We start from the raw sequence: 57,671 nt of genomic DNA on the forward strand, positions 1-57,671 counted from the left end.
AGTCCAATACAACAAATTTAACAGATGAGGGCATTGCCAAAATTGAAAAAGGTTTTAACATTGATAATCTTTATGATTTAGAGCATCAAACACTCTACCATTATGTCATTCAAGCATTGCGCGCCCGTGTCATGTTTAAGCGCGACGTTGACTACATCGTATCAGATGGAAAGGTGCTATTAATTGACATGTTTACCGGACGTCCAATGGAGGGGCGCAGCCTAAGCAATGGGCTTCACCAAGCGATTGAAGCCAAGGAAGGTCTAGAGGTCACTCCCGAGAACAAAACGCAAGCTTCTGTTACCGTGCAGAACTATTTCCGCCTCTACCCACGTTTGTCTGGTATGACGGGAACCGCAAAGACGGAGGAAAAAGAGTTCCAAGAACTTTATGGCATGAATGTTATTCAAATCCCAACAAATCGTCCCGTTGCACGCGAAGATTTAAGCGATTTTATTTTTATGACGATTGAGCAAAAATATCAAGCCGTAGCTGAGGAAGCAAAGCGTATCCATGCAACTGGACAACCTATGCTAATTGGGACGACGTCTATTTTACAATCAGAAAAAGTTGCTGAGTTCCTAGCCAAGGAAGGCCTTTCGTTTGAACTGTTAAATGCTAAAACCCTTGAACAGGAAGTTGATTTGATTTCGAAGGCTGGGCAAAAGGGACAAGTTACGATTGCGACCAATATGGCTGGGCGTGGTACTGATATTCGCCTAGGAGATGGGGTCGAGGAGCTCGGCGGTTTATATGTGATTGGAACAGAACGCCATGAATCCCGCCGGATTGATAATCAGTTAAAGGGACGCTCTGGACGTCAAGGTGACCCAGGAAAATCGCGTTTCTTTATCTCTCTGGAAGACGAGATGTTTAAGCGTTTCGCCGAAGAAGAGTTGGAAAAGGTCAAACGCATCGTAGCCAATTCAGTTGATGATGAGACTGGTTTGATCAGCAATAAAAAGGCGAAGGAATTTGTCGATCGAACACAGCGAATTTGCGAGGGTGCGAGTTTCTCGCAGCGCGAGTATAACTTGAAACTTGATAATGTCATTAATGATCAACGTCGTACGATCTATGAGCTACGCAACCGTGTTCTTGAAGAAAAGGACCAGCTTCCAATTATCGAACCAATGATTATTAGCTATGTTGATCGCATATTCGATGAGGTTTGTAATGAGGAATCCATTCCGGAAAACTGGGATTTAAACGGTCTGGAGCATGATTTAGTCCGGGTTTTCGCCGACCGTGATGTAACATTTCCTGAGAACTTACCGATCAAAGAGGAACTACGCAACTTCGTACAGCCAATTTTGGAGGATTACTTAGAATCCTTACGTGCTACCCGCGATAGCTCTAGCCATCAAGAAATTTTTGGACGGATGCTTATTTCGCTCATTGATATTCATTGGCTTGACCACATCGATGCAATGGAGCGTCTAAAAGAAGGTGTGGGACTGCGTAACTATAGCCAAGAAGACCCAATGCGCCAATTCGAACGAGAAGGCCTTGAACTATTCACCATCATGTACCACAACCTAGAAGAAGACGTAGCCAAAGAAACCAGCCACATCCGTTTAACCCTTTAACGCATTAACGCAAGTGGGGACAGTCCCCACATACTTTAACGCGTTAAAGCGTGTGGGGACTGTCCCGCAGTGCTTTAACGTGTTAAAGGATTTATTTGATTAGGAGGTTTTGGTGTATATGTTGTCTTTTTTTAAGAAAAAGGATAAGAATGTTGAGAAGCAGGGCTCAGATAGTGTTGTGGATTCTAGGGATCTTTTAGGTGATGAGGAGATTGCTCAGGGTCAAGATTCAAATGAGGAAATGGTTACAACTTCTTTATCTTTTCACCCAAATATGCAGATTTCCACTGAGGATAATTATTATTTCACCTTTTTACATAATCAATTGCCAGCTCTTCCGCCCCATCAATTAGCTTTATCTGGAATTGAAATTAAACAAGATGGGGATAATTGGTTTGCCATTGCCTTTATTCGAAATTCCATGCCAAAGGCTGTTCAGCTTGGAGCGACATCCCTTGTCCTGATGAGCCCTGACGGAGAAAGATTAGGTAGCAAGGTGTTTAATTTGAATGAACTCGGGCCGCTCCCACCACATAGCAGCCGTCCGTGGCCCTTCCATTTTCACCAGTCTGATTTACAGGTTGAAACCCTGCCAAAAGAAGGCTGGACGCTCGCGTTCGAATTACTGCCTAAAAACCGTTTAGATTTGGCCGAAAGCTGGGAGAAGCAACTTCCCCAGGAGGACAAAGATCGCTTAACCGAGCATCTGGGAAGTCTTCCATCACCACAACCTGGTGAAGTGAACTTGGCTGGTATCAGTGGAAAAGTCGCACCAAATGGAAGCCTGGTCATTACCTTGTTTATACGCAATGGGAGCTCCCAAGACATTCATATCGAACAACTTCCCCTCTTTATCGAGGACGCCACAGGGGAAGTAGTTGCCAAGGGAATTTTCCAACTCCAAGACTTCAGTGTAAAAGCACTTAGCAGCAAACCTTGGACCTTTATTTTCCCAAAAGAAATGCTTACCAAAGAACATGTGGACCTATCAAAATGGCGCGCTTACCCACCACAAGTGGAGGAAAGATAGGAACATCACAGGCATCAAAAAAACGCTCAGCTCGGAGACTGGGCGTTTCTTTTTCTCTATTAAGACAGAAAAAACACCTATCTATTTCTAGACAGGTGTCTTTTCTACTGGGCTACCAACCGAGATTCTATGCAAAAGCAGAAGGAAATAAATTTCTGTTACAACTCTATATTACCATTAATAGTCATATTACTCAAATAGATTTTAATGAAATCCAAAAAGAATTTTATGGAACTGTTGGCAAGGGAGAAAGTCTCGTTTTTTAGAGAATTTTTCTGTTTTTCCGAGAATTCCTATAACCATTTGACTATCAATTAGCTAAGTCCAAATCCTCATTTTTCCGACAAAATTGGAACCTTTTCGGAAATATTTCGAACCGCCAATACCTATTTTTTCGAGGTAATCGCTCGGATTAAAAATAGAGGCAAGACCGCTTGGCGTTTGATCCGCCATGGCTCTTTTAGAAGGCGGTACAGCCACTCGAGGCCGAGCTTCTGAAAGGACTCAGGGGCGCGTTCAATTTTACCCGAAATGACATCAAACGAGCCACCGACCCCCTGGTACACACAAGGATGCAACTGCTCCTTATTGGCGACAATCCAGTTTTCCTGGGCCGGGCTACCCAGCGCGACAAAAATAATATCCGCCTGCGACGCGTTGATCGTATCGCGGACCACCTGCTGATCCTTTTCATAGCCGTTCAGTGTACCGGCAATCTGGATGCCAGGGTACATTTCTTCTAACTTTGCTTTCGCCTCATCCGCACGACCCGGCTTACCACCATATAGAAAGATGCGTTTACCGTGCTGTGCCGCCGCTTCGCAAAGCTTCAGCATCATATCAATCCCCGTCACCCGCTCGCGAATCTGACCGCCCTTGAATTTTGAGGCAAGAATGACACCAATCCCGTCTGGTATTTGGAAGTCAGCACGGTTGAGGAGCTGGCGGAGCGACTCGTCCTCCTGAGCCTTTATAATTTTCTCGGGATTAATCGCGACAATAAACGCCTTCTCCTTGTTGTCAATCTTCTGAAGAAGTTTCGCCGTAAGCGACTCATAATTATCGCGCGACACATCCACGCCAAGTATAGATTCTTTCATGAGTTCATCACCTTTAATTGGTATTTGGGCACTTTAACGCTTTAAAGCATGTGGGGACTGTCCCCACATGCTTTAAAGCGTTAAAGGAACTGGATGGTGCTTAGGTTAGATGCCCATGCCCATCCAGTTTGTATGTTCCCCATTTAGTTATTTTTCGAATCTCCAAGTGTGAAAACTTCAAAGCCGGCTTGTTCCCAGACACTGCGGTTTAGACAGTTTTTCGCGTCAAGGACTAGCTTCGTGCGCATTTTATCAGCAATGGTCGCTGGATCAAGTTCCTTGAAGTTTGCGTGCTCCGTCAAGATGATAATCATATCAGAATGATTGGCTGCTTCATCCAATGACTGCGTTTGTTGCGCAATTTTATTATCCTTAATATGCGGATCGTACGCTGACACGTCCAAGCCAAGCTCCACCAAGTGATGGATAACCTCAAGCGACGGGCTTTCGCGCATGTCGTCGATGTTCGCTTTGAAAGCAAGTCCAAATGCCGCTACCCGTGGATGTTGAATGCCACGCGCATCAAGTAGACGCTTCGCCTTTTGCGCCGTGTATTCTGGCATGCTATCATTCGTTGTCCGTGCTAAGTGAATCATTTTAGCAAGGGTTGGCTGTAACTCAACCATGAACCATGGGTCGACCGCGATACAGTGGCCGCCAACGCCAGGTCCTGGTAGATGGATGTTTACGCGCGGATGGTGGTTTGCCAGCTTAATGGCTTCCCATACGTTCACTCCAATTTTCTCAGAAATCTTCGCTAGCTCGTTTGCAAACGCAATGTTTACGTCGCGGTACGTGTTTTCGATGACCTTTACCATTTCCGCCGTGGTGGCGTCGGTCACGTGAATTTCGCCTTGGACGAACGTTTTGTAAAGCTCAACTGTTAGGCGGCTAGACTCTTCGTTAATCCCGCCGACGATGCGGTCGTTTTGCACAAGTTCAATGAACACGCGACCAGGAATGACGCGTTCTGGTGAATGCGATACGTATATATCAGTGCCGATTTCCAGGCCGGTTTCTTTTAAAACTGGTAGCATAATGTCCTCGACGGTGCGCGGTGGCACGGTTGATTCGAGGATGACTAGATTGCCCTTTTCCACGAATGGAACGATGGATCTTGTTGCGGCACGAACGTATTCAAGGTTCGCCGTTTTGTCCGGATTAATTGGGGAAGGAACGGCAATGATAAACACGTCGGCCTTTTCCGGGCTTGTTGATACGGTCAGGTTGCCGCTGTCAATCGCTTCGTTGAGGCGCTCCTGTAACCCATTTTCTTCTATATGTAATTGCTTTTTCGCAATCATGTTGACAGCTTTTTCGTTGATGTCCATTCCGTGGACCTTATGGCCATGGTTGGCAAACATAACCGCCGTCGGTAGTCCAATATATCCTAGTCCAATAACACAAAGCTTTTTCGACATATGAATTGTCTCCTTTTCTATACTCGGGGCAGGAGGTCGGTGGGCAGGTTGTCCTAGACTCTCCGGGTCTCCCCTCGTTAACGCACAAATAATAAAATCCAAATGCTATTATATCGAAAAAAACCTAATGGTCATAGCATTTTCTCTGATTGTTATAAAGTTGTAATACGTCTAAACCTTCAGTCTAGCATTTTTCATAGTATGCCCATTTTCTAAAATGATTGTAAAATATCTCATTTTATAATGCAAACATCCTCCAACCAAAAATTTTACCCCTTTAACGCGGTGAAGCATGCGGGGACTGTCCCCACATGCTTCACCGCGTTAATGTGTTGGTGTTTTATTTTTCGTCTTTGATGTAGGTGTAGCGGTTGCCTAGGTGATCTTCATAGATAAATGAGTAGGCGAACGGTGTGGTTTCAGGTTTGGCATAAGTGACAATATTCGGTCCTTTGCTAAGGATAAATTCTCTTTGGTCGAGAACTCTCATATCTGTCAAAGACAGGTGTACCAATAACTTTAGTTTAATTTCGCGCGCTGTTTCAGCAGTGAGTCCTACCAAAAGCACCCGACCTTCACTATCGCGAGCAAAATGAATCGATTGTGAGTATAACCATGATGGATATTGTTTTTTAGAAACTTTGCCTTCTTTTTTTAATTCCACACCTTGTTCGTTCTTCGCTCGAATAATATATACATAGTCATCTTCCGTTACCACGTTACCACTATCATTTCTTCCGTTCCAACTGAAACTGTGAACCCCTTTTTCAATCACTTGATTTCTCCAAACCGATTTCTGCCTGTAGCCATTTTTATCAACAATATCAATAGAAACTGTTGCTTTCTCAGAAATCTCGAAAAAAACCTCCGCCCGTTTGTTGCCACTATCCAAAAACTGCACGGTTTCAGGAGCATCAATTTTAATCTCAGTTGAAATAAGCGATATATTACCAACGAAAATGCCTTGTAGCCCATACGAATCACTCAGCGTAATCCGATATTGATACGTTCCGGGCCAAATACCATAGCCATTCCAGGCAAAGCTATGCTCTCCTAAGGCTACTTCCTTGTTTTGCAAAATTTCTGCGATCACTTGCTGCCCTTTCAACACTTCGACCGTAACCTTACCGCCTTTATCGATTGTAAATGGAACGGTAATCTGTGTCCCCTGAAGGATGTCAACGTTCTCCAAAGAGGTTACTTTCGGTGTTTGCCAATGTTGCAGGGTAAACGGTTTTCCCTCCATCGTCATCGTATTACCAGCCAAATCGCTCATCTCAAGAGAATAGCGATATTCCCCCTCTGGACTCACCGCATTATCCACATCCAGGCCGTCCCAAAGCAGGTTCACCGTCCCCGCGAAATAGGCCGTCTGCTTGGCCAGCTCACGCACCGTTTCACCCTTACTGTTCACAATCCGAACGTTTGCGGTCACTTTTTCCGACAGCAATAATTGTGCTTTATAGTTGCCTAAACCATCCATTCTAAAAATGGTCCCAGGTAACAAGAGTGATGCTTTCGGTTTTTGGCTATCGATAATTACCTTTGTTGTCAGTTTCTTTCCACTTACTTTATTACCTACTGCAACAGAAGTCACCGCCAACTGATAGGTTCCATCCTTTTTTAGCGTACTGCCCGTCCAACTTAGGGTCTGCTGTCCGGGTTGAAATGGTTTTCGATAAGCAAGGGTAGCCATTTTTTTGCCTGCCTGGTCATAAATGACAGCGGTAACCTTTGCTTCTATATTTAGTTCGAATGGAATCGTTAACGTCGTATTTCCTATTGCTGGTGAAAAATAAAGGCTAGAATTCAATATTTTGATCGTTGGAGCAATTTTATCGACGACCTTAAAGTCAAAGGTTCTCGTTGCAGAACCCTTTTCTCTCGTCACCTTAGCCAGTAGCTGATAATTCCCAGCAGATGCGTAGCTGCCATCTTCCACTCTTCCATCCCAAAAGGCTGTGATTTTACCACCACCCCATGGCTTATCAAAGATTAGCTTTACGTCTTCCTTGTTCTGATTTCGAATCGAAATCAATACATGGGTTTCACCCTTCGCCTCAAACGAAAAAGCATGACGGTTTGTCCCACTCATCGTAAAAGTCTTGGAGGACGCCTTAATGCCGCCAGATATCAACTCATTCGCATCCCCGCTGGCAGCCTCCACTGCACCACCATTCATTGGAAAAAGCATAACTAATAACAATAACCACAACAAAAAGCCCCATTTCCTCATCCTACACCCTCCTCAAATAAAAACCTCCATCCCTCCCTAATTATACAATACTAGGAAAATACTACTAACCTCAAAAAATGAACAAACAAAGACGCTTTCCACACCCACACTTTACCGCTTTAAAGCATGTGGGGACTGTCCCCACATGCTTTAAAGTGCTAAAGCGGTACCCGTATGTGGGTACCGCTTCTGTTTGTGTGTGTGTTGATTATTTTGCTGTTAGGATTAGTGATAGTAGTTTTGCACCTTGTGCGCGTGTTGCACCTTGGCCTGGTTTGAATAGTTCACCGTAGCCTTGGATGAATCCTAGTTCTTTTGCCGATGAAACAGCATTTTGTACTTCTGCATCTAGACCAGCGATATCAGTGAAGTTAGCTGCATCTTTTGCTTTGTATTCCACTTTGTTCATATGGTTGTACGCTCTGATCATCATCGTTGCCATTTGCGCACGTGTGATAGGCTTAGATGGCTCGAATGTCGTTTCAGATGTTCCAACGATAATCCCGCTTTGGAATGCAGCTGCAATTTCTGCTTGAGTGCCTTGGGCAACCTTCGCAATATCCTTAAACGGAACAGCTGCATCGCCAGCCTTCAACCCTAGAGCGCGCACGATTAAGGATGCGAACTGCGCACGAGTTAATCCTGCATCTGGTGAGAACGTTGTATCCGTTGTACCTTTAATCGCTTCTCTCTCACGTAAGTCTGTGACAAATCCATATGCCCAGTGATCAGCAGGTACGTCTACAAACGGTGTGAAAGTTGGGATGACTTCAGAAATACGGCCTTCTGACTTGTAATCAATTGGGCCTTGTAAAGATTTTACAAAGTTAACGGTCGCTTCAATATCTTCCGGACCTTGCTCGAACTTGCCATCCGCTAATTTGCCGATTTCATATTGGGCATTACCGAACATATAGTTGTTCACAACTACTGAATATTCTTTTGATTCATCAATCTTTGTTCCATCTGGAAGCATGATATCTACGATTTTGTTAGACTTGCCGTTCCACGTGTACTTGAACCCAGAAATTTGGAAATCTAGGCCTTTAGCCGTGATTTGGTTATTTAACACCTGTCTAATCTCTGCACCAGTTAAATAGGTTTTTACAATGGTATTACCGAATGGTTGAATCGTGAATAGGTCACCAAATGTAATTGGGCCTGCATCTAACGCCGCACGAACGCCACCGCCGTTCATCATCGCGAAGTCCGCGTTCATTGCTGCTTTCATGCCGTCCGCAATTAGGTTTCCGATTCCGTGGTCACCAGAAGCTCCGCGTGCAGGGTACTTACCAGCCATTTCAGCTTTCGCTTCCCCTACCACAACTGCTTTCACTTCATTAACCATATCTTCGTATTTCTTTAAAATGGCCGTCACAGTGGGATCGGCTTCATATTTATTTTGGAATACTTGGTGAACTGTTGCTTCTTTTTTCACAATATCGCCTGTTGTTGGGTCGATTTCTAAGTCTACATCAGCGAATGCCTTCGCGTAAGATTGCGCTTGAACGATTAATTTGCCGTCTACTACCTTATTAACTTCTACATGGTTGTGAGCGGCAAAAATCACGTCAACGGCATCGTCCACTTTTTCAGCAATCGCGCCAGCGTCGAACTCTGAGTTGTTGTTATCCTGCCAAGTCGGGTTGTGGGCTAACACGACGATAGCTTGGATTCCTTTCGCTTGAAGTTCTTTTGTATATTTGTTGATGGCTTCTACTTCGTCAGTGACTTGTAAGTTTTCGTTGCCGGTCTGTACGATCATGGATGGTGTTTCCTGCGTAGTTACCCCGATGAAACCAATTTTCGCGCCACCGATTTCTTTAATGGCATATGGTTCTAAAATTAATTTGCCATCCGACTTGTCATATACGTTAGCCGCAATCATTGGGAAATCGATGCCGTCATAGCCTTTAGTTCCTTTAGGGTGGTCGCCACCGTTGACCATACGGCGAAGTTCTGCAATTCCTTCGTCAAACTCATGGTTTCCTAGTGTTCCAACATCAAAGCCCATCGCTTCTAAAATTTCAATCGTCGGCTCATCTTGGAACGCCGCAGAGATAAGCGGGCTTCCCCCAACCATGTCCCCAGAGTGAACGATCAACGTATTTGGATTTTCTTTTTCATGTGCTTTTAGATAGGCTGCTAAATATTCAATTCCACCGATTGGTGTTTCTTTAGTCCCATCTTTATCTAAATCTAGTGATTCTTTGTAATCTAGCTGACCGTGTAAGTCATTTACTCCTAGTAATTGAACTTTGATATTAGTAGTTTCTGCTTGCACAAAGTTCGTGCTAAACGGTGCTGCAAATGCGCCCAAAGCTAGAGCTGAAGATAGTGCAATACTAACTAATTGCTTACCATGCTTACGCAACATCCAATCAACCTCACAATTCCCATAATTTTTTAACATTGTTTAGAATTGTTAGTTTTATAGACTAACCAAAACTATAATAAACAGAAATCTATCAAATTAATATAGGAAAATAGTACTTGATTATAAAACGCTTCCACATCACCGCGTTAAAGCATGTGGGGACAGTCCCGCAGCGCTTTAACGCGGTGATGTGGAAGCGCGAGGGAAAGGTGTAGTTTAACACTTTAACGCTGTGAAGTGGAGCGGGACTGTCCCCACATTTTTTAAAGCGTTAACGTGCTAAAGGGTTTGGGTTGTTTGGATTTTTTGGTTTATAATGGAAGTTATCTATGTGAGGAGGGGTTGAATTCTAATGGCTATTTTCCAATTGCGGTCGACGAATCCGCGATTTTCGTATGTGATTGGCAAGAACCCGCTGTCAGGGATGCTTGTGAAGAGTGTCCGTAAGGGGAAGGCTTTCGGCTGGTTTTCAGACGATCACACCTACAATGTGTATTTCAAGGATGCCGACAACGAGGTTTCCTATCCGAAGGGCAAGGAGGAGGCCTTTGAGTACCTGAACGTCTCCCGCTACAACACGCCATTGTTCCCGCTTAATGTGGTGGCTGATTTTTTCAGTAGCGCTTCGAAAAAGCAGCATCAGGACGACCTGAGCTCGAGCACGGGCGCAGGTGCGACTCCGGACCCGGACTTGGCCACATCCGCTCACGAGCACACCCTAACCGTCAACCTCGTCGGCGTCGAAAACAAGCGCTACCTGGCGTTTTTCCAGCACCACTTCCCGGATTACGAGCTGGGCTGGGAGGAGCTGGCCCATGAAAACTACCGCATCACCATCAAAACGCAAAGATCGATTTACGAGCTATTCAATTACAGCAACTCGCTATTCCTGTTCCTTTCGCTGATGAGCCGGACGCTGTTCGACATCACCGACGACACGATTGAAAAATACATCCGCAACCTGAACGTCATCGATGCGCCATTTTTCATTCGCTACCTGTTCGCCCGAAATGTCCTCACCAAACGCGACCGCTTCCGTCGCTACAAAGGGCTACTCGAGGACACAACGCGCTACGAAATCGACTTCGCCTTTGGCAACACCGCGATTCAGCGCAAGGAATGGATCACCGACCATCTCGGGTTCGGGCCGTCAATTGTCGACCTCGGCTGCGGCGAGGGGGCTTACACCATTCCTTATAGTAAAAAAATCGCCCCCCTCTTCGTCCATGCTATCGACATCGACGAAGTTGCGCGCACGAAAGTCGCTCAAAAGGCGAAGCGCCTAGAGCTCGAAAATATCATTCTCTATGAATCGTTGGACCATTTTCTCGAAACCGAACCGGCGGAGACCTTTGACGTTATTGTCACCGAGGTCATCGAGCATATGCCGGTCGAAGCTGCCCAAGAGCTGCTGACCAATGTTACCGGTCGATTGGACGTCAACAAACTCATCATCACAACGCCGAATCGCGATTTCAACCAGTTCTACCAAATTGAGCTGCGCCATGATGATCACCAGTGGGAAATGAATGAGCCCGAATTCCGCAACTGGCTTGAAAAAATCACCCCAGCCGGCTGGGACATTTTTTACCAAGGAATTGGCGACAAGGTCAACGGAATTCACACAACGCAAGGGGCCGTTCTGACGCGGAAGGAAGAACAGACACGAAAGGAGGAAATGCTATGAAACTCACGACCAAGCTGCACACGATTTTCATGCTAATCGGTCCGACCGAATGCGGCAAATCCACGTTTGCGAAAAACATCCTCCTCCCACAGCTGAAATTCGCTGATGCGGAGAAAAACTATATTAGCAACGTGCAATACTTATCAAGTGATGAGATTCGCCAAGAACTGCTCGGCCATCCGTACGATAAATACGATTCGAAAATGCTCGAGGCTTCAGGTCAGGCGTTTGACCAGCTGTTCGCCAAGCTCCGCGCCGTGACGACATTCCCGATCAACGCCGATTTTGTCATCATTGACACGACCGGGCTTGCCGAAGATTTTCGCAAAAAGGTCGTCGCCATCGCCCAGGAGCAGCATTACCGGCTCGAGGCGATTGTCTTCGACTACCGCAATATCCGCGACTACTACGCTTCCGAGCGCAGCAAAAAGCTGATTGCCAACCACGTCAACCGCCTGCGCCGCGATGTGTTGCCGACTTTACGACGGAGTGATTTTTCCAACATCCATCGGATTCGCGAGAAAAATTTCTTCGCACCCGAGCAATATGATGTCGTTGTCGAGGACCGCGATGAGTATTTATCGCACCTGCTGCCGCACGACCACCATTACATCATCGTCGGCGACGTCCACGAATGTCTGGACGAACTGCAGGAGCTGATTACGGCCCATGGTTTTGACATCACTGCCGATGGAAAAATCACGCCAACCGCCAAGAGCGGCAACAAAAAATTTCTGCTGATTGGCGATTTTATTGATAAAGGCAAGAACACCGCTGCGACGATTGAATTTCTCTACGAAAATCGTGACTATTTCTATTTTACAAAAGGAAATCACGAAAACTTCGTTAGTAAATATTTGGCCGGTGAGATTCATACTGTCGACCCGGATTTGCTAGCGAACTTCTTCGATTCGATTCCGGTGTTGGCCGAGGACGCCGGGCTGCGCGCAAAATTTCTGGATCTGGTGGCGTGTTCGAAAGACTTTTACCGCTTGATTGGGGCCGAGAATTCCAGCTTTTATGTCACCCATGCCCCTTGCTACAATCGTTATATTGGTAAAATGGATCCTCTGTCACGTCGCGAACAACGCCGGTTTGCGACCGAGTTTGGCTCCGAGATGGAGTCACAGTTGTTATTTTTAAAAGAAGAGAGCGAATCGAGCTACCCGTATCATGTGTTTGGCCATGTCGCTACCCGTGAGGTCATTCGCGTGAAAAATAAAATTGGCATCGATACCGGTTGTGTGGCTGGCGGTGTGCTAACAAGTGTGGCACTCGGCGGGTTCAAGCCGTTCTTCAAATCGATTGCATCGCGACGAGGGACTGGTTCTGCCCAGTTGCAACTGGCGTTTTCACGGGGCAAAACGGGCGCCGCCGCTGAGGTCAAGTTGGTCGAGCTCAGTGAAGCCGATGAAAAACGGCTGAACTATGTGCTGCGGAACAAAGTTAATTTCATTTCCGGGACGATGAGCCCGGCTGACAAAAATTTTCATCGTGGTGAGCTTGAAAGCCTTGAGAAGGGGCTCGATTATTTCCGCAACCACGGCGTTAGTGAGGTCGTGCTGCAGCCGAAGTACATGGGCTCGCGCTGTAATTTGTATTTGGCGCGCGAGTTGGAGCGCTGCTACGCCACTAGTCGTAACGGCTACAAGATTACCAAGGTCGATTTGAGCGGGGTGTTTGCTGGGCTATTGGAAAAATTCACGCCGCTCATGGACTCGTGGTCTGCTGATATGATTATTTTTGACGGCGAGCTGCTGCCATGGAAAGCCCTCGGCAAAGGCCTCATCGACAAACAATTCGAGGTCATCGGAACCGCCCTTGAAACGGAGATTGCTTTTTTGAAAGAGTTTGGTTTCGAACAGCATCTGGGGGATCTCGTTGGGCGCTATGAGGCGAGCGACTTTGAGGCTGTCCGATCGCGCTTACCGAAAAAGCAACTCGTTGAGCAATTTGGCCTCGCCGACTACAACAATTTCAAGGATTTGAAGGAAATATTGGCGGGTTGGCACGCTTTAGAGGAGCAAGACGCAGCCGCTGCCGTTTATCGCAAGCAGCTCGAACTTTACGCTCACGATGCCGATTTGGAGTATAAGCCTTTTTCTATGTTAAAAATCATTTACACGGACGGAAGCGAAGAGATTCCAAGCGAAACGCGGGCAGCCTCGGAGATTTTCTCATTGATTAGTGACGATGAGTATCTCGTTGTGGATTTGGGCGTAGACGGTGCCTATGCTCGCGCCAGGGCATTTTTTGAAAAATTAACAACCGAACGCGGGATGGAGGGCGTTGTGATTAAGCCTGAGTTGCGTGTTGGTGATGGTGCGGGTGTTGGTGCCGGGACTGGTGTTAGTGATGACGCAGGTATTGGAGCCGGAACTGGTTTTAGTGATGACGCAGGTATTGGTGCTGGCGCCGAGGTTGTTCCGTTTATGAAGGTGCGAAACTCGGAATATCTCACCCTCGTCTATGGCTATAACTACGGCTTCCCGCATAAATATGAAAAATTAATCAAGCAAAAGAGCATCAAGAAAAAGCTTCAAGCCTCCCTGGCCGAACACAAGCTTGGCATGGAAATGCTCCGGGTTCGTCTCGACGAAATCAGTCCGGATAATAGGAAGTTCAAACAAACCGTCGCCAACCTATTATTCGAAGAAAGCAAAGAAAGCGAAATCGACCCGAGATTGTAGATTTTTGATGTCTCAGCTTGTTATTTTTGGGTAGATCCAGCTCTTGATTGGTTTTTGATTCCCAAACTTTTTTTGGTCGGCTGGGTTTGGGAATCAACTTCGGGTTTTCATTCCCAAACTTCCGACTTCCACCCAAGTTTGGGAATGACTTTAGCGATGTTATTCCCAAACTACCACCTATCACCCAAGTTTGGGAATGACTTTGGCGATGTTATTCCTAAACTACCACCTATCACCCAAGTTTGGGAATGACCTTGGCGATGTTATTCCCAAACTCTTGCTATCCACCGAGTTTCGGAATGACTTTGACTTTGACTTTGACTTTGACTTTGACCATGTCATGCCCAAACCACCACCAACCACCAAAGTATGGGAAACAATTCATCGAACTCCCCTAACCTCCTCAAGCTTGCCAAAATCTTTTACAAAAAAATAAACCCAAACCTACCTGCTCCCCCACTTCCAAGTACCGCACGACCCCAAAATTAGGTATAATAAAAGAATATGGTTTTTTCCGACAAAAGGCGGCCAGGCCAAAGAGCCAGACACCTTGGCCGCTACGCTACCAACACAACACTAACAACCCAAACGAGGAGATGATACCTGATGGGGTATGAACCACCAAACAACATCGAGGAAGACTTGGAACTCTTAGCCGGAGAGCTGAGCTCGCGTCTGGAGCCGCACTCCGAGGAGGACGCCAAGCTCGTAGAAAAGGGAATGCTCTTATATCGCCAGGGGCTCGTTTACCAGATGAAATTCGAAGCCGATCAGGTCCACGCGACCGTGCAGGACGTCACGCCGGTCAAGGTGCGCCTCGATTTGACCTTTTTTGATACAAGCGATTGCGATTGCCCGCATCACGGGATTTGCCGGCACAAGCTCGCCGTCTTTTTCGCAGCCTACTCCCAAGTTTCCAGCGTGTCCGAATGGGTCCAAAAGTGGCGTCAGCCGATCAAACTAACCAAACTTGCTACGCAAATGGGACTGCAGCGCGCCAAAGACCTACTCAAAACAAGAGGTGCTCTCAAATCCGATTACGACAGCTGGATCAATGCCTTTGACGAAAGCTTTCAAACCATTCTCACGCCGAAAAAAATTCCGAACCCGTACGTATTAAATGAGCTGTTCCAAGTCTACCAACGGCGAATTCGGGCGTCGGCGCCACTCGAACGCGAATGGAATCTGCTGTATGAGCTCGTCGCAACCGTCTTCACGTTTAAAAAAATCCTCGATCTCACCGTGGAACTGGACGACATCCAACCAGAGGCGCTGCGCTACTTCTCGCCGCTACTGGACGACCTAACCGATGATGCTGAGGAGCTGATTAAAAAGCTCGGCGTTCAGGCAAAACCGTTCGCGTTCGATCCATTTTTAAAAGGCCTTCGTGCCGATACGCACAGCCTGATTGAAAACGTCAGCACCTTCCCGGTCGAACGAATCATCCTCTACCGCCAGCTATGGACATCCTTTTTCCGTGAAAAGGAATGGCGCGAGGAAGAACTGGCCGACATCGCCGGCAGCAACATTTTTGAAAAAATACTCGCCGAAACGCATCTATATATTCTACTTGGCCGCGACACGGAGGCACTCGAAAAAATCCGTGAACTTGGCGAGCCGACCGTTCCCTACATGTTCTACTGGCTCGACCTACTGAACGTCAAAAAAGAATGGACACGCATCAAAGCCTATATCGAACCGTTTATTGGGTTTGCCAAAGGGCGCCTAGCTTCCTATCATACCGAGCAGCAAGCCCAGCAATTCGCGCATGCCGTCCTACGCACCATCGTCCCGTTTTGCCGTGAAACCGACCAAAACGACCTTTACGAGCGGGCGCTCGTCAGCATGCTACCGTACAGCTACGTCTCGTACGACAACTTTTTATTCGAAACCGGCGATTACGAACGCTGGTCCGCCCTCCAGGCCTACATCGGCGTCGACTTAACCTGGATTGGCCGCGACCGCATCAAGGTGCTCGGCGAAATGAGCCCAGAAACACTCGTCATCCTGTACCACCAAGGAATCCAGCAACAAATCGACCTAAAAAACCGACCTGGCTACAAAGAAGCCGTCCGCCAGCTCAAAAAGCTGCGCACCCTTTACAAAAAACTGAAACGCACCTCAGAATGGGACGAATTCCTACCGCAGTTAATCGACCGAACGAAACGACTGCGCGCCTTCCACCAAGAGTGCGTCAGGGGGAAACTAATCGATGCTTAGAAACAAATCATTAATCATCTTTGTGGAAAAATGGGACAACGCACAATATGCCGTCTCGGCCCAAGAGTTTTCCAACGCCCAGCAGGAGTTAGGCTCTCCCCTACCCGTGCAGCAATGGAAAAACCTATTGTTCGGCACCCACCGCGAAAGCTTCTACGGAGCGTTTCTCGACACGAAGGGTGACAGCGTCGTACTCGATGGCTGGCAGCTCGTCACCCTGTTCGCCCATGAAAAGTTCAACCCGTTTATCGAATGGCATTGGGACGAGCTCGCCGAGGTTTGCCTCGCGGCAGCTCCGGCGATACACGAGGCGATTTCCGAAAAAGACTGGCTACCCGATTTTGCCGCGCTCGAGGCGGGCGAATTCCGCTGGCAACTGCCGCGCCGCGTCCAGGACGAATTTGATGTTTCGTTTTGGGAAGACGAATCGGTGCGTGGCTTTATCGCGGCCTGGTTTCACGATGCGCTGAACGCCCATTTACATAAAGATATGAAAAAATGGCTTGGTGACAAGCTGTTGCTTTTACAAAAACAGAGCTTTCCCGAAGGCGTCTTATCTTCGTATTTCGACGAAGACATGTGGCTTGAGTGGATTGGCTTGAAGGAAAGCGATGTGCCATTTACTGTCGGACTGCGCCTTGATGAACCGGAATTCAGCGCAGCCATTGAAGAATCGTTTGTGGGCGGCGGTGAACCCGCGCTCTCCGAAGTGGCCAACTGGACGCTCGAAACGTTCGTGCGCGAACGAAAGAATCCAGATAAAATTTACGAGATCGGTGCGTTGCCGGCGAAATGGCAGAAGTTTATGGATGTGGTTCGCGATACCCAGGCCCGTTGGGTGAAAATTTTTCCATGGTTGGATGGGTTTGGCGGGTTTGGTGAAGAGCTTGTCGAGGTGGATGATGCCACACCTACGTTGAAACGTTATCTCTCTGAAGAAGAGGCGTGGTTCTTTTTAACCGAAGCGAGTGAAACGCTATTGAGCTTGGGTGTCGAAATTCTACTGCCGGCCTGGTGGGATGCAATGAAGAACGCCAACCTGAAGGTGAAGGCACGCGTTAAAGGTGGTGGCTCGAGCCATCGACCGTCCTTTGTTGGCTTACAAGCGATGCTCGATTTCGATTGGCGTTTCTCGATGAACGGTGTCGATTTGAGCGAGGACGAATTCCAACAGCTTGTTTCGGAAAAAAGGCGGCTCGTTTATGTTCGTGGGCGCTGGGTCAAATTGGACCCTTCTTTTATTCGGCAAATTCAAGACCTGATGAAACGGGCGGAAAAAGAAGGCTTGCATGTCCGTGATTTGATTGAGCAGGAAATGGTTGGCGCGGATGCTTATGGCGACGGTTTAGATGATGTGAGCGACAATCCGAAGGCGTTTGCGAAAATTCAAATCGAGTTGAATCGCCAGTGGAAAACGATGATTCACCAGCTTTCTGAGCTTCAGGAGCTACCACTTGCGCCAGTGCCTGAAGGGCTGGTAGCCGAGTTACGGCCGTATCAGTTAACTGGGATGAGCTGGCTGTTATTTTTACGAAAATATGGATTTGGCGCTGTTTTGGCCGATGACATGGGGCTCGGGAAAACAATCCAATTGATTTCGTATTTGTTGGCGGTGAAGACTGAAGGAGCTGGGTCCACTCGCAGCGCTGGCGGTGAAAAATCTGCTGAAACCCGAGCGGCACTCATCATCTGCCCGACCTCAGTCCTTGGCAACTGGCAAAAGGAGCTTGAACGGTTCTCACCAAGCTTGAATGTGTATTTGCATTATGGTTCGGGTCGCCTGAAGGAAGAGGCGTTTCGTGATCGGGCGCAGGCGAGCGATGTGGTGTTAACCTCCTACGGCTTGACCCATTTGGACGAGGAAGAATTTTCTGTGCTAACCTGGAATACGATTGCGATTGATGAAGCGCAGAATATAAAAAATGCACAAACGAAGCAGTCGCGTGCGGTGCGTAAGCTGAAGGGCAAGCATCATATTGCGTTAACGGGGACGCCGATGGAGAACCGTTTGGCTGAGTTGTGGTCGATTTTTGATTTTACGAACCATGGTTATTTGGGCAGCCTCGGACAGTTCCAAAAGCGGTTCATTATTCCGATTGAACGCGATGATGAGAAGGAAAAAATTCGCGAGCTGCAGGGCTTGATTCGACCGTTTTTACTGCGGCGGACGAAAAAGGACGAGGACGTTGCCTTGAATTTGCCGGATAAGCTGGAGCAGAAGGAATATTGTCCGTTGACCGCGGAACAGGCTTCGCTTTATGAGCAGCTTGTCAAGGATACGTTTGTTGAGATTGAAAATGCGGCGGGGATGGCGCGGCGTGGGCTTGTGCTGCAAATGCTTGGGCGCTTAAAGCAGCTTTGCAACCACCCTGCGTTGTATTTAAAGGAACGGGCTACGGGCGAGGCTGAGTTGCTCGACCGGTCAGCAAAAATGGAAAAACTCGTGGAAATCGTTGATAACGTGCTGGAGCGCGATGAAAGTTGTTTGATTTTTACGCAATATATCGAAATGGGCGAGATGATTCGTGAGCTCGTGAAGCAGCGTTTTGGCAAGGAGGTTCCGTTTTTAAACGGCAGCGTTCCGAAGGCGCAGCGAGATGATATGATTGAAAGATTCCAAAACCGAGAGTTCCCGGTGTTCTTGTTATCATTGAAGGCGGGCGGAACCGGGCTGAACTTAACGGCTGCCAACCACGTTATCCACTACGATCGTTGGTGGAATCCGGCTGTGGAAAATCAAGCAACTGACCGAGCCTATCGGATCGGCCAAGATCGTTTCGTCCATGTTCACAAGCTTATCAGCACTGGAACATTGGAAGAAAAGATTGACCACATGCTCGAGAAAAAACAGCATTTGAACGACCAAGTCATCCAAAGCGAAAACTGGATCACCGAACTCTCAACCGAAGACCTCCGCCAACTCGTCCACCTAACCTAGCACTAAGAGGACGGGACGGCGGAACGGAGTTGAAACATCATATCCCTTTAGCGCTTTAAAGCATGTGGGGACAGTCCCCAAGTTGTTTAAAGCATTAAAGCACTAAAGTGCTTTGGTGCTTTAAACAATATACATGTTTTAAAGCCTAAAGGGTTTGTTTTTTTTAAAACTAACATACGTTAATTACTTTTATTACCAAGAGTATAGAGAAAATACGTCAAAAAAAGTGGCAGTCTATTTTCAAATAGCCATTCTATCAAACTGGCTTTTTCTAATAGTTGCCGATGTTTGGGGAGTAATGGGGGAAATGATATATCTTTCTATTGGGGAGAATAGTCATGCGGCGGGGTTATATATTTGGCGAATTGCTATAAACGCCGTAAAGACTTTTGCCGCCCGTTTCCTGTGTCGCCATATAAGTTTCGCGAATTGCCCATTCCATTTGATGAATGCGCCGATCGAGATTATCTACCCGTTCATTTGTTTTTCCTAGCATTTTAATCAAACTGCCAAGCAGACTTTCTAACCGATCAGAACATTCTTCCTGAGGTTGTAACATTCGCACCCTCCTCTATTGGCATCGGGATACGAACTGGCTCCGTCATTGGCTCCATTGGTTTGCTGTTCTCGATTCTAGATGAATTTTGCTCTTGGGGTTGTTGAGGTTGTTGATATTGCTGGTTTGTCACCTTTGCCACTTGTTGTTGGGTTTCTTGTCTGGCTGGAGGCTGATTTTCATTGGGTGTGCGCCTACTTAGAAATTGAACGGATTCAGCAAGCACTTCGGTAATATAAACTCGTTTCCCTTCCTGATTTTCGTAATTCCGCGTATGAATTTTTCCCGTTACGCCAACAATCGAACCTTTTCGACAATAATAGGCTGTATTTTCAGCGGTCTTCTTCCAGAGCGTGCATTGAACAAAATCAGCCTCATACTCACTATTTTGATTTTTGAAAGGACGGGTGATAGCCAACGTGATATTCGTAACCGGTGTCCCATCTGGGGTTTTTCTTAAATCTGGATCTTTCGTCAATCGTCCTACTAGCGTCACTTGATTAATCATAATCTAGCTCCTTTCCATTTGTTACCTTCATCTTACTTTTTTCATTTTCCTATGTAAAATCAGCAAAATTTAATTTTGAACGGCAATTATGCTAAAATTTCCTCTATTTATCCCCTCTAAGCCACCAAAAACGGCCTCAAAATATAAAATTACATAAAAAGTGCAAAATCGACAAAGAAAATTCGACAAATCCTTTAACACATCACCACTTTAAAGCATGTGGGGACTGTCCCCACATGCTTCACCGCGTTAAAGCACAGCGGGACTGTCCCCACATGCTTTAAAGTGGTAAAGGGTTTTGGTGGCTTTTTTGGTGTGTGGTATAATGGTAGTAGTAGGTTAAAAGGTTATGTGAAGGGGGTTTGCTTGGTTGAAGACATTTAAGTTGGTGTCGTTGCAGGTTGTTGAGGATACGGGACTTCTGGACATTCCGTTAGAGGATGGACTGATTATTAACCGTGAGGATGAAAAAAATAGCTGGCTGCTTGAGGCCTTCACCTCTGATGTTCATCTGCCATTTTTCCAAAGTGCATATGATTCAAAGCAAGACTTGATTGTCCAAGTAGTCATTACGAAAAAGGAAAATGATCCGGCTACGTTCCAAACGAAGGTTTGCTCAGTGAAGAAATTGGGCCAGCATGTTAGCATTTTGTTTGAGGGCATCCTCAAGCGAGCAAGGAATAATTATGCAGAGCAGCTTTTGGACCATCTCCTCCAAAAAGGCCTGGATGGCTCAGCCCTTATGCAGGAATTTAAAGATAAAATGAAAACGAGACCCGTGCTAGAGAAAACCAAAAAGTAAACTCCCTCACTATGGAAGTAGACAAAGACGGAAAGGAGTACAAACTTCAATTCCCTTCCTTATTTGTCACCTCCGTCTTGGGAGTTTTTTAGTTGAGCAAATCACTATCAAAAACGTCCATCTCCGGATAGCTCATTAATTGGTTAATAATATACTCAATGTCTTGTTGCTTAAATTTCAGGTTCGGAAGCTCCTTCTGAAACGTTCGAAAATAAAGGATTTCTGCCAGTTTCAAATCCTTCTCAGAGGCTGGCTTTAGCTGCTCTTCTTTTTTTTTACGATTTCCTTAAGCTTCTCGATAACGTACTTTGCTTCCGTTTTGCAGGAATAGTCATACTCCTCCCGCGCTTCCTTTTGCAACGCAGCAATTTCATCCATTTGCGCCTCCGTCGGCTCCTCGGATAAAATCTTATCAATGCTTTCTTCCATTTTCTCCGCCAACTCCTCGTGGAATTGGGGGTTATTTTTAATATCATCAGCTAGTTTATCATACCAAGAGGCTTGATTATGAATATACTCCCGCCATTCCGCTAAAAATGCGGCCATATCCATTTTCGACTCATTCCAATCAATGCGGTTCATATATTGCTCAAACACCGTTGAGATGGAACGCGTAATGCTAATCTTTATGCCTGGTGAAAGATCTTTAAACATTGTTGTAAAAGTACCTCCCAAACTTTATCTCTACCCTGTCAACCATGTTACCACAAATAACTGCCGAGGTAAAAAAAAAGTTAAGCATTATTAGTAACTTTCAAACCTTCCTGTAAAAAAGTAGCAAAAGGGCAGGTTAAAGCACCTGCCCTAAATCACTTTATTCATCTTTATTGTCACGGTCTCTTGCATCGATATCATCCTCAACGATATCCTCTTGCGGGGTATTCCGGTCCTTTGATGGATCCTTATCACTTGGTGTGTTAATGTCTTCGCTTTCTGGATAATGGTCGTTGGTCAACTGGTCATCCACATCATTGCGAACATCATTTCCATTCATGTTCGTTCTAACATCTTCCGGGGGCGGATTTTGGTTATCATTGTCATTATCATTATTCATTGCACATCCTGAAAGAAGGGAAATGGACAAAACTGTTCCACCTAAATAAGATAATAATTTTTGTTTCATGCCGATTGCTCCTTTCTTATCGTAGAAGATTTTATAATGAACCTGTGCTATTTAAATTGCCCTAATGATTTTAAAATATGTATAAAAATAAAACGCCCTGGAAGATTGTACCCAGAGCGAGCGATGGTTTGTCATCATTCGTATTAAAAGACAGAAACGTTTTATTTATTTTTTGTTTTTATTTAACATGTCGTTATTATTAGTCGTTCCTGGATTGTTTGGGCCATTTGTGCCAGTCGTACCAGTTGTTCCCGTCGCACCTGTGGTCCCAGCTCCTGTATTGCCTGTTGTACCTGTACCGTTCGTTCCGTTCATGCCGTTATTGCCGGTCGTACCATTGTTGTTCAAACCGTTATTGCGATCATTAAGGTTGTTATTGTCATTCATGTCTAAATCATTATCATTATCATCATCGTCAACACGGTCGTTGTTATTTAACATATTATTGTTTTCTGGCGGTGGATTTAGATCATTATCATCATTATTGTTACAACCGACCATTAACATCGCGGCTAACGCCGAAACCCCTAAAATCGATAATAGTTTTTTGCTCATCAAAAGAGCCCCCTTCTTTCCTCATGTTAATTTGGACCTACAACGAATTATCGGTCTTGAGTTATCTTGCCCTAAAAAGAAACGAACTTGCATCCAAAATAAAAAAAACACTTTAGCGCTTTAAAGCAAGTGTATTTTTTAAAACACTAAAGCACTTTAGTGCTTTAGTGCTTTAAAAAACTCGGGGACAGTCCCCACTTGCTTTAAAGTGCTAAAGTGTTTCTCACAGTTATTATTTTAGGGCGAACATGATTTCGGTTTCGCAGACGATTTGGCCGTCGACGTAGGCGATGCCTTTGCCTTTGCCCATGGATGCACGGACGCGGGTCATTTCGACTTCGAGGCGGAGCTGATCGCCCGGCTTTACTTGTCCGCGGATTCGACAGTTATCAATACCGGTGAAAAAAGCCAACCGGCCTTTGTTCTCCTCTTTCATCAACATCGCGACTGCACCAACCTGCGCTAATGCTTCCACGACCAACACACCTGGCATCACTGGGTAGTCCGGGAAGTGCCCGTTAAAGAAGTCTTCATTGGCGGTAACGTTTTTAATTCCGACTGCCCGTTGACCTTCTTCCACTTCCAAAATTTTATCGACTAATAAAAACGGGTAGCGATGGGGAATGATCTCTTTGATTTGATTAATATCTAGCATGGTTTAGTACCTCCTCCTAATAATAGGTTTTAAAACTATTGTACAAAAAGAACCTAAATGAAAGCAACAAAAAAGAAGAGGTTCATCGATAAACCCCTTCTACTTCTTATTTATCATATCCAAAATATGAGTCCATGTTTCTGTCTGCAGCGCATCAAACGGCCGACCGTTCCCAATGACGCCGTAGCCGACCAAAAGTCCCGCTAATACGCTTAGCGCCGTCAAAACTAACACAATCACAACTTTTACCCACACCGGAATAAGACGGACACGAATTTTCTTCCGCTTCTCGCGCAATGTCTCAATATCTTTTTCAAGCTCGCGGAATTTCTTCATTTCCCCGCGCGTCTTCACCTGTTCGCGATCCAAAGTCATGGCTGGTAACTCCTTTTAAACACTATTCGTATAGGATGTCCATTGATATCCTAACACACATATCTTCTATTATAAAAAATTATTCCCATTTCCACATCAACTTTTTTCGTCCACGGTCATTTTTCGAAAAAAACTGACCATGCCACTTGCTACAATTTTACCATAAAACAAAAAAAGACGGACCCAAATGGGGGTTCCATCTTTCTATGTCTATTACCCAAAGCGTCTAGACGACGGCAGACGGTCAATGTTATCCAGCATAATTCCCGTTCCAATCGCGACGCAATCCATTGGATTTTCCGCGATAAGTACCGGAACCTTCAGCTCATCGGCTAACAGTTGGTCGATGCCGTGCAGTAACGCACCACCGCCGGTTAAAATTACACCACGGTCGATGATATCAGCCGATAGCTCAGGCGGTGTTCGCTCCAACACGCTCTTCGCCGCTTGGACAATGACCGCAACGGATTCGTGTAGGGCTTGTTCGATTTCTTTTGATTGAACGGTCAGTGTGCGAGGCAAACCGCTGACCATGTCACGACCGCGGATTTCCATTTCCTCGTTGCGCCCGCCTGGGAACACGGTGCCGATATTGATTTTAATATCTTCAGCCGTCCGTTCACCGATTAATAACTTATATTCACGTTTGATATAGTTCAAAATCTCCATATCAAATTTATCGCCGGCCATTTTAATGGAGGAGGACGTTACGATGTCACCCATGGATAGTACTGCGATATCCGTCGTCCCGCCTCCAATATCAACAACCATATTTCCACTTGGCTGGAAAATGTCCATTCCGGCCCCGATTGCCGCCACTTTTGGCTCTTCTTCTAAATAAACCTTTTTCCCGCCGCTTTTTTCAGCTGCCTCGCGAATCGCCTTTTGTTCGACACTTGTAATATTTGTTGGACAGCAGATCAAAATGCGCGGCTTCGATAAAAAGCCTTTCACGTTCAACTTGTTAATAAAGTGCTTGAGCATTGCCTCGGTTACATCGAAGTCGGCGATGACTCCGTCCTTTAGCGGGCGAATCGCCACGATGTTACCCGGAGTCCGTCCGACCATGCGGCGCGCCTCTTCACCCACCGCCAAAACCTTATTCGTGTTTTTATCAATTGCCACCACAGACGGCTCGTTTAACACAATCCCGCGACCCTTTACATGGATCAGCACGTTCGCAGTCCCTAAATCAATACCGATATCCCTAGCAAACATTGTCTTTCTTTCCTCCTTGAAACGGGTTGTCTAGAGCTACATAGAGTCCATAAATGATTCCATGTAAAGTCCCAAAATAATTATTTATTCATAGTTTATCGCTGATGGTTATTAATTATATGCTTCATAATTTGGCTAATTATTCTAGACGAACCAATGATTATCCTAATTGAATATTTTATCATAATCAGGAGGAATACCATAATGATTTCATAATTTTTGTTGAAATTTGTCTAAATTCGTGGATTTCATAGGGAATTATGCCCGGTTCTATATGGAGCTGAGCAATTTTTTGGTAAAATTGCAGCCAGTTCCGCCTAGGTTCGTTCGCAATTGACCAAGGTGAACCTGGTGCTACTAAGGGTGCTACTATTCGACCTTAGTAATCCTGGGATGACCTGATGCTGCTAGTGTCCCCGGTACCCTGACACTCCCATTAACCTATTTGAGCGTTTCTTCCTTTTCTTCACGACGGTATTTCAGCTTCGTCGCTTCGCCACCACGCAAATGGCGAATGGATTTATGATAATCTAAAATTTCTTTCACTTCATTTGCCAGCTCGGGATTAATTTCAGGAAGCCTTTCCGTTAAATCTTTATGGACTGTACTTTTGGATACGCCAAACTCCTTCGCAATCGTGCGAACTGTTTTCCTCGTCTCCACGATATACTTTCCAATCTTGATAGTTCTCTCTTTGATGTAATCGTGCACACCACTCGCCCTCCCTAAGTTGGATGTGAGAAGTGTGAAATGAGACTCGCTTTTCGCTTCGACGTCCTACTGCCGATATCCGCATGCTTGGGGGCTTTTGGTAAAAAAGTGCCAACCCTCTTTCCACGCATGCGCCAGAATGTGGCCAAATTTGACCCCATAATCTGATTTTGCCATGAATAAACATATCCTCAACTAAAATCAAAAGTTTCTACAAACGACCCCTCACCTCAAACCCCTCTTTGATAAGGTTTGTAACATTCTATTAGCTTGGTTTCCAATATATGCACAAAAACCCCAACACGGACAAGACCTCCCCAAGAATTTTTTGAAAATAGGACACTTTCGCACTTTAAAGCATGTGGGGACAGTCCCGCTCCGCTTTAACGCGGTGAAGTGTGTGGGCATCGGACCAGATTTCGCTTTCGCACTTTAAAGCGTGTGGGGACAGTCCCCACATGCTTTAAAGCGGTGATGTGGTGGGGTGTGTTTGTTGAGGTGTAACGTTTGATGTGTCGGTTTCGTCTATTGGTTTTGAAGGATTGATTTTTGGAGGTGGAATTGTTGAAGAGAAGATGGTTTGTTTGGGTTTCGGCGGTGTCTTTGCTTTTGCCGACGACGACAACGCTGGCCAGTTCTGTTAGCGAAGTTTCAGTGACAGATGTAAATCACCAGTCCAGTGTTACTTCCGTACAGGAAAGTTCCAGCCTAAAGTTAAGTATCGAAAAGAAATATGAATTTTTGAAAGCGCAAGGAATTTTAAAAGGGAAGCCTGACGGCAAGGCTCATTTCGAGGCGAAGCTTTCACGCGCCGAACTTGCTGTTAGTCTTTATCGTTTATTTAAGCTCAAACCACCGGTTGCTAAAATTGCTCCTTTTGCCGACACGACGAAACATTGGGCAAAGGATGAAATGATGGCAGTTAAATTGCAAGGTTGGATGGAGCCTTTTGATGGATGGAATTTTCGTCCCAACCAAAAGATGACGATTGAAGAAGTGGCTCAAGTTTTAGCAAAAGCCGCTCAACTTGAAGTAAATGACGGTGTGTCGGTTGAAAAACTGCCGGCAAGCGACTGGGCTCAGGGCGCTCTTTCCGCCGTGGTGGCAAAAGAGTTCCTTCCTAAGGAAACAGATTATCGAAAGCCTGCGACAAGAACGCATCTTGTCCATGGCCTTTATGGGGTGTATCAATTCATGAATACGAATGGTGGCATTTGGGCAGGCGGATTAGAACCTAAACTTGCAGTGGAGCCTTTAGGGGATCACAATTACCAATGGACCTACATCGTGAAAAACCAAACGGAAAAGGAACAGATTGTTAACATAAGTGCGAGTATCTATGACTATATCCTGAAAAAAGACGGCAAAAAGGTGGAACAATACACCGATAATAAAAAGTGGATCATGGTCTACCGCGAAAAGACGTTAAAACAAGGGGAAGAACTGACATTTTCTGGTGAATTCATTGATCTCGAAAAGGGCAAATACGAACTCGAAATCTGGCTCATCGACAGCAAATGGCCAAAAACCAAAACCAGCATCGAATTCGAAATCACCGAATAAACAGACCTCATCATTGTGCATAGCCGCATTCGCCATCACTTTAGCACTTTAAAGCATGTGGGGACAGTCCCCACACACTTTAAAGCGTTAAAGTGGTGGTATTTTTTTTAGTAGTGGTTGGGTCGTTATGTTTATTATTTCCCGAGAAATTTGTCGATTAGGATTTAAGGAATCCGCATTTTTATCCAGCGCTTCAATGGTAGTTTCATCTTTTTCTGTCGAATTCCAGTCGAAAAATAGCTCTATGCATGTAGGAAATATTTTATTAATAGACTATCCTTTTCTAGTAAGAAAAACAGCCCTCTATCAAGAGGGCTGTTTCATTTTTCTACTATTCGATCGTTTCAATGATCTTCGCTACCGCTTCCGTCAAATCTCTCTCAGACCAGCTTGCCATTTCTTTTTTCGAAACAGCCGCTAGACCATGCGAGGCTGGGATATGAATGAAGCCCGCTGGAATCTTACCGTCTACCGCATGTAAAACGGTGTACATAATATTATTACACAAATACGTTCCCGCCGTGTTCGAAATCCGTGCCGGGTAACCCGATTCGTTCAACACATTGACCATCTTACGGATTGGCAATGTTGAAAAGTATCCATCCGGACCGTCCTCCACAATCGGCGCATCCTCCAAAGCCACTCCAGTGTTATCCGCCTCACCATCACGACAATTAATCGCGATACGCTCAGGTGTAATCGCGGCTCTCCCCGCTGCTAAACCGAGCGAAACAACGGCATCTGGCCCCAATTCCTCTATCGCTGCCAAAATCTTTGGACCTGCCTTTTCATAATCCACAGGCAGCAGTAACCCAGTTACTTGAAATCCACCGATTTCCTGACCATCGAGTGCGTTCACAATTGCTTCCGTTGGATTTATCGGAAATCCTAAAAATGGTTCAAATCCAGTTAGTAACAGTTTTTTCATCATGCCACGCCTCTCCATTGAAGGGTTTCAGTGGCTGATTCGTTTCTTACCGACTCAGCCTGTTCCTACCTAATAACAAGCAATACTGCCATCCGTCCGGTGCTCAGTTCCGCCAATCAGCACACCTGTCTCCGGATTGCGCATAATCACCTGACCACGGCCAAATCCGCCTGAATCATGGGCAACCGAAATTTGATGCCCCCTCTCAACTAACTGGCCAATTAAATGATTCGGGAACGTATGCTCAACCTCAAACTTTTTGCCTTCGACCCACTGCCAACGCGGTGCATCAAGTGCTGATTGCGGATTTAACCCGAAATCAATGATATTCATCGCGACCTGCACATGCCCCTGTGGCTGCATATATCCACCCATTACTCCAAACGGGCCAACCGCCTCGCTACCCTTTGTTAGGAAGCCCGGAATAATCGTATGGTACGTCTTCTTCCCAGGCGCAAGCGCATTTTCATGAGCCGGATCAAGCGAGAAATCATGGCCGCGGTTTTGCAAGCCGATTCCGGTGCCAGGCACCACCACTCCCGACCCAAAGCCCATATAATTACTCTGAATAAATGACACCATATTACCCTCGCCATCTGCTGTTGCCAAATACACTGTTCCACCCTTTGGCAACGAGCCTGGCTCAGGGGTGCGCGCTGTCTCGCCAATCAACTCGCGGCATTGTTTGCCATATTCTTCTGATAAAAGATCAGCCACACGCGTCTTCATCACCGCCGGATCGGTAATATATTCCTTCCCGTCCGTGAACGCCTGCTTCATTGCCTCAAACTGCAAATGAACCGTGCGCACATCATCACGGTGGGCAAACTGATCATTTTTTAACATATTCAACGCCATTAGCGCCACTAGTCCTTGTCCATTCGGTGGGATCTCCCAGACATCATAGCCCTTGTAGTGGACAGAAATCGGATCGACCCATTCGGCACGATAGCTTGCTAAATCTTCTTTTGTTAAAAATCCGCCAGCTTCCTTGGATGCTGCAGCTATTTTATCAGCCAGACTTCCACGGTAGAAACTCTCCGCACCCGTCTCAGCAATTTCCTCCAGCGTCTTCGCATGGTCCTCTGAGGTCCACAATTCACCAACCCCAGGTGCCTTGTCATTTGGTGCAAATACGCGGAACCATTCAGCGAATTCCGGCCCCTCCAAGCGCTGCTTATAAATTTCGTGTGCCCGCTTCCAATATTTTGCTAGTATCGGAGACAGCGGATAGCCATTTCGCGCATAATCGATGGCCGGCTTTAAAACCTCTGTAAGTGGCAAGCGACCAAAGCGTTCGGATAGCATTGCCCAAGCAGACGGCACACCTGGAACCGTTACTGGAATCCAGCCATGCGTCGGCATTTTTTCGTGTCCTAGCTCTTTCACTTTTTCGATAGAAATCCCCATTGGCGCTGGACCGCTAGCATTAAGACCGTGCAGCTGCTTGTCCTTTGTCCAAACAAGCGCAAACGCATCGCCACCAATACCGTTGGACGTCGGTTCTACGACCGTTAGACAGGCCGCTGTTGCGATGGCCGCGTCAATGGCATTTCCACCCTTCTTTAAAATTTCTAAGCCAGCCTGAGCCGCCAGAGGCTGCGACGTCGCAACCATACCACCCCGCGCCACCGTCGCCATCCGCTTAGAAGCATATGGATATGTATGATAAGGCATTCTAACTTCCCCCTCTTCCTTTACACTTCGATTCTCGAAATAATTATAACATTAGTCCGAAAATTATGAAAGAATCTTTAGCGCTTTAAAGCATGTGGGGACAGTCCCCGAGTTTTTTAAAGCGTTAAAGCACTAAAGTGCTTGATGCTTTAAAAAATATACATCCTTTAAAGCACTAAAGCGCGACACCACTCCCCCGCCACACAAAAAAGAGCAGGTGCTGATTGAATCTGCACCTGCTCTTGTGTTAGATCTCTACGCTACGCTTTTAGGGATTGGTTGCGTTTGAGTCGTCTTTGATTTTGTCGCTTTTACCATCAGAAGTGCCAGTACCTTCGGCGTTTTTATTACTGTCGATGGTCTTGCTTTCTTCTTCAGTGGTTTGCTTTTCAACATTTCCATCATTTTCAACCGCTTCTTCTTGCACCGCTTTTTCCACCACTACGGAACTCGCTGGTTTTTCAAAAAACTCAATCGGGTTCACAGGCGTGGTGTCTTTGCGGATTTCAAAGTGTACGTGTACTCCAGCTTCTTCGTTCAACAAGCTTTGCCCAGCCATAGCAAGAGCTTGTCCTTGCTTCACTTCGTCGCCTTCCTTTACCTTAATGTCGGTAATCGAAGAGTAGTGAGTTACGACATTATTGTCGTGCATGATCTCAACCACATTTCCTAACAGCGTATCATTCGTTTCTACCTTAGTGACAGTCCCGCTTAACGCTGCCTTCACCTCGAACGAATCCCCGCTCATCGTGACATCAATTCCGGTATTTGGTTGGTAGGAATTGTTGTAGGAAACTAAAGCCGCTTGCTGCTGCTCATCGCTTCCGTTTACATCATAGAATGGCTTTTGAACTGTTGCTTGCTCATGATTTGCCAAAGGCCACTTAATGTTTTCTAACGCCGTGTTAACTTCCATCGCTGGAACAGGAGGTTTGTTTTTACCTACTAAGTCAGTTGCGTTATAATCATACTTGTTGTCCTTTGTAGCGTTATTGATGCTGCTAGTTTGATACCAAAATACGGCTGTTAAAATAAGGGCTGCACTTGCAATATAAATAGCTGGAAATACCCAACGCTTTTTCATAAAGCGCTTGAAACTTGAATCTTGAGAAGTCCGTTTCTTTTCTTCCTCTCTCATTTTCATCACCTCAGCAATCAGTCTTAACGCATTTTGGTGATTATATACAATTATCTAAAAATTTTTTTTGGACTTATTTTTCGACAAAGTGAGCACGATTATGCATGTATTTGAAAATATTTTTTTATTGGGAGGTTTTTTAAAAGTGAAATTTACCGCGAGGAAATTATTATGGGTATTGCCAATCCTCTATATGCTGGCGGTTTGGCATATGTCGAGCAGGCCGCAGAACGCTTACGTCGAGCTGTCGAATTTAGACGTTGATCGTTTTATAAAAGAATCCCTACATCTCGTTGAGTTTGCCATTCTCTACCTATTGTTTGTAATGGCCGCTCACTTTAATGGTCGATTGACAGCACGAAACAACCTTATCTTTGCAGTGATCGCAGGGCTTTACGGACTAATCGACGAATTCCACCAAAGCTTCGTCCCTTACCGCTCTGCCACCCTCATCGACCTAATCAAGGACATCACTGGCGTCACCATCGCCTACCTAGTCATTCGCCGCCGTCAACCCAGACGCTGAAATCAAAAAACACTTTAGCGCTTTAAAGTGTGCGTATTTTTCACAGCACCAAAACGCTTTAACGCTTTAATGCTGTAAAAAACTCGGGGACTGTCCCCACATGCTTTAAAGCGCTAAAGCCCCCAGCCCATTCACTATTTTTTCGCAGTAACAGTATTGAGGTGTTCTTCGGCTTTGCTGATGTTGATGCCTTTATAGTAGTATTTGACGATTTGGTCGTAGGTTTTGCCTTCTTTCGCCATTCCGTTGGCGCCATACTGACTCATTCCGACACCATGGCCATAGCCTTTTGTTTTTATCACTATATGATCGCCCTTTTTCACCCAAGAAAAGTCGGATGATTTCAGGTCGAGTTTTTCACGGACATCTTTACCGGTTAACGTTTTCCCACCGATTTTCACCTTCGCAACGCGATTTCCTTCTGTTCGCTCTGTGATTTCGCCAATCACATCGCTACTACCAGCCAGTCTAATCCCTAATCGCCGTTCAAATTCCGCTATCGGCATCACAACTTGATTATTAAACTTCGGTGATTCCTTCACGTCCCACGGGCTCGCGACACTTCGCAAATAGGGGAAGCTATTAGACCAGTAATCCTCTGAGTTTTCAGTAAAGCCATTGCTCGTCGAGAAAAAAGTGGATGAAATTGGCTCTCCTTTATATGTTAAAATTTGCCCCTTCGTTGCAAGGACGGCCTCTTGGACTTTTTGTAACTTCCACGCAAATTCTTCCGGCTTCCAAATCTTCCTTAAATCATCTTCATTTCGATACACCTGATGGGTAACAGTATCAGTCACCATCGCTCCCTCAGGAACACCTAAACGCTCACCGCTTAACATTTGCCTAATAATGTAGGTCCGTGCCGTTAATGCTTGAGCCTTTAAGGCCTCAAGTTCAAATTGTGCCGGCATTTCTGCCGCTACCACTCCAACCACATAACGCTCAAGTGGTATTTCCTCCATTTTTTTTGCCGCCATTCGGTAAACCGCCACTTCAACAGCTGAATCATCTAACTGCCGAGCATCCACAGGCACCGCCTCCGGTCCACTGGCTTTACTTAAATTTTCCCCCAATTTTCCGCCCAGCCTATCGTCTGAAAAAGGTAAAACAAGCAGCGCGGGAATAAGCAAAGTGATCGCAAAAAGAACAGCAGCTAGTACGAATAAAGGTTTGAAATTTTTCATGATATCGATCCCCCATTTGAAGAACTTCTACATTCATACTTATGGGAAAAGCCCACCTAATATAACCACAAATTTTTCTAAAACAAAAAACACTTTAGCACTTTAAAGCGTGTGTATTTTTTTAAAGAACAAAAGCGAAAAATCGCTTTTGTTCTTTAAAAAAACTCGGGGACTGTCCCCGAGTTTTTTCAAATACCCAAGCCACAGTGGCTTGGGTATTTGAAAAAACACACATACATTAAAGCGCTAAAGTGTTTTATCATTTTTAAAGACGGTATGCTGTTATGCGTTTAGGTCAGTGATGATTTTATCTACTACATTTAGGGCATCGATATCTTTGATGCGTTCGATGTCTGCACCTAGGCCAGCTAGTTTTTGGTGGAAGTTGACGTAGCCGCGATCTAAGTGTTTCAACTCGGTCACGCGTGTTACACCTTCCGCTACCAATCCAGTCAGCACTAATGCAGCAGCTGCTCGCAAGTCGGTTGCAGACACTTCTGCTCCTTGCAAATCAGCAGGGCCAGACAAAATGACAGAACGACCTTCAATTTTAATATCGGCATTCATGCGGCGGAACTCCTCCACATGCATAAAACGATTTTCAAAAACCGTTTCGGTAATCATACTCGTACCGTTAGCGCGCAATAATAACGCCATCATTTGCGATTGCATATCAGTTGGGAATCCAGGGTGAGGCATGGTCTTAATATCAACAGCTTTTAACCGCTCCGGACCAATCACGCGAACTCCGTCTTCTTCCTCAATACACAAAACGCCCATCTCTTCTAGCTTCGCAATTAACGAAGAAAGATGCTCAGGTACAGCACCTTGTACTAGAACATTCCCTTCCGTAATGGCCGCGGCAACCATAAATGTCCCCGCTTCAATCCGATCAGGAATAATCGTGTGCTCCGCTCCATACATACGATCGACGCCTTCAATCCGAATCGTTCCGGTACCCGCACCGCGAACTTTCGCACCCATGCTGTTTAAAAAATTCGCCAAATCAACAATTTCAGGTTCTTTTGCGACGTTTTCAATAATGGTCGTGCCTTTCGCAAGAGTAGCAGCCATCATAATATTTTCAGTCGCACCCACACTAGGAAAATCTAAATAAATTTTCGCTCCGTGTAAACGGCCATTCTCTGCTTCCGCTTCAATAAATCCGTTTCCTACTTTCACAATCGCTCCCATTGCTTCAAAGCCTTTTAAATGCTGGTCAATCGGGCGTGACCCAATCGCACAACCTCCTGGTAAAGCTACGCGCGCACGTCCATTTCGCGCTAATAAAGAACCCATCACTAATACGGAAGCTCTCATTTTACGAACATATTCAAATGGCGCTTCAATCGTTAACTCCTTGGATGCATCTACAACAACTTGATTATTTTTAAACTCCACATCGGCGTTTAGATAACGTAATACTTCATTGATCGTATATACATCGGAGAGAGTCGGCACATCTTTAATTGTGCTTTTCCCTTCACTGGCTAATAAAGTGGCAGCAAGTACAGGTAAAACGGCATTTTTTGCTCCCTCAACCTTGACGGTGCCGTTTAAGCGCTGTCCGCCGCGGACAATGATTTTTTCCAAGAGTATTCCCCTCCGCGTCCAATTTCTCTATATTAATATTCAATCGTGATGATTGGTGTGCCAATTACAAGGCTGGTATTTCCGCCCAATCCGTTCGATCTAATCGCAAGCTGCAAATTCATTGCTTCATTTTTAGTTTGAATAGACTCGGCAAATAATGGCGAAGAGGCCGAAATGGAGACAAACGTTGGTTCTTGAAGAGCTTCAATTTCCTTTGCCTGAAAAGCACCGAGCCAGTTATCTGCAGAATTTGTTAAAGACGTACCCATCTTATCATTGATATCTGCTTTCATACAAGAGAAATTTGTTGCTTTTCCGCGAAATATGTTGGATTTCCTTGAATTCCATTTATTCTGAAAAAAGTCCCTAGTCTGGTCGTTCCATTTTGTCCCTTTTACCTCATATAAGAGATACGAATGAAATTGTTCATTTGTGAGGGTAGCCATAATTTGAATGGTTTCTTGAAAATTTTTTGTAGAGTTTTTATTAGTAGCAATGGCTTTCCAGTTGCCAGATTTTTGATCATCATGAATAGTCCAGTCCCAATTCGGGAATTCTTTTTGTAGCCTTGTTTGTAGTTGGACAACTTCTTTCTTGTTGGTAAAATTGGTCAAATGCTCGCGGGAATGCGTCGCCCACTCTTGGATATCAACGTTTTCTTTCTCTAAAATGGATCCAATCGTCAGCAACTCATGCCATTGAATCTGTTGAGCTCCATTCGCAACAATCGTCTTATTCCCAAATTGAAAAAAACTTAAACCAACCAACAAAAATATCGAAATAACCAAAATAACTCCAACCAATTTCTTATCCATCTCTCTACTCACTCTCCCCTTACCTACCATTCTCTCCAAAACAAAGCCAACCATACATGGCAAAACTCGACAAAAAGGGAACCACTTTAGCACTTTAACGCATGTGTATTTTTTACATCACTAAACGCTTTAGCGCTTTAGTGATGTAAAAAACTCGGGGACTGTCCCCACATCCTTTAACGCGTTAAAGTGTTACTGTTCACATTGTTGTCATTTTTTGGGGGAAGGATTTTGGGAGATGGTAGCGAATTTTTGGAGTAAGAAATTATGGAGGAGGTTTTTTTATGCCCAGAGGTCATCGCATTTGGGTTCCCGGGATGACGTATCACGTTACGAGTCGAGGGAACAAGCAGGCACAAATCTTTATCGACAGAAGGGATTTCCAAAAATACTTAACCTATTTAGCGGAAGCGAAAGAGCTCTACCCCTTTAAGCTTCACGCCTACTGCCTCATGTCGAACCACAGCCATCTCCTCATTGAAATGCAGAAAGATCCTATCACCGACATCATGAAATTCACCCAGACACGTTACGCCATTTATTTTAACCACCGCTACGACCTAAGCGGACATGTTTTCCAAGGCCGCTTTAAAGGTGCACTCATCAAGGATGCCGAGCATTTTCTAAACGCCAGCCGCTACATTCATGCCAATCCGGTCGAAGCCGCCATTGTCACGAAACCAAACGAATATCCCTGGAGCAGTTATTCTTCCTACTTTTCCTCCGAGCCGAATCCCATTGTCGAAACCGAGCGCATCCTATCCTTTTTTCCTGAGCCGAAACACGAACACTACCTCCAGTTTATGCAATCTCCCAAAAAGGAGAGCGAACACTATGTCAGTCATTATTAACAGCATCGGCCTTCGCGGTATGCAGGGCTACATTGTCAAGGTCGAGGTAAAGGTCATAAACGGGCTGAACTCCTTCACCATCGTCGGTCTGCCCGACCTTTCCGTAAAAGAAGCGAAGCAGCGCGTCATGGCCACCCTACTTTCCCTTGATAATGCCAATCTTTTAGAAAAAAAAATCATCGTCAACCTGTCACCATCGGAACAAAAGAAAAATGGACCGTTTTTTGACCTTGCCATCGCCGTGGGAATCATTCAAGAATTAAACCTCTTTCCAACGTTAAAAATTCTAGCCACCACCGCTTTTTTAGGCGCTCTTTCCTTAGACGGCTCCGTCCAACCAATAGAAGGCATCCTACCAGCGATTCTGGCAGCGAAAACAATCGGCCTGGAGCAAATCATTTGCCCCTACCATCCGAGCCTTCATGGCCTAGAGCTTCGCAATCTCGAAATCATCTTTGTCTCGACCTTTGATGAAACCATGCAATTTCTTATTGATAAAAAAATACCTTGCCCCACACCTGAATGGTTCGTTCCATTCGACCATTCCGTCAGAAAAGCCCCATTCCAACGGCTCGATTTTTCCCACATCATCGGACATTCACATGCCAAACGAGCTTTGGAAATCGCAGCAGCAGGCGGGCATCATGTCCTAATGTTTGGTCCGCCCGGTTGCGGCAAAAGCCTTTTAGCTGAAAATTTCCCGACCATCCTGCCACCATTAAATGCCGAGCAACAGCTTGAGGTGCAAAGCCTTTATCAACTGGCAGCTGCTAACGGCGCTAGCAAACCAGCATTAAACGAACTACCTTTCCGGCAGCCTCATCATTCTTCCTCAGCAGTTTCCCTCATCGGCGGCGGTTCCAATCCCAAACCGGGGGAAATCTCACTTGCTCATAATGGTGTGCTGTTCCTTGATGAAATGGCAGAGTTTCCAAAAAAAGCATTAGACATGCTTCGTCAGCCTTTAGAAAGTGGGCACATCACGATTAGCCGTGCCCTTTCAACGGTTACCTATCCGGCGAGATTTATCTTAATTGCCGCTTTAAATCCTTGCCCCTGCGGATTTCGGAATTCAAACGAGAGATTTTGCCTTTGCTCCCCAAAACAAATTCTCTCCTATCGCCGAAAAATTTCCGGACCTATATTGGACCGATTCGACATCGTCCTTCAGCTTAAGTCTGTCAACTTTGAAAAGGAGGCTCTTTTGGTAAACGCTAGCTCCCTGGAACCATCAAAAACAATAAAAAAACGCGTCATCAAGGCGCGCGAAAGACAATATCAACGTTATGGCGGTGACCATACCTTAAACGGTTATGCTACAACCGAGCAACTGTTAAAAACAGTGGGCCCAAATCTTAGAATGTTAGAGCGTGAACTACAAAAATTAGCCATCACCCATCACCTAAGCACCCGAGCCCAAATCAAAATTATTCGCCTTGCCCAAACCATCACCGACCTATCAGGCATCGACGGAATCACCAACCAAGCCCTCCAAGAAGCCATCACCCTACACCAAACCGAATTCTAACCGAATTCGGTCTTTCTTTCACCCCTACCCTTCACCGCGGTGAAGCATGTGGGGACTGTCCCCGAGTTTTTTAAAACACTAAAGCACTAAAGTGTTTTGTGTTTTAAAAAATACACATGCTTTAAAGCACTAAAGCGAATTACCTCTACTTACTCCGTTAAAGCAACAGCTGGAGTTGGCGGGACCAGTGGAGGTAGGTGAGGAGGAAGTTGCTTACGATTGAGCCTAGGGCGATGGAGAGGAGGATGTAGAGGATGCGTGCTTGGAGGATGTGGTTGGCTTTGAGTAACTTGTCCAACCGAATCGCTTGTAACGCCCACCATGAGAAACCGATGCAAATTAGGTTTACAACGATACCAATTAGCGCGTCTGCACCGACTGAAGCTTCCATAATAGTTGAACCTCCTTAGATTCCTAAACTTCTTTTATTCTATCATAGCCATTCTTCTTTCACCTTCAAAAAAAATCACCTAGATTAAACTAGGTGACTGCACAATCAAACTCACTATGGCCGCGGATAATCAACTTCCACGACTTTCCCATTGGCCATTTCGACCTTAATCTTCAGGCCGTCTATTTTAAACGAACGGACGCTACCCTTAACCAGCTGTTTCTGCTGGCTACCGTCATAATACCTACTATATAAACCTTGAGAATTGTAATAAAACATTCGGCTACCATCGACCGCAAAGGAGCGGAAATCTCGCATAGCGGCATCCTTTTGCCCATTCTCCACCCGATCATTTCTAATAACAATATCCGTTAAAACCTTTGGTGGGGTATGAATCGGTCCGGACCGCACATAAAGGCTAACCTTTACATCCCCATTCCCGGCTGAACGAACATTACCTAAAAACCGGTTGGTCATGATACTATGGAAATTAAACTTACTGTAATCAAAAGATTCAAAAGGAAAACTATAATATTCATGAAACTTTAAATCAGCCTTTGGATCATCCAATAGCTTCGGGTCAACCAATAGCTGCAAGTACGAGCGGATCGGTCCGTTAAAAGCGGAGCCGCGAATGATAATTGGAATGGCTCCCACGCCAAAATTAGCGCCCTTATCCAATTCCACCGTTAAATCGTCGAGATTTTTATTCAGCTGATATTTTAAGTCAATTTTCAGCCAGAAGGCGATTCTTTCCTTATCGACTATCGTAATGACCTCATTACTCTCAACATGCCGAGCCAGCAATGCATCCTCAGTTAATGATAATTTCCATTTCCCAAGCTCGACTTCAGACTGCAATTTTCCTGAATTGATTCCTTGATAATAAGGATACAAAGACATCTTCCCATTTAAAGCCCGAGCCAAAAACACGGAAAACTGAGCGCGAGACGTCCAGTCATTCGGAACAAATTGAAACTGCCCTTTCCCCCAAGTAATCCCATTTTCGGCAATTGAATTAATCTCACTGAAAGCCCAATGCGTTTTTTCAATATCTAAAAAGCGCTGATTCCATTCTTGTTTATAGCCCATGGCCCGTCGTAAAATCGCGGCCATCTGGGCACGCGTTACATATTCCCCAGGACGAAAACGGCCCTCCTCATCACCACGGATGATCCCCTCAGCCGCCACCGCCGCAATCGCCTGATAATAGTAAGATTTTGGACTGACATCCTTAAATCCAGGATTCGGCCGTTCTTTTACCGACAGCTTCAATGCTTGGACCATCATCCCGGCCACTTGGGCACGGGTAATCGGTTCGTTCGGGCGAAAAGTGCCATCAGCATAGCCGCTAATGATGCCTTGCTTGATTAAATAATCGACTTCTTTTTCAGCCCAAAAGCCCTTCTCCTTCGGAAGATCCTTAAATCCTAAATTCGATGCTTCCACACCATTTACAACTGGACATACAAGCAAAATTGCCAAGATCATGATGAAAAATCGTTTCAACCTAACCTCCTCCTCCCACCTCCATTATACTAAGTACACAAGGAAATTACGCATACAAAAAAAGGAAGGAGTCCCCTAACTCCTTCCTTTCTAACCCTATTAAAATTTCTCCCAAAATTACTCGCTGTACTACTCTAAAAAGTCCTTAAACTGACTAAAGTTGTCATGCAGGAAGTCTAACGCTACGTTCGGCATTAAGCCAAGCACGATTGTTCCAGCGACGCTACCGATCAATACGACCAATAACGCAACCGGGATGTTAAACTTGCTGTCATCCGTTGCTGGTCGGAAGAACATTTGCGTCATGATGCCAAAATAGTAGACATAAGACACAACGGTTGTCGCAATCATGATCGACGCCAACACATAATGCGCTGGTTCGGTCGCGAATGCGCCCATGAAGATGTTTAATTTTCCGATGAATCCAGCAGTTCCCGGGAACCCGGCCAAAGAAATCAGCAACACGCCAAATGTAACCGCTAAAATTGGCGCACGACGGTACAAGCCGGCAAACTCGCTAATATCCTCTGAGCCACTCTTTTCACTCACCATTTGGATAATCGCGAACGCCCCAACGTTCATGAACAAGTAAGCCAATAAATAGAACCAAATGGCGTCAAACGTGAAATAACTCATGCTGGTGAATGCTACTAAAATATAACCCGCATGGGCAATACTAGAGTAAGCAAACAGGCGTTTGATATTGCGCTGACGCAAGGCAACCACGTTTCCGATGATCATCGTTGCCCCGGCGATAAAGCCGATATAGTCTTGCAAATGCAACAGCATCGGTAGTGAATCCATCGCCTTACCAGACGGTAATGAACCAAACACGCTGACAAAAATTCGAATCACAATCACAAAGCCGGCTGTCTTCGAAACAACGCTCAAGAACGCTGTGACAGGTGTTGGTGCCCCTTCATACACATCTGGAGCCCACATATGGAACGGTGCCGCAGCTAGCTTAAAGCAAAGCCCGACAAACGTCATAAAGAAGGCGATACCCATTAAATAAAGCTGTTGATCATTGGCACCCATGCCTAGCAACACGCCGGACATGTTTTTAATATTGGTTGTGCCTGTTAACCCATAAATATAACTCATCCCGAACATCGTAATTGCGGTAGCAATACTTCCGTTGATGACATATTTCATTGCCGATTCGTTTGACTTTATGTTGTGTTTCGCGATTCCTGCTAAAATGTAAGACGAAATCGACAGCAACTCTAAGCCGACGAACAACGTGATTAAGTCACCTGAAGAGGTCATCATCATTGCCCCAAGCAATGCCGTTAGGAATAAATAGTAGAACTCACCTTTATACTCAGCAAGGCCATCTTTTTTCTTAAAGCTAATCGCTAATAATAAAACAAGTAATGAGCCAATTAATAAAATGAACTTAAACGCCTTCGCGAATGAATCTAAGCGGAAGGTGTCGTATAAAATAGCCGTCACAGGCTCGTCAATTAGCCCGACTAGCGAAATCGTCGCCAAGGCAACCCCGGCAACCGCCATCCAACCGAGCAGCTTGCGATTCACTGTTTTTGGCATAAATAAGTCTAAAATTGATAATAATGTCGCTACACCTAGGATGATGAACTCAGGTGTCATGACGCTCCACTTAAAATCTAGCAATTGTTCAAGCTCCATCCTTCATCACCCTCCTAACCCTAACATGATTGCGTCAATGGTTGTCTTTAATGGCTCCCCTAAAACGCTTGGGAATACACCAATTAACACAATCAATGCCATTAACGTAATGACTGGTACCCATTCAGCCCCGCGAATATCGGTCATGCCAGCAAATTCGCGGCCTGACTGTCCGTAGGTAATCCCCAGTACCGCACGCAATAAATAAACAGCTGTCATAATGATCCCGATAGTTCCGATCGCTGCGACCCATGGAAGTTCATTGAACAAGCCCATGAATGCCATGAATTCACTGATGAATCCGCTCATTCCAGGTAAGCCAAGTGACGCCATTGCTCCCGCTAGTAAAAATCCAGCCGCAATCGGCATGCCTTTGGCCATTCCACCAAGGTTTCCAAGCAGCGACGTGTCGGTCCGCTCATAGAACACACTGACTAAGAAGAACATTAAGGCTGAAATCAAACCGTGAGACACGACTTGGAAGATCGCCCCTTGAATTCCCACTTCGTTCATTGCGCCTAACCCGATTAACACGATACCCATATGGGAAATTGACGAATACGCCAACACCATTTTGAAATCGGTTTGGATAAACGCTAGGAACGCGCCGTATAGCAAGTTCACGACTCCTAAAATCGCTAGCAACACGGCAATTTTCTTAAACTCATCCGGGAAAATACCCATCCCGAAACGAATTAACCCGTAAGCACCAATTTTCAACAAGATCCCTGAGTGAATCATAACAATCGATGGCGGTGCTTGAACGTGCACGCGCAGCATCCAAGTATGCAATGGGAAAATTGGCAGCTTCACGCCAAACGCTATCACTAACGCCAGCAATAAGCTAAACTTCATCGTATCACTAATTCCTGATGCCGCTGAAGCCTCCGGATTCCCAATGATTTGCTGCAAAATATCAATATTCGAAGTCCCCGCACGCGAGAACAACACCATAATCACGATTAATAGAATCGCCGACCCTAAGCCGTTATAGATTAAGAAGCTGTAAGCGGCTTTTTCTTTTTCAAAATAACCCCATTTTCCAATTAAGAAGAACGTTGGAATTAAAGTTACTTCGAAGAAAATAAAGAATAGAATTAAGTTTTCTGCCGTAAAGACGCCAAGCATTCCTACTTCTAAAAGCAAGAACAACATGAAATAGCCTTTCCATTCCTTTTTGATATGAATGGAAGCTACCGCTGCCAATGTCGCCACGATCGAGGTTAACAGCACCATAACCATCGAAAAGCCGTCCACAGCAAGCTCATATTTCACCGCAAAGAAGTTCTCGTCCATTTGGCCGAAACCGCCGAACTGAATCCAGCGTTTTACGACGGCGAAATCTTCTAAGCTTTTACCCGCTAAATAGTGTAAATAAATCGCCACACTTAACGCCAATGACGGTAATGTTGCCAATAAGCCGACCATTTTAATCGTCTTTTCTTGTGTCTTTGGCATGAACGCTAAAATGACGATACCTAAAAGAGGGAAGAATACTAATAAACTGAGAATGTATGAAAGATCCATTTTACAAGTACCCCCCTGTTACAGCAAAGATGACGATTAGCACGGCTAACCCAATAAAGGCAACCGCCGCATAGGTTTGCATTTGCCCGGTTTGCAGCTTTGAACCGCCGCGACCAAGTCCTGAAACGATGCCACCTACACCCTTGACAATGCCCTCAACTAAGAACACATCAATGAAGCGTAAGAAGTAACTAATCCCTTTCGTTACGTTCACAACCGTTAAGGAATAGAACTCATCGATATAGTATTTATTGTATAAAACGTTGTAAAGTGTTGAAGCTCCAAGCCAATCGCGAGCGATTGATTTTTTACCATAAATCAACCAAGCAAGGAAAATACCCGCTAATGACACAACGGTCGTCACGATCATGATCCATAGTGGACCTTCCGTATGACCATGGCCTAAAGCAGAGTTGCCCTCCACTAGCCAGTCGCCGAGGAAATGACCCCATGGCGTTTGCACGAAACCAGCGATTACCGCCAGTACCCCTAACACCATCATTGGCAAGGTCATGACACTTGGTGATTCATGGACACCCTTCATTGCTGAACGAGCCTCGCCCCAGAATACCATAAAGAACAATCTAAACATGTAGAATGCGGTCATGAACGCGGTCACCAATGCTAATACAAACAGCACTGGGTTGCCATTCACCCATGTCGCAATTAAAATTTCTTCTTTCGAGAAGAATCCGGAGAATAATGGGAATCCACTAATCGCCAATGTTCCGATTAAAAATAACGGGCCAGTGACGCGCAGCTTTTTCCATAATCCGCCCATTTCCTCGATGTTTTGCGAATGCACCGCATGAATGACGCTACCTGCTGCTAAGAATAATAATGCCTTAAAGAATGCATGTGTCATTAAGTGGAACACACCCGCTACATAGCCGGCAGAACCTAATGCCAACATCATGTAACCAAGCTGGGAAACCGTTGAATAAGCGAGCACTCGCTTGATATCGGTTTGCACTAAACCGATGCTCGCTGCGAAAATCGCTGTAATCGCTCCAATCACGGCAATCGTTGTCATTGCAACATCGCTTGCGTTAAAGAGCGGGAATAACGCCGCTACTAAGTAAACCCCGGCTGCAACCATTGTTGCTGCGTGGATTAAAGCAGATACTGGTGTCGGACCTTCCATCGCGTCCGGTAACCAGGTGTGTAACGGAAACTGACCGGATTTTCCGACCGCTCCAATAAAAATCAGAATCGCTGTTAAGGTAATCATGCCTTGGGCGACTTCACCGGCTGCAACAGCCTTAAAAATCTCATCGTATTCAAAGCTGCCTACTTGCCAGAACAATAAAATCATTCCGATAAACAAGCCGACATCCCCGATACGAGTCATAATAAACGCCTTTTTCGCCGCTGCCTTCGCTTCTTCCTTGTAAAAATAGAAGCCAATTAATAGGAAGGAACCGACCCCGACAAGCTCCCAGAAAATGTACGTTTGTAATAGGTTTGGCGAAATCACTAAACCTAACATGGCAAACGTGAAAAGTCCTAGGTAAGCGTAAAAGACTGGAAACCGCTCATCACCATGCATATACCCTTTGGAATATGTATGAACGAGAAAACTTACGAGCGATACAATGACCAGCATTAATGCATTTAATTGATTCACTTCAAAGCCCGCTGTTAATGAAACATCTCCTATTTTCAGCCAAGTTGCTTCCGTCTTGAAAGTCTCTTCATTGAAACGCTCGAACAGCACCCACAAAGAAACGACTAAAGAAGCAAACGTCAAGAGCATCCCCACATAGGCGCTCGACTCTTTTAACCTTTTACCAAATAGAAGAAGGAACACGAACGATAAAAGCGGGAAAAGCGGTATGATCCATGCATTTTCCATCACTATCACATTCCCCTTTTTTAAAACGCGTGCAAAATTTGCTAGTAAGCGCGTTTAGTAGAGTCTCTTATTTCATGTTGCAAGAATTATTTTTACGAAAAAAATCCCGCCAACAGAATACTAGTTCTTCATCTGATTCATCTCATCAATATTAACTGATTTCTTGCTGCGGTATAACGATAACAGAATCGCAATTCCAACAGCGACCTCAGCTGCGGCAACCGCCATCGTGAACAAGGCAAAAATCTGCCCAGTTATGTTTGGCATCATCCCGTATTTACTAAAAGTAACCAAGTTAATATTGACTGCATTGAGCATTAACTCAACTGAAATCAACACGATGATTGTGTTGCGCTTCGTTAATGCACCGTAAAGACCGATACAGAATAAAATCAGCGCCAGGGATAAAAAGGCTGAAGCTGGTACACCTGCACTCATTTCTTATCCCCCTCCTTCTCGTCGTCCTTCTTAGATAGAACAATTGCGCCAATCAGTGCCACTAATAGTAACACCGACATTAATTCAAACGGAATCACAAACTTCGAATAGATGGCTTCACCAATTTGGAAGGTGTTCTCAACATGAAGCGTATTCTCAAGCTGTGGTAGTTCCAAATTGTAAATACCAAAATAGAAAGCAGCGGCAAAGCCCAACACGCCGATAAACGTCGCAAATTTGCGCCATTTGCCCCCTGTATCTTCGTTTTCTGCATCGTGACGAGTTAACATGATTCCAAATAGCATGATGATGGTAATCGCCCCAGCATAAACTAACACCTGGACAATTGCCACAAACTCAGCCGATAGCAGAATATAAATTCCGGCGATGGCCAAGAATGTGAAAATTAACGAAATCACCATGTGAATCACTTTCGTAAGGTTCAATAAGAGCACGCCGCCGATAACCGCCACTAAAGCTAGAGACATAAACGCTAAAAACTCTCCCGACATCATGCCTTATTCACCTGCCTAACGTTCTCGTCATTTTCATCTAAATACTCTAAATTCTTAAACAACATGTCGCGGCTGTACTCGGCAAGCTCAAAATTATTCGTCATGACAATCGCTTCCGTCGGACAAACCTCGGTACACAAATCACATAGGATACAAATCTCAAAATTGATATCATACGTATCAATAATTTTACCCTTCTTCGTCGGATCCGGATGCTTCTTACCTGTCAGCTGAATACATTCAGTCGGACAAATATTCGCACACTGATTACACACAATACACTTCTCCGGATAAAACTTCTGAATCCCGCGAAACCGGTCCGGCAGCGGTAGAGGCTTATTCGGATAATCATAGGTAACCTTTTCCTTCGTAAACTGATTAAGGGTATACTTCAACCCTTTAAATACACCTAACATTGATTTCACCCCTTTTTTTGAAAAAAGAAGATTCTAGTTTTTTATAAAAGATTAATTAATTCTTTAATTAAAGCGGTTAAGAAAATGTTTGCTAATGCGATTGGTAATAAGATTTTCCAACCTAATTCCATCAGTTGGTCAGCACGCAGACGTGGGAACGTCGCACGGAACCAAATGAAGATGAAGACAACTAAGCTGAACTTTAAAGCAAACCATACCGCTCCAGGGATGAAACCTAAGAATGGTAACGGCAGCCAGCCACCGAAGAATAACACAGTCACTAATGCCGACATCGCAAATAGGTACACATACTCGGATAACATAAAGAACGCCCAGCGGAAACCGGAATATTCGGTATGGAATCCGGCGATTAATTCTGATTCCGCTTCAACCAAGTCAAATGGAACACGGTTTAACTCTGCTGTTGCGGCAATTAAGAATACCCCAAAGGCTACTGGTTGCAAGACGATGTTCCACCAGCCATCTGCTTGTTCCATCACAATGGTATTTAAATTCATGCTTCCTGAAAGTAAAACAATTCCCAATACGGACATAACCAGTACGATTTCATAGGAAATCATCTGGGCAGCTGCACGCATCCCCCCTAAAAGGGAATACTTATTGTTTGAAGCCCAGCCGGCAGTTAGCGCACCGACTACCGTAATTCCGGAAATCGCAATATAAAACAATAATCCAACACCGATATCGGCAAATTGCAGCTTATCGGTAAACGGAATCGTTGCCAACACGATAAACGATGGAGCAAAGGCAATGACCGGTGCAATGATGAATAATGGCCGATCTGCCAATTTAGGAATCGTGTCCTCTTTTAATAAAAGCTTTAATACGTCAGCGACTGTTTGTAATAATCCGAAACGGCCACCCAATTGGTTTGGACCAATCCGGTTTTGCATGAAACCTAGTACTTTACGTTCCGCTAAGATGGCATACGTAACGAATCCTAAAACCACTAATAATAATACCGTTGCAAGTATAAAGAAGATACCAAAATTCAATAATCCGGGACTTTTATGCAATAAATCTTCAACCATTAGCCGTCAACCTCCCCAAGGACAATGTCTATTGCCCCTAAAATGGCTACTAAGTTTGCAATATTTTCGCCTTTTAAAAGCTTAGGGAGAATTTGCAGGTTATAGAAGGATGGACGTCTGAATTTCAGACGATACGGTTCTTTTTTACCATCACTTGCAATATAACAACCGATTTCTCCACGTGGAGATTCAATCCGAACGAACGCTTCTCCTTTAGGTGCTTTAATGATTTTTGGCACCTTTGCCAAAATTTCACCACCTGATGGGAATTGCTCGACTGCTTGCTCTAAAATGCGTAACGATTGTTCGATTTCACCAAGACGGACGTGGTAACGGGCAAAGCAATCGCCTTCTTCTCTTGTCACGACATCAAAGTCGAAACGGTCATAGATGGAATACGGCTCATCTTTACGAAGATCCCATTTTACCCCGGTACAACGAAGGGTTGGTCCACTCAATGAATATTGAATCGCTTCTTCTTTCGTATATTTACCGACACCTTTTACACGGTTTAAGAAAATTTCATTTCCTGATACTAGTTCATGATAGCCTACTAGATTCTCTCTCATGTAAGGAATAAAATCTCTAACCTTTTCAATCCAGCCTTCCGGCGCATCCCACTTCACGCCTCCGACACGCATATAGTTGAACGTTAAGCGCGCTCCACATAGCTCATTGAGCAAGTTGATAATCGCTTCGCGTTCACGGAAAGCATAAAGGAATGGCGTGGTTGCCCCTAAATCAAGTAAATACGTTCCCCAACTGACGAGGTGACTGGCGACACGGCCAAGCTCCATCGCGATGACACGTAAATACTCGGCCCGTTCAGGAATTTCCAAGCCCATCATTGTTTCGACCGCATGACAGATAACATAGTTATTCGTCATCGCTGATAGATAATCCATTCGGTCTGTATAAGGAATAATTTGCGTGTATTGCAAGTCTTCAGCTATTTTTTCGGTACCACGATGCAAGTAACCAACGACCGGTTTTGCCTCGACAATGGTTTCTCCGTCAATTTTTACAACAATCCGAAATACACCGTGTGTACTAGGATGCTGAGGTCCTACGTTGAGTAGCATTTCTTCTGTGCGTATCACTTACCTACACCTCCACATCATACGGCTCATAGTCTTTGCGTAGAGGGTAACCAACCCACTCTTCCCCTAAGAAGATACGGTGAAGATCTGGATGCCCTTCAAACTTAATGCCCAATAAATCATAGGCTTCACATTCTGGCCAATCCGCTCCAAGCCATAGTGGAACCAAGGATGGGATGACCGGCTGATCCCGATCAATTTTCACCTTTAAGGCAACAGACTGGCGGTTTTTGTATGAGAATAAATGAACATAAATTTCCATATGTGTTTCGAAATCTGAGCCATGAAGCTCTGATAAATAATCAAACCCTAACTGTTCGTTATACTTTAAAAATTCAGCCACTTTAAAGTATGTATCCTTCTTTGCGACAAGGGTTGGAACATCTTTTGAGAGATTGTTAATATAAGAGTCCTCCAAAACGTCTTTGCCAAGATGCTCTTCAATCACTCGGACATATTTATCAAGATATTGCTGATTTGGCGATGGTTTCGCCGGTTCGCTTTGCGCGGCTGGCGTGGCAGCGGCGTCTCCCCCGGCAGCTTTTGCCTTTGCAGCAGCGGCAGCAGCGGCTTTCGCTTTCGCAGCAGCGATGGCTTTCGCTTTTTCATCATCACCTGCAGCAGCTGGTGCGCCTCCTTGTTGGGCGGCTAGCTTCGCTTTTGCGGCAGCAGCAGCTTTTGCTTTTGCAGCAGCGATGGCTTTCGCTTTTTCGTCGTCACCTGCAGCGGCTGGTGCGTCACCTTGTTGTTTCGCTAGTGCAGCAGCCTTTGCTTTCGCGGCGGCAGCGGCTTTTGCTTTTGCAGCAGCGGCAGCTTTCGCTTTTTCATCCGCACCTGCTGGGGCAGTGGTTTCTTCTGTTGGTTCTGCTGGTGCGCTTGCAGCGGCGTCTCCTGCTGTTACGTCACCGGCTTGTTGCTTCGCTAATGCAGCAGCTCTTGCTTTTGCAGCGGCAGCGGCTTTCGCCTTCGCAGCGGCGGCAGCCTTCGCTTTATCGTCGGCTGTTGGTGCACTTGCAGCTGAAGCTGGTGCTTCTTCGGTTGAAGAAACGTTTGCACTCGACTCGCTAGCTTGCTCAGCAGCCTTTTGTTTTGCTAGGGCTTCAGCTCGTGCTTTTGCAGCCGCAGCGGCCTTGGCCTTTGCATCTGCAGCAGCCTTTGCTTTTTCATCGGCTGATGCTGGTGCGCTTGTCGCTGGTGCTGGCGTTTCAACCGGCTTTTCCTCAGCTGAAGCCTCAGCCGTCGGCACTGCACCTTGTTGTTTCGCCTGTAATTTTGCTAATGCCGCGGCCTTTGCTTTCGCCGCAGCTTCCTTTTTTAACTGTTCGAGATCCTTTTCGCTCATGGATTAGATCACCTTCTTCCCAGTTTTCGCCTCGTAACGAATCTTTTCCTTTAGCTTATTGATGCCATAAATTAAAGCAGCTGGGTTTGGCGGACATCCTGGAATATAGACATCAACCGGGACAATTTGGTCCACACCTTTAACAACCGAATATGATTTGACATATGGGCCACCCGCAGTTGCACATGAACCCATCGCAATAACCCATTTTGGTTCCGGCATTTGGTCGTATAAACGACGAAGAACCGGCGCCATTTTTTTCGTAACCGTCCCAGATACAATCATACAATCTGATTGTCGTGGCGAGTTACGGAAAATGGTTCCGAATCGGTCCAAGTCATAATGCGCTCCACCTGTACCCATCATCTCAATCGCACAACAAGCAAGCCCAAACGTCATTGGCCAAAGTGAGTTACTTCTGGCCCACGCCTTGACCTGCTCTAAAGTCGCCATAAACACAGTACGCTTGATTTCTTCCATTTCGGTTTCTGAAATGTTGTTTAAATTTAAATCCATCTTAACACCTTCTTCTTCCATGCGTAGACTAGGCCAATTAAGAGCATGAATACGAAAATAAACATCTCAATTAGCGCAAAGATACCTAGTTTATCATACGCTACCGCCCATGGATATAAAAACACTGTTTCTACATCGAAAATAACAAACATTAGGGCAAAAATATAATAGCGGACATTGAACTGTACCCGTGAATCATGGAACGGATCAATTCCACTTTCATACGTGGTGTACTTCGCCTCACTCGGCTTGTACGGGCGCAGCAGTTTCCCTAAGAAAAGCGCCACCACAGGCAACAAAACTCCGAGACACAGGAACACAAAAACAATCAGATAATTATTCTGATAAAGATTTAAAAGCTCCATGCCATCCCCTCCAATGTTGTAAAATTTCTACTTTTTCAATTGTAACCGAATACAATTATAACATTGTTACCCAGGTGTGTCGACAACGCATGACCATATTGTAGATGACCATTTTTGCCAATCTTATGAATTTTATTTCGCCCTTGTCGACCTCACCATTTGGAAAAGTATCCACCTTCCATTAAAATAGAAAAAACCCCACCACGTCAGTGAGGTTTATCATTTTATTGAAAAAATATGTCGAACGTTGAGGGGGTTGGTGGATGTAATGGGTTGGGTAGGTTTTTGCTGTGTTGAACCGAAAACTTGCCGAACTTGATCATCTTCGGTAGGTTTTTGCCCTGCTGAACCGAAAACTTGCCGAACTTGGTCATCTTCGGTAGGTTTTTGCCCTACTGAACCGAAAACTTGCCGAACCTTGGCTCCCTGCGGCAGGTTTCCTCCCTTTTCATCAGAAAACTTACCTCTGATTCCATTCTGCGGCAAGTTTTCGACCTTTTTACCAGAAAACTTACCTCTGATTCCATTCTGCGGCAGATTTTCGCCCTTTTCACCAGGAAACTTACCTCTGATTCCATATCTGCGGCAGGTTTCCGCCCTTTTCACCAGAAAACTTACCTCTGATTCCATTCTGCGGCAGGTTTTCGCTCTTTTTATCAGAAAACTTACCTTAGATTCATTCCCTATCTGCCCTTTCCACCAGAAAACTTACCAAAGTAAATCCCCTACAACTCCATCTCCCGTGCCTCCACCGCTTTCCTCTGAATCCGCGCCACCAACAACACCACGCCATTCACCAAAAGCAGCAAGCCAATAAACAGCTCTGTCGTATGAGCAAAATACGACCATGTCATTGTCGTTAGCACATTGTAGAGCCCGTGAACGACAACCATCAACCAAAGATTACGTGTCGTCACCAACAAATACCCGAGCACCAACCCCATATTGGTGTAGCACACCAGCGTTCCAATCCAAACCGGCCACGACTGCTCGTACGACAACGAATGGCCGTTGCCAAACAATAACGATGACAATATTACCGCTATAATCAGAAAGCCTGTCTTCGAACTTCTTTCCCAGCGGCTTGGCATCAATTTTTTAAAAAACACTAAAAACAACACGATGTACGAAAGGCGCCACACTTCTTCAAGGCCGGCTAAAAAGTAGTTGTAGAAATCAGCGCCGATCGTATCAATCCACTCAAACACACGGTCGGTAGTTGTCGCTACTTTCGATTCCGCACCTTCCTCAAAATCTGCAACCCGTTCAGAAAAATCCTCAGCAATCAAGCTGCGGTCCTCGGAAAAAGCGGTAAACACCTGGCTGCTGTAAACATCATTAACGATGCCGACAATATATAACAACACAAACGCCTTTACAAACGTGGAAAACAGCTTTCCCTTCGATACACTTCCCACCGTCGCCTCATCTTTTAACCGCGGCGCTAGCTTCATCGCTACTAAAATGCTAAACAACATCAAATTACTGTAAATCGTCTCCATAAAATACGACTCACGACTCAAATAGAGCGCGATATCTTCCCCTATCGCCACCATCAACAAGGCTATTAATAGTTTTTTAGAAAGGGGCCGTGCTAATTGATCTGCTAACATGTGCCGCCCCTCCTAATTCTCATACCAATATTGGTAGTCTTTTTCTAAATCGTGATCATACTTTTCAGGAAAGTCGTTTTCAAGTGACTGAACATACTTCGTCCACTCTTCCTCTAGATTAGCGAATGATTTCCCATAGATATTCTCCAAATCACCTACGATGTCGGTTCCCTTATATAATAGTAGAAACTTATTCACACCGTATTTTTCGATTAAAAAATAGCCGAACGAAGCGACCTTCCAATAACCTGTTTCTAAATACGAATAATGTCCCTTGAACTCGACGTTTACCGTGATTCTTCGCTTAAACACATCAGCCTGAACCAATTCCTCGAGTGACGACACTTTATGATGGCGGCGATGGACAATCCACATTTCATGGGCGCTATAATAATCGACCTCTTTGCGATTTTCCAATGTTAAAAATTCAGCCAATGAAATCGTTTGAAATGGCGTCAACTTGTCTTTCGGGCTAAGCATGGCATGAAGCATCATCTCATTAAAATTCCATTGATCCAAATAAAGTTCGTCGGGATTATAGATCGTGGTCGTGGCATAGGCTGGCCGATTTAATTCCGTTGTCTTCTTACTTTTAGCCAGACGAATTTGAATATCCGAATTCGGCGTCAGTTTGCCTTCTGTTTTTGATAAAATTTGTGTCATTGCCTGTTTGATTCCGTCCGCTATATCTTTCACAAGCTTGTCCTGATAATGTCCTTCATTGACAAGCTTAATTTCGACTCCAGCTACCTTTATGACCTTTGTTTCCGCTGGCTTATCTGTCGTTCGCGAATACCACTTTACCGCTGCGACCCCCGCCACATTCAAAACCACCACAAAAATTGAAATATACATCAAAAACTTCCACTTATTCGGCAACCAATTCCCCCACCTTTATTTCTATCTCTATAGGTTCATTGTAAACGGATTAATGCCATTTGCACACCACAAATAATCTGGAAAACACTTTAGCGCTTTAAAGGATGTGGGGACAGTCCCCACATTTTTTAAAGCATTAAAGCGCTAAAGTGGATGCACCCCCACCCCAATAACAAAAAAAAACACCTCCAGCCGAATGGCTGGATGGTGTTTTATCTTTTCTCCACAATGGAAAGGCGGTTGATTGCGCGTTGTAGGGCAAGTTCCGCACGTCTGAAGTCGACGTGGTCCTGTTGCTGTTGACGCAGGCGTTGTTCAGCACGCTCTTTTGCGCGAAGTGCACGTTCTGCATCGATGTCGCTTGAGTTCTCAGCAGATTGTGCCAAAATTGTTACCTTGTCGGGGCGAACTTCAAGTAACCCGCCACTTACGGCAACAAATTCTGTTTTGCCGCCACTTAGCTTTAAGCGAACGACACCAATTTGTAATGGTGCGACCATGGGAATATGTCCAGGCAAGATCCCAAGCTCACCACCTTGAGCCTTTGTGCTGACCATTTCCACATCGGATTCATACACCGGGCCATCAGGAGTAACAACACTGACATGAATTGTCTTCATTTTTTACCCTCCTGGTCCGAATTTATACCTCTACACCCATGCTCTTAGCTTTTTCAATAACTTCCTCGATGCGTCCAACTAAGCGGAAAGCATCTTCTGGAAGATGGTCGAATTTACCGTCAAGGATGTCCTTGAAGCCTTTAACCGTTTCCTTAACAGGTACATAAGAGCCTTTTTGGCCTGTAAACTGCTCGGCAACGTGGAAGTTTTGTGATAAGTAGAACTGAACACGACGAGCACGGTGAACGACTAACTTATCATCATCACCTAATTCGTCCATACCAAGGATGGCAATGATATCTTGTAATTCTTTATAGCGTTGTAATGTTTGCTGTACGCGACGAGCCACTTCATAGTGCTCTTCACCAACGATTTCCGGTGACAATGCACGAGAAGTCGAAGCAAGTGGATCCACCGCAGGGTAGATACCCATCTCAGAAAGCTTACGCTCAAGGTTTGTTGTTGCATCTAAGTGAGCGAAAGTCGTTGCCGGAGCCGGATCCGTATAGTCATCGGCAGGAACGTAGATCGCTTGGATCGATGTAACTGAACCTTTGTTCGTTGAAGTAATACGCTCTTGTAATTTACCCATTTCAGTTGCAAGCGTTGGTTGGTAACCTACCGCTGAAGGCATACGTCCTAATAGGGCAGAAACCTCAGAACCTGCTTGCGTGAAACGGAAGATGTTATCCATGAAGAAAAGAACGTCTTGTCCTTGCTCATCACGGAAATATTCAGCCATTGTTAATCCAGTTAGAGCAACACGCATACGCGCTCCTGGTGGTTCGTTCATCTGACCGAATACCATCGCTGTTTGCTTGATAACTCCAGAATCCGTCATCTCGTGGTAAAGGTCGTTCCCTTCACGAGTACGCTCACCAACACCTGCGAATACGGAAATACCGCTGTGCTCTTGAGCGATGTTGTTGATTAATTCCTGGATTAATACCGTTTTACCTACACCGGCACCTCCGAAGAGACCAATTTTACCACCTTTAATATATGGTGCAAGAAGGTCTACTACTTTAATACCCGTTTCAAGAATTTCAACCTCAGTAGAAAGCTGCTCAAACGTTGGCGCTTCTCTGTGGATTGAATCGCGGCGAGCTTCAGCTGGAACCGCATCTTTTAAGTCAATTGCCTCACCTAAAACGTTAAACACGCGGCCAAGAGTAGGTTCCCCAACTGGTACAGAAATTGGCTTTCCTGTATCAAGAACCTCAACACCACGAGTTACACCGTCAGTCGATGCCATCGCGATCGTACGAACTGTATCATCACCTAAATGAAGGGCTACTTCAAGCGTTAAGTTGATATCAACTTCTGATTCGTTACGCGCTTTATGATTAATCACTAATGCGTTATAGATTTCCGGTAACTTGCCGCTTTCGAACTTAACGTCAATAACCGGACCCATAACTTGAAGAACGCGTCCTTTGTTCATCGTTTTCCCTCCTAACTTAGCATTACAAGAAGGCGAGAAGGAACCAACGGGGTCCTCCTGCATTCTTTTTTTTATAAAAATGGCTTTGCGCCAACGCACAAAGATTACATTTCTTAACAAACGCACTCTACTCCAGAGCTGCCGCCCCGCCCACGATTTCCGTGATTTCTTGCGTAATTGCGGCCTGACGCGCACGGTTAAAGCTTAAACTTAATGCGTTGATGAGCTCCTTCGCGTTGTCAGTTGCGTTTTTCATTGCCGTCATACGTGCCGCATGTTCAGATGCTTTACTATCTAGTAATGCACCATAGATCAAGCTTTCCGCATACTGTGGCAAGAGAACTTCTAAGATCTCTTCCGCAGATGGTTCAAATTCATAAGATGTTAGTTTCGAAGAAGTGGCAATATCCGTTAACGGAAGGACCTTCTTTTCCGTTACATCCTGCTGAATCGCACTGACGTAATGGCTGTAGTACATATATAGTTCATCAAATGTGCCGTCTGCAAACATGCTTACGGTTTTTGAAGCAATGTCCTTGATTTCAGCGAAGTTCGGCTGATCGGCCACGCCGACAATATCAAGAACAACGTTCATTCCACGCTTCGCGAAGAAATCACGCGCCACACGACCGATTGCGATAATCGCAAACTCATCATTTGATTGATGACGTTCTTTAATCGTATTCAAGACATTGCGCAATACGTTTGAGTTGTATGCGCCAGCTAATCCACGGTCCGATGCAATGACGATATATCCCGTTTTCTTAACAGGACGGCTGACAAGCATTGGATGTGAAACATCTTTACTACCAAGCGCAATCGATGCTGTCACCTCTTGAATTTTCTCCATGTACGGTACGAATGACTTTGCATTCATAACGGCACGGTTCCATTTCGAAGCGGATACCATCTCCATCGCTTTCGTAATCTGGCTTGTCTTTTTCGTCGAAACAATCCTTGATTTTATATCGCGTAATGATGCCATAGGTTCTCACCACCCTTATCCCAAAATGTCAGTTCATTGGGGCAGCCGAAAGCGCCCCTATTTTAGACTGTCTAGCTCCGGCGGCTAGCCCCTCGAGGTCATAAGCCAATCCGTCAAGAAGGTTAAAGAACAACCTTCATGCCGGCTCGACTTATGCTTGTCGGGGCTGAGCGAGCCGCCTCCGCTTTTCGATTTTACTCAGAAACAGCAAATGTCTTCTTGAACGCGTTGATGGCTGCTGCCATGTCTTCGTCTTTTGGAAGGTCTTTTGTTGTGACGATGTGGTCTAAAAGCTGCTTTTGGTTGTGGTCTAACCATGTTAAGAACTCAGCTTCAAAACGACGGATATCTTGTAATGGAATATCATCAAGGAATCCACGAGTTAGTGCATATAGAATCGCAACTTGCTTTTCTACTTTTAACGGCTTGTTTAGATCCTGCTTTAATACTTCAACTGTACGAGCTCCGCGGTTAAGCTTAGCTTGTGTTGCTTTATCAAGGTCAGAACCGAATTGCGCGAACGCTTCAAGCTCACGGTAGGAAGCAAGGTCAAGACGTAATGTACCAGATACCTTCTTCATCGCTTTAATCTGAGCGGATCCACCTACACGGGATACAGAAAGACCTGCGTTGATCGCTGGACGTACACCGGAGAAGAATAGGTCAGATTGTAAGAAAATTTGTCCATCTGTGATGGAGATAACGTTTGTTGGAATATAAGCAGAAACGTCACCTGCTTGAGTTTCGATGAATGGAAGAGCTGTGATTGAACCAGCGCCTAAATCATCGCTTAACTTCGCAGCGCGCTCTAATAAACGGCTGTGTAGATAGAATACATCCCCTGGATACGCTTCACGACCTGGAGGACGGCGTAATAATAGTGAAAGCTCACGGTAAGCCGCAGCTTGTTTTGTTAAGTCATCATATACAACAAGAACGTGCTTGCCATTGTACATGAATTCTTCACCCATTGTTACCCCAGCATATGGTGCTAAGAATAGCATTGGCGCTGGTTGAGAAGCCGAAGCCGTAACAACGATTGTGTAATCTAATGCACCATTGCGACGAAGCATTTCAACAGCGTTACGAACTGTTGATTCTTTTTGTCCGATTGCAACGTAGATACAAACCATGTTTTGGTCAGCTTGGTTCAAAATCGTGTCAATCGCAACAGATGTTTTACCTGTTTGACGGTCCCCGATGATTAACTCACGTTGTCCACGTCCAATTGGTACTAGCGCGTCAATCGCCTTGATACCTGTTTGTAACGGCTCATGAACGGATTTACGAGCCATAACCCCAGGAGCAAGTGCTTCGATTGGGCGAGTTTTAGTTGTATTGATTGGGCCTAAGCCGTCAACTGGTTGTCCTAGTGGATTCACAACACGTCCGATTAACTCAGGACCAACTGGAACCTCCATGATACGACCTGTACGACGAACCTCGTCACCTTCTTTAATATCGGTGAAAGGACCAAGGATAATGATACCGACGTTATTTTCTTCAAGGTTTTGTGCCATACCCATAACGCCATTTGAAAATTCAACAAGTTCTCCAGCCATGACATTGTCGAGGCCATGAGCACGCGCGATACCGTCACCAACCTGGATAACTGTACCTACATCACTCACTTGAATTTCAGACTGATAGTTTTCAATTTGCTTTTTTATCAGCGCACTAATTTCTTCAGCTTTGATGCTCATGAGTTTCACCCCTATCTTCAAAAATCTAGACGATCAAATTACGTTCTAAACGGTCAAGCTTACCGCGTAAGCTGCCGTCAAAAATGCGATTTCCGATGCGTAGCTTTAAGCCACCCAATAAATTGGTATCGACAATATTTTCAATTTTAAGCGATTT

Annotated in this window: 52 protein-coding genes (2 of these 52 cut by a window edge); 11 read left to right on the forward strand and 41 right to left on the reverse strand. The window is 45.2% G+C overall.

The genetic code is table 11. The features are described from left to right. Together secA2 and ACX9YW_RS06030 are read left to right on the forward strand one after the other, a co-directional pair. Positions 1–1,589, forward strand: partial view of an accessory Sec system translocase SecA2 gene (secA2, locus tag ACX9YW_RS06025; RefSeq protein WP_460343350.1) — the 3' portion only. Its footprint begins 766 nt before the window's first position; 1,589 of the gene's 2,355 nt are visible here — the last part of the coding sequence; its start codon lies off the left edge, out of view; the stop codon is at positions 1,587–1,589. Between the two features lie 118 nt (positions 1,590–1,707). Continuing rightward, positions 1,708–2,619 (forward strand): accessory Sec system S-layer assembly protein, encoded by a 912-nt coding sequence (locus tag ACX9YW_RS06030; RefSeq protein WP_460343353.1) that lies wholly within the window; start codon positions 1,708–1,710, stop codon positions 2,617–2,619. 386 nt (positions 2,620–3,005) lie between these two features. Here the strand turns inward: ACX9YW_RS06030 and ACX9YW_RS06035 are convergent, their stop codons facing one another. The 4 genes from ACX9YW_RS06035 to ACX9YW_RS06050 form a co-directional block, all read right to left on the reverse strand. Then, positions 3,006–3,719: a WecB/TagA/CpsF family glycosyltransferase gene (locus ACX9YW_RS06035; RefSeq protein ID WP_460343356.1), complete on the reverse strand. Its 714-nt coding sequence runs from the start codon at positions 3,717–3,719 to the stop codon at positions 3,006–3,008. Positions 3,720–3,862: 143 nt separating this feature from the next. Continuing rightward, complete coding sequence (locus tag ACX9YW_RS06040; RefSeq protein WP_460343359.1) at positions 3,863–5,140, reverse strand: nucleotide sugar dehydrogenase; 1,278 nt, start codon at positions 5,138–5,140, stop codon at positions 3,863–3,865. Between the two features lie 340 nt (positions 5,141–5,480). Further along, entirely contained in the window at positions 5,481–7,376 is a 1,896-nt protein-coding gene (locus ACX9YW_RS06045) for a FlgD immunoglobulin-like domain containing protein (RefSeq protein ID WP_460343362.1), read from the reverse strand. A 208-nt stretch (positions 7,377–7,584) separates the two neighbouring features. Next, positions 7,585–9,753, reverse strand: coding sequence for a 5'-nucleotidase C-terminal domain-containing protein (locus tag ACX9YW_RS06050; protein WP_460343365.1), 2,169 nt, complete (start codon positions 9,751–9,753; stop codon positions 7,585–7,587). A 352-nt stretch (positions 9,754–10,105) separates the two neighbouring features. Between ACX9YW_RS06050 and ACX9YW_RS06055 the strand changes: the two genes are divergently transcribed. From ACX9YW_RS06055 to ACX9YW_RS06070, 4 genes are all read left to right on the forward strand, one after another. Continuing rightward, on the forward strand, positions 10,106–11,440 hold the full coding sequence (locus tag ACX9YW_RS06055; protein ID WP_460343368.1) for a class I SAM-dependent methyltransferase: 1,335 nt from the start codon (positions 10,106–10,108) through the stop codon (positions 11,438–11,440). Next, a complete protein-coding gene (locus ACX9YW_RS06060; protein ID WP_460343371.1) occupies positions 11,437–14,130 on the forward strand; it encodes a metallophosphoesterase in 2,694 nt (897 codons plus the stop codon). Before ACX9YW_RS06055 ends, ACX9YW_RS06060 begins: the two co-directional genes overlap by 4 nt. Before the next feature lie 606 nt (positions 14,131–14,736). Further along, positions 14,737–16,350 (forward strand): SWIM zinc finger family protein, encoded by a 1,614-nt coding sequence (locus ACX9YW_RS06065; protein WP_460343374.1) that lies wholly within the window; start codon positions 14,737–14,739, stop codon positions 16,348–16,350. Beyond that, entirely contained in the window at positions 16,343–19,288 is a 2,946-nt protein-coding gene (locus tag ACX9YW_RS06070) for a DEAD/DEAH box helicase (RefSeq protein ID WP_460343377.1), read from the forward strand. The genes ACX9YW_RS06065 and ACX9YW_RS06070 overlap by 8 nt, the downstream gene beginning before the upstream one ends. Before the next feature lie 349 nt (positions 19,289–19,637). Here ACX9YW_RS06070 and ACX9YW_RS06075 read toward each other — a convergent pair whose 3' ends face one another. Both ACX9YW_RS06075 and ACX9YW_RS06080 read right to left on the reverse strand, forming a co-directional pair. Continuing rightward, positions 19,638–19,847 carry a hypothetical protein gene (locus tag ACX9YW_RS06075; RefSeq protein ID WP_460343380.1) on the reverse strand — a complete coding sequence of 70 codons (210 nt, stop codon included), beginning with the start codon at positions 19,845–19,847 and terminating at the stop codon, positions 19,638–19,640. Then, positions 19,819–20,352 (reverse strand): single-stranded DNA-binding protein, encoded by a 534-nt coding sequence (locus tag ACX9YW_RS06080; protein WP_460343383.1) that lies wholly within the window; start codon positions 20,350–20,352, stop codon positions 19,819–19,821. Before ACX9YW_RS06080 ends, ACX9YW_RS06075 begins: the two co-directional genes overlap by 29 nt. Before the next feature lie 370 nt (positions 20,353–20,722). Between ACX9YW_RS06080 and ACX9YW_RS06085 the strand changes: the two genes are divergently transcribed. Beyond that, positions 20,723–21,154: a YwpF-like family protein gene (locus tag ACX9YW_RS06085; RefSeq protein WP_460343386.1), complete on the forward strand. Its 432-nt coding sequence runs from the start codon at positions 20,723–20,725 to the stop codon at positions 21,152–21,154. Between the two features lie 88 nt (positions 21,155–21,242). On the opposite strand, the gene ACX9YW_RS06090 is transcribed toward ACX9YW_RS06085, so the two are convergent. From ACX9YW_RS06090 to spoIIID, 8 genes are all read right to left on the reverse strand, one after another. Next, the gene (locus ACX9YW_RS06090; protein ID WP_460343389.1) at positions 21,243–21,389 is read right to left on the reverse strand and encodes a hypothetical protein; all 147 of its coding nucleotides are present in this window, start codon (positions 21,387–21,389) and stop codon (positions 21,243–21,245) included. 20 nt (positions 21,390–21,409) lie between these two features. Next, positions 21,410–21,808: a hypothetical protein gene (locus ACX9YW_RS06095; protein WP_460343392.1), complete on the reverse strand. Its 399-nt coding sequence runs from the start codon at positions 21,806–21,808 to the stop codon at positions 21,410–21,412. Between the two features lie 160 nt (positions 21,809–21,968). Next, positions 21,969–22,277 (reverse strand): hypothetical protein, encoded by a 309-nt coding sequence (locus tag ACX9YW_RS06100; RefSeq protein WP_460343395.1) that lies wholly within the window; start codon positions 22,275–22,277, stop codon positions 21,969–21,971. 165 nt (positions 22,278–22,442) lie between these two features. Then, positions 22,443–22,832 (reverse strand): hypothetical protein, encoded by a 390-nt coding sequence (locus ACX9YW_RS06105; protein WP_460343398.1) that lies wholly within the window; start codon positions 22,830–22,832, stop codon positions 22,443–22,445. Between the two features lie 232 nt (positions 22,833–23,064). Continuing rightward, positions 23,065–23,487 (reverse strand): 3-hydroxyacyl-ACP dehydratase FabZ, encoded by a 423-nt coding sequence (fabZ, locus tag ACX9YW_RS06110; protein WP_460343401.1) that lies wholly within the window; start codon positions 23,485–23,487, stop codon positions 23,065–23,067. A gap of 99 nt (positions 23,488–23,586) precedes the next feature. Further along, entirely contained in the window at positions 23,587–23,862 is a 276-nt protein-coding gene (locus ACX9YW_RS06115; RefSeq protein WP_460343404.1) for a DNA-directed RNA polymerase subunit beta, read from the reverse strand. 213 nt (positions 23,863–24,075) lie between these two features. After that, positions 24,076–25,080 carry a rod shape-determining protein gene (locus ACX9YW_RS06120; RefSeq protein WP_460343407.1) on the reverse strand — a complete coding sequence of 335 codons (1,005 nt, stop codon included), beginning with the start codon at positions 25,078–25,080 and terminating at the stop codon, positions 24,076–24,078. A 441-nt stretch (positions 25,081–25,521) separates the two neighbouring features. Further along, positions 25,522–25,791: a sporulation transcriptional regulator SpoIIID gene (spoIIID, locus tag ACX9YW_RS06125; protein WP_460343410.1), complete on the reverse strand. Its 270-nt coding sequence runs from the start codon at positions 25,789–25,791 to the stop codon at positions 25,522–25,524. 564 nt (positions 25,792–26,355) lie between these two features. Between spoIIID and ACX9YW_RS06130 the strand changes: the two genes are divergently transcribed. Next, complete coding sequence (locus ACX9YW_RS06130) at positions 26,356–27,354, forward strand: BsuPI-related putative proteinase inhibitor (RefSeq protein WP_460343413.1); 999 nt, start codon at positions 26,356–26,358, stop codon at positions 27,352–27,354. Positions 27,355–27,685: 331 nt separating this feature from the next. On the opposite strand, the gene ACX9YW_RS06135 is transcribed toward ACX9YW_RS06130, so the two are convergent. The 3 genes from ACX9YW_RS06135 to spoIIQ form a co-directional block, all read right to left on the reverse strand. Further along, a complete protein-coding gene (locus ACX9YW_RS06135; RefSeq protein WP_460343905.1) occupies positions 27,686–28,282 on the reverse strand; it encodes a pyroglutamyl-peptidase I in 597 nt (198 codons plus the stop codon). A gap of 69 nt (positions 28,283–28,351) precedes the next feature. Beyond that, complete coding sequence (gene ggt / locus ACX9YW_RS06140; RefSeq protein WP_460343416.1) at positions 28,352–29,959, reverse strand: gamma-glutamyltransferase; 1,608 nt, start codon at positions 29,957–29,959, stop codon at positions 28,352–28,354. A 268-nt stretch (positions 29,960–30,227) separates the two neighbouring features. After that, positions 30,228–31,097 carry a stage II sporulation protein SpoIIQ gene (gene spoIIQ / locus ACX9YW_RS06145; RefSeq protein ID WP_460343419.1) on the reverse strand — a complete coding sequence of 290 codons (870 nt, stop codon included), beginning with the start codon at positions 31,095–31,097 and terminating at the stop codon, positions 30,228–30,230. Between the two features lie 100 nt (positions 31,098–31,197). Between spoIIQ and ACX9YW_RS06150 the strand changes: the two genes are divergently transcribed. Further along, positions 31,198–31,623, forward strand: a complete 426-nt coding sequence (locus tag ACX9YW_RS06150; protein ID WP_460343422.1) for a VanZ family protein — start codon at positions 31,198–31,200, stop codon at positions 31,621–31,623. A 134-nt stretch (positions 31,624–31,757) separates the two neighbouring features. On the opposite strand, the gene spoIID is transcribed toward ACX9YW_RS06150, so the two are convergent. The 3 genes from spoIID to ACX9YW_RS06165 form a co-directional block, all read right to left on the reverse strand. Continuing rightward, a complete protein-coding gene (gene spoIID / locus ACX9YW_RS06155) occupies positions 31,758–32,807 on the reverse strand; it encodes a stage II sporulation protein D (RefSeq protein ID WP_460343425.1) in 1,050 nt (349 codons plus the stop codon). A gap of 282 nt (positions 32,808–33,089) precedes the next feature. Then, positions 33,090–34,400: a UDP-N-acetylglucosamine 1-carboxyvinyltransferase gene (gene murA, locus ACX9YW_RS06160; RefSeq protein ID WP_460343428.1), complete on the reverse strand. Its 1,311-nt coding sequence runs from the start codon at positions 34,398–34,400 to the stop codon at positions 33,090–33,092. 32 nt (positions 34,401–34,432) lie between these two features. Continuing rightward, a complete protein-coding gene (locus ACX9YW_RS06165; protein ID WP_460343431.1) occupies positions 34,433–35,215 on the reverse strand; it encodes a YwmB family TATA-box binding protein in 783 nt (260 codons plus the stop codon). 284 nt (positions 35,216–35,499) lie between these two features. Here ACX9YW_RS06165 and ACX9YW_RS06170 point away from each other — a divergent pair, with 284 nt between their 5' ends. Continuing rightward, positions 35,500–36,066 carry an REP-associated tyrosine transposase gene (locus ACX9YW_RS06170; RefSeq protein ID WP_460343434.1) on the forward strand — a complete coding sequence of 189 codons (567 nt, stop codon included), beginning with the start codon at positions 35,500–35,502 and terminating at the stop codon, positions 36,064–36,066. Next, entirely contained in the window at positions 36,050–37,594 is a 1,545-nt protein-coding gene (locus ACX9YW_RS06175) for a YifB family Mg chelatase-like AAA ATPase (RefSeq protein WP_460343437.1), read from the forward strand. The genes ACX9YW_RS06170 and ACX9YW_RS06175 overlap by 17 nt, the downstream gene beginning before the upstream one ends. A 157-nt stretch (positions 37,595–37,751) precedes the next feature. Here the strand turns inward: ACX9YW_RS06175 and ACX9YW_RS06180 are convergent, their stop codons facing one another. From ACX9YW_RS06180 to ACX9YW_RS06280, 21 genes are all read right to left on the reverse strand, one after another. Continuing rightward, positions 37,752–37,985, reverse strand: a complete 234-nt coding sequence (locus tag ACX9YW_RS06180) for a DUF1146 family protein (RefSeq protein ID WP_460343440.1) — start codon at positions 37,983–37,985, stop codon at positions 37,752–37,754. 114 nt (positions 37,986–38,099) lie between these two features. Next, a complete protein-coding gene (locus ACX9YW_RS06185) occupies positions 38,100–39,494 on the reverse strand; it encodes an S-layer homology domain-containing protein (RefSeq protein WP_460343443.1) in 1,395 nt (464 codons plus the stop codon). A gap of 129 nt (positions 39,495–39,623) precedes the next feature. Then, on the reverse strand, positions 39,624–41,144 hold the full coding sequence (gene nuoN / locus ACX9YW_RS06190) for an NADH-quinone oxidoreductase subunit NuoN (RefSeq protein WP_460343446.1): 1,521 nt from the start codon (positions 41,142–41,144) through the stop codon (positions 39,624–39,626). Between the two features lie 6 nt (positions 41,145–41,150). Next, the gene (locus ACX9YW_RS06195; RefSeq protein ID WP_460343449.1) at positions 41,151–42,671 is read right to left on the reverse strand and encodes a complex I subunit 4 family protein; all 1,521 of its coding nucleotides are present in this window, start codon (positions 42,669–42,671) and stop codon (positions 41,151–41,153) included. 1 nt (position 42,672) lies between these two features. Beyond that, the gene (nuoL, locus tag ACX9YW_RS06200) at positions 42,673–44,529 is read right to left on the reverse strand and encodes an NADH-quinone oxidoreductase subunit L (RefSeq protein ID WP_460343452.1); all 1,857 of its coding nucleotides are present in this window, start codon (positions 44,527–44,529) and stop codon (positions 42,673–42,675) included. A gap of 117 nt (positions 44,530–44,646) precedes the next feature. Next, positions 44,647–44,964, reverse strand: a complete 318-nt coding sequence (gene nuoK, locus ACX9YW_RS06205) for an NADH-quinone oxidoreductase subunit NuoK (protein WP_460343455.1) — start codon at positions 44,962–44,964, stop codon at positions 44,647–44,649. Continuing rightward, on the reverse strand, positions 44,961–45,476 hold the full coding sequence (locus ACX9YW_RS06210) for an NADH-quinone oxidoreductase subunit J (protein ID WP_460343908.1): 516 nt from the start codon (positions 45,474–45,476) through the stop codon (positions 44,961–44,963). Before ACX9YW_RS06210 ends, nuoK begins: the two co-directional genes overlap by 4 nt. Continuing rightward, positions 45,476–45,895 (reverse strand): NADH-quinone oxidoreductase subunit NuoI, encoded by a 420-nt coding sequence (gene nuoI, locus ACX9YW_RS06215; protein WP_460343458.1) that lies wholly within the window; start codon positions 45,893–45,895, stop codon positions 45,476–45,478. Before nuoI ends, ACX9YW_RS06210 begins: the two co-directional genes overlap by 1 nt. A 41-nt stretch (positions 45,896–45,936) precedes the next feature. Then, positions 45,937–46,947, reverse strand: coding sequence for an NADH-quinone oxidoreductase subunit NuoH (gene nuoH / locus ACX9YW_RS06220; protein WP_460343461.1), 1,011 nt, complete (start codon positions 46,945–46,947; stop codon positions 45,937–45,939). Then, a complete protein-coding gene (locus ACX9YW_RS06225; protein ID WP_460343464.1) occupies positions 46,947–48,047 on the reverse strand; it encodes an NADH-quinone oxidoreductase subunit D in 1,101 nt (366 codons plus the stop codon). Before ACX9YW_RS06225 ends, nuoH begins: the two co-directional genes overlap by 1 nt. A 4-nt stretch (positions 48,048–48,051) precedes the next feature. Further along, entirely contained in the window at positions 48,052–49,389 is a 1,338-nt protein-coding gene (locus ACX9YW_RS06230; protein WP_460343467.1) for an NADH-quinone oxidoreductase subunit C, read from the reverse strand. Positions 49,390–49,392: 3 nt separating this feature from the next. Then, positions 49,393–49,905: a NuoB/complex I 20 kDa subunit family protein gene (locus ACX9YW_RS06235; protein ID WP_460343470.1), complete on the reverse strand. Its 513-nt coding sequence runs from the start codon at positions 49,903–49,905 to the stop codon at positions 49,393–49,395. Then, positions 49,896–50,270, reverse strand: coding sequence for an NADH-quinone oxidoreductase subunit A (locus ACX9YW_RS06240; RefSeq protein WP_460343473.1), 375 nt, complete (start codon positions 50,268–50,270; stop codon positions 49,896–49,898). The genes ACX9YW_RS06235 and ACX9YW_RS06240 overlap by 10 nt, the downstream gene beginning before the upstream one ends. A 219-nt stretch (positions 50,271–50,489) precedes the next feature. Then, positions 50,490–50,876: a hypothetical protein gene (locus ACX9YW_RS06245; RefSeq protein WP_460343476.1), complete on the reverse strand. Its 387-nt coding sequence runs from the start codon at positions 50,874–50,876 to the stop codon at positions 50,490–50,492. A 119-nt stretch (positions 50,877–50,995) separates the two neighbouring features. Beyond that, positions 50,996–51,883, reverse strand: coding sequence for a CPBP family intramembrane glutamic endopeptidase (locus tag ACX9YW_RS06250; RefSeq protein ID WP_460343479.1), 888 nt, complete (start codon positions 51,881–51,883; stop codon positions 50,996–50,998). Between the two features lie 12 nt (positions 51,884–51,895). Further along, the gene (locus tag ACX9YW_RS06255; protein WP_460343482.1) at positions 51,896–52,738 is read right to left on the reverse strand and encodes a hypothetical protein; all 843 of its coding nucleotides are present in this window, start codon (positions 52,736–52,738) and stop codon (positions 51,896–51,898) included. Between the two features lie 236 nt (positions 52,739–52,974). Continuing rightward, positions 52,975–53,382: a F0F1 ATP synthase subunit epsilon gene (locus tag ACX9YW_RS06260; protein WP_460343485.1), complete on the reverse strand. Its 408-nt coding sequence runs from the start codon at positions 53,380–53,382 to the stop codon at positions 52,975–52,977. 22 nt (positions 53,383–53,404) lie between these two features. Then, on the reverse strand, positions 53,405–54,826 hold the full coding sequence (atpD, locus tag ACX9YW_RS06265; RefSeq protein WP_460343488.1) for a F0F1 ATP synthase subunit beta: 1,422 nt from the start codon (positions 54,824–54,826) through the stop codon (positions 53,405–53,407). Between the two features lie 127 nt (positions 54,827–54,953). Continuing rightward, on the reverse strand, positions 54,954–55,811 hold the full coding sequence (atpG, locus tag ACX9YW_RS06270; protein ID WP_460343490.1) for an ATP synthase F1 subunit gamma: 858 nt from the start codon (positions 55,809–55,811) through the stop codon (positions 54,954–54,956). 194 nt (positions 55,812–56,005) lie between these two features. Beyond that, the gene (atpA, locus tag ACX9YW_RS06275) at positions 56,006–57,514 is read right to left on the reverse strand and encodes a F0F1 ATP synthase subunit alpha (protein WP_460343493.1); all 1,509 of its coding nucleotides are present in this window, start codon (positions 57,512–57,514) and stop codon (positions 56,006–56,008) included. 25 nt (positions 57,515–57,539) lie between these two features. Continuing rightward, on the reverse strand, positions 57,540–57,671 hold the final stretch of the coding sequence (locus ACX9YW_RS06280; protein WP_460343496.1) for a F0F1 ATP synthase subunit delta. 405 nt of this gene lie beyond the right edge of the window; only the last 132 of its 537 coding nucleotides appear in the window; its start codon lies off the right edge, out of view — the gene reads right to left on this strand; it ends in the stop codon at positions 57,540–57,542.

The organism is Pseudoneobacillus rhizolycopersici (genome assembly GCF_054786815.1).

Excerpts from the sequence above, each read along its gene's own strand:
- ACX9YW_RS06230 (WP_460343467.1), bottom strand. The coding sequence starts at position 49,389 with ATGAGCGAAAAGGATCTCGAACAGTTAAAAAAGGAAGCTGCGGCGAAA.
- ACX9YW_RS06135 (WP_460343905.1), bottom strand. The coding sequence starts at position 28,282 with ATGAAAAAACTGTTACTAACTGGATTTGAACCATTTTTAGGATTTCCG.
- ACX9YW_RS06035 (WP_460343356.1), bottom strand. The coding sequence starts at position 3,719 with ATGAAAGAATCTATACTTGGCGTGGATGTGTCGCGCGATAATTATGAG.
- ACX9YW_RS06165 (WP_460343431.1), bottom strand. The coding sequence starts at position 35,215 with ATGGATAAGAAATTGGTTGGAGTTATTTTGGTTATTTCGATATTTTTG.
- ACX9YW_RS06095 (WP_460343392.1), bottom strand. The coding sequence starts at position 21,808 with ATGTTTAAAGATCTTTCACCAGGCATAAAGATTAGCATTACGCGTTCC.
- nuoK (WP_460343455.1), bottom strand. The coding sequence starts at position 44,964 with ATGAGTGCAGGTGTACCAGCTTCAGCCTTTTTATCCCTGGCGCTGATT.
- ggt (WP_460343416.1), bottom strand. The coding sequence starts at position 29,959 with ATGCCTTATCATACATATCCATATGCTTCTAAGCGGATGGCGACGGTG.
- ACX9YW_RS06075 (WP_460343380.1), bottom strand. The coding sequence starts at position 19,847 with ATGTTACAACCTCAGGAAGAATGTTCTGATCGGTTAGAAAGTCTGCTT.
- ACX9YW_RS06050 (WP_460343365.1), bottom strand. The coding sequence starts at position 9,753 with ATGTTGCGTAAGCATGGTAAGCAATTAGTTAGTATTGCACTATCTTCA.
- spoIIQ (WP_460343419.1), bottom strand. The coding sequence starts at position 31,097 with ATGAGAGAGGAAGAAAAGAAACGGACTTCTCAAGATTCAAGTTTCAAG.
- ACX9YW_RS06030 (WP_460343353.1), top strand. The coding sequence starts at position 1,708 with ATGTTGTCTTTTTTTAAGAAAAAGGATAAGAATGTTGAGAAGCAGGGC.
- ACX9YW_RS06055 (WP_460343368.1), top strand. The coding sequence starts at position 10,106 with ATGGCTATTTTCCAATTGCGGTCGACGAATCCGCGATTTTCGTATGTG.
- ACX9YW_RS06040 (WP_460343359.1), bottom strand. The coding sequence starts at position 5,140 with ATGTCGAAAAAGCTTTGTGTTATTGGACTAGGATATATTGGACTACCG.
- atpG (WP_460343490.1), bottom strand. The coding sequence starts at position 55,811 with ATGGCATCATTACGCGATATAAAATCAAGGATTGTTTCGACGAAAAAG.
- ACX9YW_RS06175 (WP_460343437.1), top strand. The coding sequence starts at position 36,050 with ATGTCAGTCATTATTAACAGCATCGGCCTTCGCGGTATGCAGGGCTAC.
- ACX9YW_RS06255 (WP_460343482.1), bottom strand. The coding sequence starts at position 52,738 with ATGTATATTTCAATTTTTGTGGTGGTTTTGAATGTGGCGGGGGTCGCA.
- ACX9YW_RS06105 (WP_460343398.1), bottom strand. The coding sequence starts at position 22,832 with ATGAGCAAAAAACTATTATCGATTTTAGGGGTTTCGGCGTTAGCCGCG.
- nuoN (WP_460343446.1), bottom strand. The coding sequence starts at position 41,144 with ATGGAGCTTGAACAATTGCTAGATTTTAAGTGGAGCGTCATGACACCT.
- ACX9YW_RS06210 (WP_460343908.1), bottom strand. The coding sequence starts at position 45,476 with ATGTCGGGAGAGTTTTTAGCGTTTATGTCTCTAGCTTTAGTGGCGGTT.
- nuoI (WP_460343458.1), bottom strand. The coding sequence starts at position 45,895 with ATGTTAGGTGTATTTAAAGGGTTGAAGTATACCCTTAATCAGTTTACG.
- ACX9YW_RS06170 (WP_460343434.1), top strand. The coding sequence starts at position 35,500 with ATGCCCAGAGGTCATCGCATTTGGGTTCCCGGGATGACGTATCACGTT.
- ACX9YW_RS06100 (WP_460343395.1), bottom strand. The coding sequence starts at position 22,277 with ATGAAACAAAAATTATTATCTTATTTAGGTGGAACAGTTTTGTCCATT.
- ACX9YW_RS06150 (WP_460343422.1), top strand. The coding sequence starts at position 31,198 with ATGCATGTATTTGAAAATATTTTTTTATTGGGAGGTTTTTTAAAAGTG.
- ACX9YW_RS06080 (WP_460343383.1), bottom strand. The coding sequence starts at position 20,352 with ATGATTAATCAAGTGACGCTAGTAGGACGATTGACGAAAGATCCAGAT.
- atpD (WP_460343488.1), bottom strand. The coding sequence starts at position 54,826 with ATGAACAAAGGACGCGTTCTTCAAGTTATGGGTCCGGTTATTGACGTT.
- ACX9YW_RS06260 (WP_460343485.1), bottom strand. The coding sequence starts at position 53,382 with ATGAAGACAATTCATGTCAGTGTTGTTACTCCTGATGGCCCGGTGTAT.
- ACX9YW_RS06070 (WP_460343377.1), top strand. The coding sequence starts at position 16,343 with ATGCTTAGAAACAAATCATTAATCATCTTTGTGGAAAAATGGGACAAC.
- atpA (WP_460343493.1), bottom strand. The coding sequence starts at position 57,514 with ATGAGCATCAAAGCTGAAGAAATTAGTGCGCTGATAAAAAAGCAAATT.
- spoIID (WP_460343425.1), bottom strand. The coding sequence starts at position 32,807 with ATGAAAAATTTCAAACCTTTATTCGTACTAGCTGCTGTTCTTTTTGCG.
- ACX9YW_RS06240 (WP_460343473.1), bottom strand. The coding sequence starts at position 50,270 with ATGGAGCTTTTAAATCTTTATCAGAATAATTATCTGATTGTTTTTGTG.
- ACX9YW_RS06180 (WP_460343440.1), bottom strand. The coding sequence starts at position 37,985 with ATGGAAGCTTCAGTCGGTGCAGACGCGCTAATTGGTATCGTTGTAAAC.
- ACX9YW_RS06195 (WP_460343449.1), bottom strand. The coding sequence starts at position 42,671 with ATGGATCTTTCATACATTCTCAGTTTATTAGTATTCTTCCCTCTTTTA.
- ACX9YW_RS06250 (WP_460343479.1), bottom strand. The coding sequence starts at position 51,883 with ATGTTAGCAGATCAATTAGCACGGCCCCTTTCTAAAAAACTATTAATA.
- nuoH (WP_460343461.1), bottom strand. The coding sequence starts at position 46,947 with ATGGTTGAAGATTTATTGCATAAAAGTCCCGGATTATTGAATTTTGGT.
- ACX9YW_RS06060 (WP_460343371.1), top strand. The coding sequence starts at position 11,437 with ATGAAACTCACGACCAAGCTGCACACGATTTTCATGCTAATCGGTCCG.
- fabZ (WP_460343401.1), bottom strand. The coding sequence starts at position 23,487 with ATGCTAGATATTAATCAAATCAAAGAGATCATTCCCCATCGCTACCCG.
- ACX9YW_RS06235 (WP_460343470.1), bottom strand. The coding sequence starts at position 49,905 with ATGGATTTAAATTTAAACAACATTTCAGAAACCGAAATGGAAGAAATC.
- ACX9YW_RS06045 (WP_460343362.1), bottom strand. The coding sequence starts at position 7,376 with ATGAGGAAATGGGGCTTTTTGTTGTGGTTATTGTTATTAGTTATGCTT.
- ACX9YW_RS06115 (WP_460343404.1), bottom strand. The coding sequence starts at position 23,862 with ATGACTTTGGATCGCGAACAGGTGAAGACGCGCGGGGAAATGAAGAAA.
- ACX9YW_RS06120 (WP_460343407.1), bottom strand. The coding sequence starts at position 25,080 with ATGTTTGCTAGGGATATCGGTATTGATTTAGGGACTGCGAACGTGCTG.
- ACX9YW_RS06065 (WP_460343374.1), top strand. The coding sequence starts at position 14,737 with ATGGGGTATGAACCACCAAACAACATCGAGGAAGACTTGGAACTCTTA.